This window comes from Paenibacillus gyeongsangnamensis (assembly GCF_027533625.1).
GTDB classification, from domain to species: Bacteria; Bacillota; Bacilli; order Paenibacillales; family NBRC-103111; genus Paenibacillus_G; species Paenibacillus_G gyeongsangnamensis.
In genome coordinates, this window is sequence record NZ_JAQAGZ010000015.1 from 1 (window position 1) to 57,671 (window position 57,671).

The 57,671-nt window shown below is 47.7% G+C and carries 54 protein-coding genes, 2 pseudogenes and 1 riboswitch (1 of these 57 running past the window's edge); of the genes and pseudogenes, 43 read left to right on the forward strand and 13 right to left on the reverse strand.

All coding sequences use genetic code 11. The features are described 5' to 3' along the window. Together O9H85_RS21700 and O9H85_RS21705 are read left to right on the forward strand one after the other, a co-directional pair. Window positions 1–186 (forward strand): hypothetical protein (locus tag O9H85_RS21700; protein WP_269883329.1); only part of this gene is annotated, 186 nt, incomplete at its 5' end. Window positions 187–372: 186 nt separating this feature from the next. Then, window positions 373–1,176, forward strand: a complete 804-nt coding sequence (locus tag O9H85_RS21705; protein WP_269883516.1) for a COG4705 family protein — start codon at window positions 373–375, stop codon at window positions 1,174–1,176. A gap of 296 nt (window positions 1,177–1,472) precedes the next feature. Here the strand turns inward: O9H85_RS21705 and O9H85_RS21710 are convergent, their stop codons facing one another. Both O9H85_RS21710 and O9H85_RS37835 read right to left on the reverse strand, forming a co-directional pair. Beyond that, entirely contained in the window at window positions 1,473–3,542 is a 2,070-nt protein-coding gene (locus O9H85_RS21710; RefSeq protein ID WP_269883517.1) for a PAS domain-containing sensor histidine kinase, read from the reverse strand. Between the two features lie 186 nt (window positions 3,543–3,728). Beyond that, a pseudogene (locus O9H85_RS37835) lies at window positions 3,729–4,352 on the reverse strand (Fis family transcriptional regulator); the annotation flags it as partial. A 2,445-nt stretch (window positions 4,353–6,797) separates the two neighbouring features. On the opposite strand from O9H85_RS37835, the pseudogene O9H85_RS37840 reads away from it, so the two are divergent. Continuing rightward, window positions 6,798–7,028, forward strand: a pseudogene (locus O9H85_RS37840) (PD-(D/E)XK nuclease family protein); the annotation flags it as partial. Window positions 7,029–7,148: 120 nt separating this feature from the next. On the opposite strand, the gene O9H85_RS37845 reads toward O9H85_RS37840, so the two are convergent. After that, window positions 7,149–7,343 (reverse strand): hypothetical protein, encoded by a 195-nt coding sequence (locus O9H85_RS37845; RefSeq protein WP_409348180.1) that lies wholly within the window; start codon window positions 7,341–7,343, stop codon window positions 7,149–7,151. A gap of 158 nt (window positions 7,344–7,501) precedes the next feature. Here O9H85_RS37845 and O9H85_RS21725 point away from each other — a divergent pair, with 158 nt between their 5' ends. The 9 genes from O9H85_RS21725 to O9H85_RS21760 all read left to right on the forward strand — a co-directional run bounded on the left by O9H85_RS21725 (window position 7,502) and on the right by O9H85_RS21760 (window position 13,532). Then, window positions 7,502–7,717, forward strand: a complete 216-nt coding sequence (locus O9H85_RS21725) for a hypothetical protein (RefSeq protein ID WP_269883519.1) — start codon at window positions 7,502–7,504, stop codon at window positions 7,715–7,717. Further along, window positions 7,717–8,694 (forward strand): carbohydrate ABC transporter permease, encoded by a 978-nt coding sequence (locus O9H85_RS21730; protein WP_269883520.1) that lies wholly within the window; start codon window positions 7,717–7,719, stop codon window positions 8,692–8,694. The genes O9H85_RS21725 and O9H85_RS21730 overlap by 1 nt, the downstream gene beginning before the upstream one ends. Then, window positions 8,685–9,542, forward strand: a complete 858-nt coding sequence (locus O9H85_RS21735; protein WP_269883521.1) for a carbohydrate ABC transporter permease — start codon at window positions 8,685–8,687, stop codon at window positions 9,540–9,542. The genes O9H85_RS21730 and O9H85_RS21735 overlap by 10 nt, the downstream gene beginning before the upstream one ends. Window positions 9,543–9,568: 26 nt before the next feature. Further along, on the forward strand, window positions 9,569–10,348 hold the full coding sequence (locus O9H85_RS21740) for an endonuclease/exonuclease/phosphatase family protein (RefSeq protein ID WP_269883522.1): 780 nt from the start codon (window positions 9,569–9,571) through the stop codon (window positions 10,346–10,348). Window positions 10,349–10,583: 235 nt separating this feature from the next. Continuing rightward, entirely contained in the window at window positions 10,584–11,840 is a 1,257-nt protein-coding gene (locus tag O9H85_RS21745) for a DegT/DnrJ/EryC1/StrS family aminotransferase (protein ID WP_269883523.1), read from the forward strand. 495 nt (window positions 11,841–12,335) lie between these two features. Continuing rightward, on the forward strand, window positions 12,336–12,596 hold the full coding sequence (locus O9H85_RS37850; RefSeq protein ID WP_409348178.1) for a sulfatase-like hydrolase/transferase: 261 nt from the start codon (window positions 12,336–12,338) through the stop codon (window positions 12,594–12,596). Further along, complete coding sequence (locus O9H85_RS21750; RefSeq protein WP_269883524.1) at window positions 12,506–13,102, forward strand: sulfatase-like hydrolase/transferase; 597 nt, start codon at window positions 12,506–12,508, stop codon at window positions 13,100–13,102. Before O9H85_RS37850 ends, O9H85_RS21750 begins: the two co-directional genes overlap by 91 nt. Before the next feature lie 67 nt (window positions 13,103–13,169). After that, window positions 13,170–13,334, forward strand: a complete 165-nt coding sequence (locus tag O9H85_RS21755) for a hypothetical protein (RefSeq protein WP_269883525.1) — start codon at window positions 13,170–13,172, stop codon at window positions 13,332–13,334. Between the two features lie 63 nt (window positions 13,335–13,397). After that, window positions 13,398–13,532: a hypothetical protein gene (locus O9H85_RS21760; RefSeq protein WP_269883526.1), complete on the forward strand. Its 135-nt coding sequence runs from the start codon at window positions 13,398–13,400 to the stop codon at window positions 13,530–13,532. 1,196 nt (window positions 13,533–14,728) lie between these two features. On the opposite strand, the gene O9H85_RS21765 is transcribed toward O9H85_RS21760, so the two are convergent. After that, window positions 14,729–16,084: an FAD-binding oxidoreductase gene (locus tag O9H85_RS21765; protein ID WP_269883527.1), complete on the reverse strand. Its 1,356-nt coding sequence runs from the start codon at window positions 16,082–16,084 to the stop codon at window positions 14,729–14,731. A gap of 366 nt (window positions 16,085–16,450) precedes the next feature. Between O9H85_RS21765 and O9H85_RS21770 the strand changes: the two genes are divergently transcribed. The 20 genes from O9H85_RS21770 (at window position 16,451) to O9H85_RS21865 (ending at window position 39,037) form a co-directional block, all read left to right on the forward strand. Continuing rightward, on the forward strand, window positions 16,451–17,347 hold the full coding sequence (locus O9H85_RS21770; RefSeq protein ID WP_269883528.1) for a cache domain-containing protein: 897 nt from the start codon (window positions 16,451–16,453) through the stop codon (window positions 17,345–17,347). A 47-nt stretch (window positions 17,348–17,394) separates the two neighbouring features. Further along, window positions 17,395–18,684, forward strand: a complete 1,290-nt coding sequence (locus tag O9H85_RS21775; protein ID WP_269883529.1) for a helix-turn-helix domain-containing protein — start codon at window positions 17,395–17,397, stop codon at window positions 18,682–18,684. 322 nt (window positions 18,685–19,006) lie between these two features. After that, window positions 19,007–19,882 carry an ABC transporter permease gene (locus O9H85_RS21780; RefSeq protein ID WP_269883530.1) on the forward strand — a complete coding sequence of 292 codons (876 nt, stop codon included), beginning with the start codon at window positions 19,007–19,009 and terminating at the stop codon, window positions 19,880–19,882. 9 nt (window positions 19,883–19,891) lie between these two features. Further along, window positions 19,892–20,776 (forward strand): carbohydrate ABC transporter permease, encoded by an 885-nt coding sequence (locus O9H85_RS21785; protein ID WP_269883531.1) that lies wholly within the window; start codon window positions 19,892–19,894, stop codon window positions 20,774–20,776. Window positions 20,777–20,972: 196 nt separating this feature from the next. Then, window positions 20,973–21,920 (forward strand): extracellular solute-binding protein, encoded by a 948-nt coding sequence (locus tag O9H85_RS21790; protein WP_269883532.1) that lies wholly within the window; start codon window positions 20,973–20,975, stop codon window positions 21,918–21,920. Between the two features lie 233 nt (window positions 21,921–22,153). Then, on the forward strand, window positions 22,154–22,921 hold the full coding sequence (locus O9H85_RS21795) for a glucosamine-6-phosphate deaminase (protein WP_269883533.1): 768 nt from the start codon (window positions 22,154–22,156) through the stop codon (window positions 22,919–22,921). Between the two features lie 55 nt (window positions 22,922–22,976). Continuing rightward, the gene (locus O9H85_RS21800; protein ID WP_269883534.1) at window positions 22,977–24,218 is read left to right on the forward strand and encodes a Gfo/Idh/MocA family protein; all 1,242 of its coding nucleotides are present in this window, start codon (window positions 22,977–22,979) and stop codon (window positions 24,216–24,218) included. A 21-nt stretch (window positions 24,219–24,239) separates the two neighbouring features. Further along, on the forward strand, window positions 24,240–25,553 hold the full coding sequence (locus O9H85_RS21805; RefSeq protein ID WP_269883535.1) for an ABC transporter substrate-binding protein: 1,314 nt from the start codon (window positions 24,240–24,242) through the stop codon (window positions 25,551–25,553). Window positions 25,554–25,638: 85 nt separating this feature from the next. Continuing rightward, window positions 25,639–26,538, forward strand: coding sequence for a carbohydrate ABC transporter permease (locus O9H85_RS21810; RefSeq protein ID WP_269883536.1), 900 nt, complete (start codon window positions 25,639–25,641; stop codon window positions 26,536–26,538). A 121-nt stretch (window positions 26,539–26,659) separates the two neighbouring features. Next, entirely contained in the window at window positions 26,660–27,436 is a 777-nt protein-coding gene (locus O9H85_RS21815) for a carbohydrate ABC transporter permease (protein WP_409348181.1), read from the forward strand. Window positions 27,437–27,581: 145 nt separating this feature from the next. Continuing rightward, window positions 27,582–28,622: a Gfo/Idh/MocA family protein gene (locus O9H85_RS21820; protein ID WP_269883538.1), complete on the forward strand. Its 1,041-nt coding sequence runs from the start codon at window positions 27,582–27,584 to the stop codon at window positions 28,620–28,622. Between the two features lie 33 nt (window positions 28,623–28,655). Then, window positions 28,656–29,552 carry a sugar phosphate isomerase/epimerase family protein gene (locus O9H85_RS21825; protein WP_269883539.1) on the forward strand — a complete coding sequence of 299 codons (897 nt, stop codon included), beginning with the start codon at window positions 28,656–28,658 and terminating at the stop codon, window positions 29,550–29,552. Window positions 29,553–29,581: 29 nt separating this feature from the next. Further along, a complete protein-coding gene (locus O9H85_RS21830; protein WP_269883540.1) occupies window positions 29,582–30,538 on the forward strand; it encodes a carbohydrate ABC transporter permease in 957 nt (318 codons plus the stop codon). Next, entirely contained in the window at window positions 30,535–31,380 is an 846-nt protein-coding gene (locus O9H85_RS21835) for a carbohydrate ABC transporter permease (RefSeq protein ID WP_269883541.1), read from the forward strand. The genes O9H85_RS21830 and O9H85_RS21835 overlap by 4 nt, the downstream gene beginning before the upstream one ends. A 20-nt stretch (window positions 31,381–31,400) precedes the next feature. Next, entirely contained in the window at window positions 31,401–33,224 is a 1,824-nt protein-coding gene (locus O9H85_RS21840) for a cache domain-containing sensor histidine kinase (RefSeq protein ID WP_269883542.1), read from the forward strand. Further along, complete coding sequence (locus O9H85_RS21845) at window positions 33,202–34,284, forward strand: response regulator transcription factor (protein ID WP_269883543.1); 1,083 nt, start codon at window positions 33,202–33,204, stop codon at window positions 34,282–34,284. Before O9H85_RS21840 ends, O9H85_RS21845 begins: the two co-directional genes overlap by 23 nt. A gap of 116 nt (window positions 34,285–34,400) precedes the next feature. Further along, window positions 34,401–35,717, forward strand: a complete 1,317-nt coding sequence (locus O9H85_RS21850) for an ABC transporter substrate-binding protein (RefSeq protein ID WP_269883544.1) — start codon at window positions 34,401–34,403, stop codon at window positions 35,715–35,717. A gap of 76 nt (window positions 35,718–35,793) precedes the next feature. Next, a complete protein-coding gene (locus O9H85_RS21855) occupies window positions 35,794–36,621 on the forward strand; it encodes a sugar phosphate isomerase/epimerase family protein (RefSeq protein WP_269883545.1) in 828 nt (275 codons plus the stop codon). Window positions 36,622–36,859: 238 nt separating this feature from the next. Beyond that, complete coding sequence (locus O9H85_RS21860; protein ID WP_269883546.1) at window positions 36,860–38,341, forward strand: ATP-binding protein; 1,482 nt, start codon at window positions 36,860–36,862, stop codon at window positions 38,339–38,341. Between the two features lie 12 nt (window positions 38,342–38,353). Beyond that, window positions 38,354–39,037 (forward strand): response regulator, encoded by a 684-nt coding sequence (locus tag O9H85_RS21865; RefSeq protein WP_269883547.1) that lies wholly within the window; start codon window positions 38,354–38,356, stop codon window positions 39,035–39,037. A 38-nt stretch (window positions 39,038–39,075) separates the two neighbouring features. Here the strand turns inward: O9H85_RS21865 and O9H85_RS21870 are convergent, their stop codons facing one another. The 3 genes from O9H85_RS21870 to O9H85_RS21880 all read right to left on the reverse strand — a co-directional run bounded on the left by O9H85_RS21870 (window position 39,076) and on the right by O9H85_RS21880 (window position 41,932). Beyond that, the gene (locus tag O9H85_RS21870) at window positions 39,076–40,182 is read right to left on the reverse strand and encodes an ABC transporter substrate-binding protein (protein ID WP_269883687.1); all 1,107 of its coding nucleotides are present in this window, start codon (window positions 40,180–40,182) and stop codon (window positions 39,076–39,078) included. A gap of 72 nt (window positions 40,183–40,254) precedes the next feature. Continuing rightward, a complete protein-coding gene (locus O9H85_RS21875; protein ID WP_269883548.1) occupies window positions 40,255–41,109 on the reverse strand; it encodes an ABC transporter permease in 855 nt (284 codons plus the stop codon). Next, window positions 41,084–41,932, reverse strand: coding sequence for an ABC transporter ATP-binding protein (locus O9H85_RS21880; RefSeq protein ID WP_269883549.1), 849 nt, complete (start codon window positions 41,930–41,932; stop codon window positions 41,084–41,086). Before O9H85_RS21880 ends, O9H85_RS21875 begins: the two co-directional genes overlap by 26 nt. A 244-nt stretch (window positions 41,933–42,176) precedes the next feature. On the opposite strand from O9H85_RS21880, the gene rpoN reads away from it, so the two are divergent. Then, on the forward strand, window positions 42,177–43,499 hold the full coding sequence (gene rpoN / locus O9H85_RS21885; RefSeq protein ID WP_269883550.1) for an RNA polymerase factor sigma-54: 1,323 nt from the start codon (window positions 42,177–42,179) through the stop codon (window positions 43,497–43,499). A 2-nt stretch (window positions 43,500–43,501) separates the two neighbouring features. Here the strand turns inward: rpoN and ablB are convergent, their stop codons facing one another. Then, complete coding sequence (gene ablB / locus O9H85_RS21890; RefSeq protein WP_269883551.1) at window positions 43,502–44,380, reverse strand: putative beta-lysine N-acetyltransferase; 879 nt, start codon at window positions 44,378–44,380, stop codon at window positions 43,502–43,504. Between the two features lie 270 nt (window positions 44,381–44,650). Here ablB and O9H85_RS21895 point away from each other — a divergent pair, with 270 nt between their 5' ends. The 9 genes from O9H85_RS21895 to O9H85_RS21935 all read left to right on the forward strand — a co-directional run bounded on the left by O9H85_RS21895 (window position 44,651) and on the right by O9H85_RS21935 (window position 52,727). Further along, window positions 44,651–44,914, forward strand: a complete 264-nt coding sequence (locus O9H85_RS21895) for a YokU family protein (RefSeq protein WP_269883552.1) — start codon at window positions 44,651–44,653, stop codon at window positions 44,912–44,914. Between the two features lie 30 nt (window positions 44,915–44,944). Beyond that, window positions 44,945–46,297 (forward strand): aspartate aminotransferase family protein, encoded by a 1,353-nt coding sequence (locus tag O9H85_RS21900; protein ID WP_269883553.1) that lies wholly within the window; start codon window positions 44,945–44,947, stop codon window positions 46,295–46,297. Next, a complete protein-coding gene (locus tag O9H85_RS21905) occupies window positions 46,297–47,025 on the forward strand; it encodes a CoA transferase subunit A (RefSeq protein ID WP_269883554.1) in 729 nt (242 codons plus the stop codon). The genes O9H85_RS21900 and O9H85_RS21905 overlap by 1 nt, the downstream gene beginning before the upstream one ends. Further along, complete coding sequence (locus O9H85_RS21910; protein WP_269883555.1) at window positions 46,992–47,654, forward strand: 3-oxoacid CoA-transferase subunit B; 663 nt, start codon at window positions 46,992–46,994, stop codon at window positions 47,652–47,654. Before O9H85_RS21905 ends, O9H85_RS21910 begins: the two co-directional genes overlap by 34 nt. Window positions 47,655–47,711: 57 nt before the next feature. Further along, the gene (locus tag O9H85_RS21915) at window positions 47,712–49,004 is read left to right on the forward strand and encodes a peptidase (RefSeq protein ID WP_269883556.1); all 1,293 of its coding nucleotides are present in this window, start codon (window positions 47,712–47,714) and stop codon (window positions 49,002–49,004) included. Window positions 49,005–49,007: 3 nt separating this feature from the next. Further along, window positions 49,008–50,369: a 4-aminobutyrate--2-oxoglutarate transaminase gene (gene gabT / locus O9H85_RS21920; protein ID WP_269883557.1), complete on the forward strand. Its 1,362-nt coding sequence runs from the start codon at window positions 49,008–49,010 to the stop codon at window positions 50,367–50,369. Window positions 50,370–50,391: 22 nt separating this feature from the next. Beyond that, complete coding sequence (locus O9H85_RS21925; RefSeq protein WP_269883558.1) at window positions 50,392–51,810, forward strand: aldehyde dehydrogenase family protein; 1,419 nt, start codon at window positions 50,392–50,394, stop codon at window positions 51,808–51,810. A 142-nt stretch (window positions 51,811–51,952) separates the two neighbouring features. After that, complete coding sequence (locus O9H85_RS21930) at window positions 51,953–52,303, forward strand: metal-sensitive transcriptional regulator (protein ID WP_269883559.1); 351 nt, start codon at window positions 51,953–51,955, stop codon at window positions 52,301–52,303. 46 nt (window positions 52,304–52,349) lie between these two features. After that, window positions 52,350–52,727 carry a cation transporter gene (locus O9H85_RS21935; RefSeq protein WP_269883560.1) on the forward strand — a complete coding sequence of 126 codons (378 nt, stop codon included), beginning with the start codon at window positions 52,350–52,352 and terminating at the stop codon, window positions 52,725–52,727. On the opposite strand, the gene O9H85_RS21940 is transcribed toward O9H85_RS21935, so the two are convergent. From O9H85_RS21940 to O9H85_RS21960, 5 genes are all read right to left on the reverse strand, one after another. Then, window positions 52,624–53,370, reverse strand: coding sequence for a DUF1980 domain-containing protein (locus O9H85_RS21940; protein ID WP_269883561.1), 747 nt, complete (start codon window positions 53,368–53,370; stop codon window positions 52,624–52,626). The two genes, O9H85_RS21935 and O9H85_RS21940, sit on opposite strands and share 104 nt — an antisense overlap. Before the next feature lie 19 nt (window positions 53,371–53,389). Further along, window positions 53,390–53,932 carry a permease gene (locus tag O9H85_RS21945; protein WP_269883562.1) on the reverse strand — a complete coding sequence of 181 codons (543 nt, stop codon included), beginning with the start codon at window positions 53,930–53,932 and terminating at the stop codon, window positions 53,390–53,392. A gap of 68 nt (window positions 53,933–54,000) precedes the next feature. Next, complete coding sequence (locus O9H85_RS21950) at window positions 54,001–54,816, reverse strand: metal ABC transporter permease (protein ID WP_269883563.1); 816 nt, start codon at window positions 54,814–54,816, stop codon at window positions 54,001–54,003. Window positions 54,817–54,847: 31 nt separating this feature from the next. Next, window positions 54,848–55,642, reverse strand: coding sequence for a metal ABC transporter ATP-binding protein (locus tag O9H85_RS21955; protein WP_269883564.1), 795 nt, complete (start codon window positions 55,640–55,642; stop codon window positions 54,848–54,850). Between the two features lie 81 nt (window positions 55,643–55,723). After that, window positions 55,724–56,692, reverse strand: coding sequence for a metal ABC transporter solute-binding protein, Zn/Mn family (locus O9H85_RS21960; protein WP_269883565.1), 969 nt, complete (start codon window positions 56,690–56,692; stop codon window positions 55,724–55,726). Between the two features lie 269 nt (window positions 56,693–56,961). Beyond that, a riboswitch (M-box (ykoK) riboswitch) is annotated at window positions 56,962–57,132 on the forward strand. 322 nt (window positions 57,133–57,454) lie between these two features. Between O9H85_RS21960 and O9H85_RS21965 the strand changes: the two genes are divergently transcribed. Beyond that, window positions 57,455–57,671, forward strand: the 5' portion of a protein-coding gene (locus O9H85_RS21965) for an ABC transporter permease (RefSeq protein WP_269883566.1). The gene runs 1,508 nt beyond the window's last position; only the first 217 of its 1,725 coding nucleotides appear in the window; the start codon lies at window positions 57,455–57,457; its stop codon lies beyond the right edge, outside the window.

A 57,671-nucleotide genomic window follows, 5' to 3' on the forward strand; every position in this document is an offset into this window, starting at 1 on the left:
TGGCAGGATAAGCTCTTCCAACATGCAGCCGAAAAAAACCATTCACCGCACAAGGGATACGTCTGTCCAAATTTAGGGGGAGAAATTGAATGGGTACTGCTAAAGGTTGTTCATCACAGCTACCAACCTTTCATTTCCAATTCTGGAGTTGCTTTTAGCCCCCTAAACTGCTGCTTTCAATATTGAAATGGTGCTTTTTGAACAGGCTCTATAAGCTCTTTTCCTTAAGGAAAGATGAAAAATATTACGTTTACATCATTTACCTCCGTGAACTCTGTGATTATTAAGCGATCGTTCATCTTGACATAAGATGTTTTTAATAATTGATCGCTATATTAGTCTAGTCGTAGTTATATTTGGGGAGGAAATGGAATGGTTTCAAATGGAAAAGTAAAGGAGATCTTGACTAAGGTTCCGGAAATTACGTTCTATTTCTGGATCATCAAGGTGCTGACCACTGGAATGGGCGAGGTGTTCTCCGATTATCTCGTCCATCAATTCAATCCGCTAATTGCGGTAGCTCTCGCGGGAATTGGTTTGGCAGCCTCGTTGGTACTGCAGTTCTCAGTACGTCGATATGTGGTATGGATCTATTGGTTGGTTGTGATCATGGTCAGTATCTTTGGTACGATGGCTGCCGATGTTGTGAACAGTATCCTCTCACCCCTTGGATCAACCGTGTTCTATGTGGCGGCTCTGACCATGATCTTCATAATCTGGTACACGAAAGAGAAGACTCTGTCGATACACAGTATCTACACCCATCGTCGCGAGTTTTTTTACTGGTCCACTGTACTGGCAACGTTCGCGCTCGGCACCGCTGCAGGAGACATGGCCGCGGATACCATGCACTTGGGTTATTTCTCCTCTGGCGTGCTATTTACCGTCTTGCTTGCTATCCCGGCTCTGTGCAGCTGGTTGTTTGGTCTAAATAAAATTGTGGCCTTCTGGTTCGCCTACATCATGACGCGGCCGGTAGGTGCCTCGTTCTCGGACTGGATATCTGCGCCTTCTCACCACGGTGGTCTTGGGATAGACAAAGGCCAGCTCAGCCTTGGCTTAACGATTATTATCGTTGTTCTTGTCGGTTACCTGGGGATCACCCGCAGAGATATTCAGGAAAAATCTAAAGCTTCACAGACGTTGCAGCCGGAAACAACCCCGCCTGCTTTGTGAGCACGTAATGCCTGCCCCAAGTATCTAGTGAGCGTCTTTCGTCTAACAATTAATTTACTGTGATATAATGGTAATAATCATCCGGGGAGGAGGGGGGTTAGTGAATTTTGCAACCCCTCCGCATTTTACAGTAGTTGCCGATAAAATGGAACAAATGGTTCAGTGGTATCAAGAACAAAAAGATAAATTACATCCGGTATAGTTTGCAAAGATATATTGGGGTTGTTAAGTGATCATCCGGAAAAAATACTACAGGAGCTGCCGCGGCAGCTCCTTCTGTTTAACTCATTTTATCATCATTGAAAAACCGTAGAGTACTTGAGCGGTAAAATAATTTCAACGGTTGTTCCCCGGCCGACTTCACTTGCAATCTGAATGGTCCCGTGATGCTCCTTGATGATTTTGAAACAAATCATTAAACCTAGGCCTGTTCCTTTTTCCTTCAGGCTGTAAAAAGGTTCGCCAAGGTGGGGGATTCTGTCATGCGGTATTCCGTATCCGTTATCTTTCACTTGAACCGAAACGGAATCCGTGTTTGGTTTGATTATAATCTCAATTTGGCCTCCTTGCGGCATGGCTTCAATGCCATTTTTCACAATGTTGATAAACACTTGCTTAAGCTGATTTTCATCGCATTCAATAAGCGCCTCCCCGGATTCCGACTCTATCAAAATCTGTACATTGTGCATGATCGCAAGCGGATAGAGAAAAGAAGCAACCTGCCGGATCACCATTTCTAAATTTTTCTCATCAAATTTCGCGGTTTGAGGCTTCGCCACGGTCAGAAATTGGTTGGCAATCCATTCCAATTGTTCAATTTCGGATAACATGATTTCCAAGTACCGATAGCTGTCTGTGTCGGTTGTTCGGGAATTCAGTAAGCTGAGGAACCCTTTGAGTGTCGTAAGCGGATTGCGAATTTCGTGGGCAATCCCTGCTGCCAGCTGACCGACAACGGCAAGTTTCTCCGTTTTACGAAGCAGTTCTTCCGTTTGCTTCAGTTCCGTGATGTCACGTCCAATGATGATAAGTCCTTTGCGTGTGCCGTCCGCATGATAGATCGGAATTTTGATAATATCGTAAACCGTTGCGATACCTTTGGGAGTTGGAATGATTTCTTGGATGCGAATCAGACTGCCTTTTTCCCAAGCCCATTGATCGGACAACGTGCATTGCCAAAAAGCTTCCCGATGAAATTCATTGCACGCGGCAAGTTCATGATCCGTCATTCCCAGGTAGTCGGTATCCTCTAATTGTAAAGAAGCAAGTGCAACATCGTTCGCTTCGACCCACCTTCCATGACCGTCCTTGAATATAACGATGTCAGGCATGGAGTTAATCAATGTCCGCAGCCGTTTCTCGCTTCCTATCAGCTCTTCGCGCATTCGTTTCAGTTCAGTAATATCTCTTGAAATGACCACATAGGCGACGGCATTGCCTTTGCTGTCAAAGAGCGGGGAAGCGAAATTGCTGACATCGATCAGGCTTCCATCCTTGCGCTGTCTTACGGTTTCATAAGGGAGGACTTGCTGGGTACTGAATACCTTGTTATAAAGCTCGTCGGCTTCCCATTTTAGGTGGTCGGGAATCGTTGGGATCTTTTTTCCGAGCAGTTCCTGCTCGGTCCAGCCGTATATTTTTTCAAAAGATCTATTGGCTTTTACGATATGAAGATTCGTGTCTGTAACAAGAACCGCATCTTCCGTATTGCGGAAGTAGAACTCAAGCTGTTCTTTTGTCGACTTCAAGTCTTCGTGGATTTGATGATAATTCGGCGTGATATCCCGCATTGTTTCATAAACGCCGACGATTTCGTTGTCCACAATGATCGGAAAGCTTCTTAACGAGACATGAATACTATGCCCCTGCTTATGACGGACAGCAGCTTCGTACTCTTGCTGCATACCGCTTGCCGAATTGGCAAAAGCCCGCAGCTTTCGTTCTTTGAAATCAGGGAGAGTTAAGTCTTGGACCTTTAGGTTTCTCAGTTCACTCGCATCAAAGCCAAGCAATCTTTCAGCTGCCGGATTGGCGCCAAGGAGAATCCCTTCTAAATCATAAGAGAAAATGGCGTCAGGATGATGCTCGAATAACGATTTATAAAAGCGGTCTTGTTTGGAAGCGGTTGCGCTCTTTTCTGCAGTGTCGTCTCTTTGTAGCGGTGATGAGGCTGCCCGGGTATGGCGGAAATCCGGTAAATATTTGAAAACGGCAAGGTCGGGCGGAAGGATATGGATAATCGACCCGATGGCCACTCCTCCGTAAAAGTAAGGTGTGAGTTCAAATAGCCACATCGTATTATCATGTTCAATCTCCCAATTCTCCCTTGAAGGAAAAGATTCTTTTATGAGCGGTGTATTTTCCATCCAATGATCGGGTGAGATCCAGCCTTTCTCATATAGCAGCTTGGAAGCTTTGATGACTCGTCCTCCGCGGTCTAGAACAGCTAGCGGATGGGTTGATCTTTTGGTTAGCTCGGCAAAATACTGAGACAGCCGGAAACGCTCGAATTTCAATTGATGGCAAAGCATATTCTCGATATCTTGGGCCACCTGGGCAACGGCATCAAGTGATTTCGGATCATTAACCGTCCAAAAGCCGGTTAAATCGATAACACCGAGCACTTTGCCTGTAGCGGGGTCGCGGATGGGGGCAGCGGAGCATGTCCAGCCATGAATCTCTTGGCAAAAATGCTCGCCGGCAAACACCTGAGTCGGTACCCCGATGACTAAGGCTGTTCCGATCGCATTCGTCCCTGCGCTGCCTTCGCTCCAGTCTGTGCCGGGCGAGAAGTTAATGTCTTCCGCTTTCAACATTAAAGACATATCGCCGTCAAAGTAAATCATTTCGCCGGCCGCGTTAGAATATGTCACGAGATAGCCGGTATTTGCTGAAAGCTGCTTCAATTTCTTTAAAAACGGTTCAATCATTCGAAATAACGGATCACATGTCACGAACTCTTGAATTTGATCCATTCCTAAGTTATAAGAGGCTTTACTAAGGAGCGGATTGACCCCTTGCTCTATGCAACGCTGCCAAGAATTGTACATGGAAGTCCTGACATTAAGCTGCGAGGAGCTTCCGGACATAAACTTTTCCCATTCGCGTTCGAGCGTTGTTTTATTGCTTTTCGGAGAACTGCTTAAACTAAAGGTTACGAATCTGTTGTTTGCCATACCTGCATCCTCCGCCTCCTGTTATAACAGATTGTATCTCCAATGCTTTTGAGATCGGCAAGTGCTCATTGGAGGCAATGATGTTGCCATAAAAGCTATAACAAAGATGGAATAATTATAATGCGTAATGGATTCATACATCAATAAAATGTGAGCGAAAAACAAAAAAATTACTTTCATGCTATGCAATCGGAATGGATATACCATGCTTTCTTATTGAAGAATGAGAAGTAAAGGGGCTGCATATTAATTTAATAGAATTCTCTTAATTTTGGGTTAAATTTACTATTATTTAAGCATTATCAATCCATTCGATCCAAGCCTGGCATCCTTACCAGAAAATTGGCTGATCTGTGTGAAACGACGGAACGAACGATCTACATCGATCTGGATGCTCTAAGTGCTATGAATATTCCCATTTCCAATTTAACGTTGGAAGCAGCTGTATGAAGCTTAATTCGAGGGTTGGGGGGATGCGCTTTGAATTCGTTAACGAGAATCGGGCATTTATATGAGGTTATCCAAAGCAGCCCGATGCAGCGTAAGATATTGCTTACAGCCAGCAATGCGCAAGGCCATCAGTGGCTCGAGCAGGTGGCGAGGCAATATGGCCCTGTTCTGAACACCGAGGTGATGACGCCGGAATCTTGGGTGCTCGAAAGACTTAAGCTGATCCTCGCAAGGAACAAGGTCCGTTATGTCTCCGGCCTGGAATCCAAATGGATCGTCTGCAAATTGATTCAGGGAATGACGGGAGCCGCAGCCTCCTATTTGACCGGAATGACTTTAACACCGGGTCTGTTGAAAGCTTTCCATCATGCGGTCATGGAGCTCCGCGGGGCACGAGTGCGAGCGGATCAATTGATGCCGGAGCATTTTGAAAACGAGCAAAAGGGCCTGTTCGTCAAAGCGCTGCTGGGACAATACGAGAGAGAGCTGATGGTGAACAAGCTTGCCGATCTTGCCGCCCTGCTGCCGTATGCGGAGCAGCTTCGCCGGGCAGAGGATTGTATTGTCGTGGATGAAGGGGCCGTTCGGGACCATGCCGTTCGAAGCCTTCTTGAGGCTCTCACTGCAGGTGGCTGTATCCCTCTATTCGCCGAACAAGGGTTCACAAGTCCGAATTCCGCTTTCCCTGCTGAAACCGCGGAATTGTTTCACGCCTTGGGCCCGATGGCGGAAGTGAGAGAGGTGATACGCCGGATCACGGAGAAGGACATCCCATGGGATCAAGTGGAGATCATCGCTTCGGACTACGACAAGAGCGCAGCGGCTGTTTATACCATAGCCTCGATGGCACAAATCCGATGCACATTTTCGGGCGGACTTCCTATTGGCATCACGAATGCGGGCAAAGCGGCAAAGCTCTATTTGGAATGGCTGAAGACCGGGTATCGTGTAGATTGTCTGCTATCTGGGCTCAAGCAAGGCATTATCCGGTTGCGTGATCAAGAGCGGGAGGATATCCCAACGGCAAACGTGATCCGCGAGCTGGAGCGTTCAGGAATCGGTTGGGGGCGGGAGCGATATAAGCTGTTGGAGAGTATGCCGGATGCAAAGAACATGACAGAGGATCAAGCAAGGGTCTTGCGAATGCTACGCCGGGTTTTTGAACGATTATTCCATCCTCTCACTGATACGGCCCTCGCTTCACCGGAGAAGCTAATCAATACCGTGATAGATTTCGTCGAGACGTATGCGGTTGTAAAAAATGAGGGCGATGTTCAAGTCCTTAACGGCCTTAAGAATTTGGCGCAGTCGCTGAACAGGGCCGGAGAGCTTACGATGGATTGCACGCTTGCCTTGCGGCATGTTCGTGAAGCCGTGGAGGAGTTAAGAATTCATACAGCGAGTAAACCCTCTCCTGGTCGAATTCATGTCACCTCCCTCGCTTCCGGCGGGAATACAGGAAGGCCCTGCACCTTCATCGTGGGAATGACCGAAACGAATTGGTCCGTTTCCACCAGGCAGGATCCTGTATTGCTTGACGAAGAACGCAGCCGAATCAGTCCCTATTTACTCCAAAGCCGGGAGCTTATGAAGCTGCAGAAGGAGGAGCGCGATAGCCGGATCGGGTTGATCCGCGGCTCATGTACCCTGAGCTACTGTTCTTATGACATAGCGGAGAATCAGGAGAAGCTGCCGGCATATGAAATGCTTCAAGTGTTCCGCAGGAAAAAGAAGCAGGAAGAAGCGGACTACGAAACGATGAAGTACGAGATGGGAGAAGCCGTAAGATTCTATGGCGGTACGGCGGACTTATCCATGAATGCGGCCGAGGCCTGGATGCGATCCCTTGTAACGGACGGTTCCCGGATTAAAGCGGGGCAGGCGGGCGTATACTCCTACTATTCTTCGTTAATGGATGGAAAAAAGGCCGAGCAGTCGAGGCTTGCACTCGAATGTTCGGCTTACGATGGAATTGTTGACACGGATACCTATCCTATGCCGCTTCCGGGAGATACCCATCCGGCTTCGGCGTTTAGTGCCGGTAAGCTGGAGCTTTACGGAAGATGTCCTCTGCAATTCTTTTATCAAGAGATTCTCGGAGTTCGGGTGCAAGAGGCCGCCGTCTATGACCGCACGAAATGGCTGGACGCCATGCAGCGGGGAAGCTTGCTTCATGAAATTTTCAACCGGTACCTTATGAGCTTAAAAGAAGCTTGTCTGGATGGTAGTGAATCGTTACATCACGATCAATTCCTATTAAATGACATCATGGAACGAGAAATCGGGAGATTCGCTGAAGAAGTACCGGCTACGCGGGCTGCCTCATCGTCATGTAATACTTGCTCTTTAAGCAAACCGGCTCACCTCCACAATGTGCCTGAGCCTCTCACTATTCTCAGGAGCGTTCCTCTTCTCCGTAAACTGCTCGGCATGGGAACCGCAAACGGACTTATAATCACACCATGTGCAGCTCTTAGGATCGGCGGCAGGCGGGAACAGCCCCTGCTTCATCGCGTCCATCTCCGTCTGAAGCAGCAGCATTAAGTCTTCGCGGCGATTTTGCGGCCGGCTCACTTCCTCTCCCAGTCCGCGTTCGGTGGGTACTGAATAATGCGATCCAGAAGACAGTAAATTTCAAGGCTCGCCCGAAAATACGATCCAATCCAGCACGTTCTTGGGCGAACCTGGCACACCTCGAAATGGCGTTTTTCTGGAAATACAGTGGTGAAAAAAATGTTACTCCATTCCCGCCGATTCCGGAAGCGGCAACTTTCGGGAAACAGCTCAGTACGAACATTCAACAGGCGGAAATGGGCAAAATGACTGTGCAGCAAGCTCTGGAAGATGTACAGAAGCAAATTGCCCCGATGGTGGATTCTGAAATTAAAGCATGGCAAGAAAGCGGACAGAAATAATGATAGAAGAAAGAAAATCTAAAACAACCTTTCCCCGGGCACTTTTAAGTTCGGGGAAAGGACGTTCATCACTAGTCCTTCACAGAAACTTATGGGGAATATTTTTCGTTTTTCCCTGGGTGATCGGCTTATTGGGACTTGTACTCTATCCGATTCTCTTATCCTTGTATTATAGTTTTACCAACTACAGTATTGTCGGTACCACTCATTGGGTAGGTCTTTCAAATTATCAGCAATTGATGGTTGATCCAACTTTCTGGAAAACAACCTATAATACCTTATATCTTGTCATATTCATGGTCCCGTTAAGTTTGTTGGTTGCCTTAATTTTCGCAGTTTTATTAAATCAACCGATTAGAGGACTTCGAATATTTCGGACTTTGTTATATTTACCTCAATTGGTTCCACCGGTAGCTACAGCCATGCTCTGGATTTGGATTTTTAATCCCCAGTTTGGGATGATCAATAATATTCTGCGCTTCTTTCATATTACTGGTCCTCTTTGGCTAGCTAGTATGGAGTGGGCGAAGCCAAGCATGATTCTCCTGCATTTATGGGGAGTAGGTGGAACCATGATGATCTTTTTGGCAGGTCTTCAAGGGGTTTCACCAACTTTGTTGGAAGCGTCCCGCCTTGATGGCGCTAATGCATGGCAGCGATTTCGCCATATTTCTTTCCCGGCCATTTCACCACTGATGTTATTTAATCTGATTATGGGCGTACTAGGGGCTATGCAGTTTTTCACACAGGCCTACATCATGGGTGGGGGCGCTGCGGATGGTGGCAGCGTAGGGCCAGGAGGAAGCTTAGAATTTTATTCTATTTATTTGTTCCAGCTTGCATTTATCAGCTTGCGGATGGGGTATGCATCTTCCTTGGCATGGGTGTTGTTCCTGATGATCGCTGTGTTGGTAGGCCTGCTAATCTGGTGGTCGAAAAAATGGATTTATTATGAGGGATTGAAAAAATGGAAATAACGAAGCGAATTATTAAGACCAAAAAACCTATCCAAATAAACATCATTTTTACTTATGTGCTGTTAGTCTTCATCAGCATCGCGATGACATTTCCTTTTTTTTGGATGCTTACATCTTCGTTGAAACCTCTTGAGCATATGTTCACTCTTCCTATCCAATGGATCGAATGGCCGTTTTTATGGGAAAATTATCCAAATGCTTTAAAAACGATTCCGTTTTGGAGTCAATTGGGAAATACGGTATATCTTTCGCTGATGACAGTTATGGGTTCAGTACTTTCCAGCAGCATGGTGGCGTATGGATTATCGAAAATCGCATGGTTTGGACAGCAATTTCTTTTCGGTATTTTGCTGGGAACGATGTTTTTGCCGGGAATCGTTACGTTTATTCCGACATATCTGATCTTTCGTGATTTAGGATGGGTGGGCACATACTGGCCGTTAATCGTTCCTCATTTTTTGGGTGTTCCTTATTATATATTTGTATTTCGACAGTTTTTTTTGATGATTCCGGAATCTGTAAGCGAGGCCGCAAAAATTGATGGCGCTTCTGAATGGCGTATCTTTTGGCAAATCATTTGTCCGTTAAGCAAACCGGCCATGACCACCGTTTCCCTGCTCTCTTTCGTTGGGGCGTGGACGGACTATATGGGGCCGCTTATTTATTTGAACACACCAGAGCACTGGACGCTTTCTATAGGGTTAAGCTCATTTTTAAAACAGCATTCCGCTGATTGGAACCTGCTTATGGCTGCTTCTGTCGTATTTACGCTTCCCATGGTGGTCATCTTTTTTGTAGGCCAACGTTACTTCATTTCGGGGATTACGATTTCCGGCGATTCAAACTAATTTTGTTGATGAAAGGAAAAAATGTTATGACAACAATTCGAGTAATGACTTACAATATGCTGCATGCCCCTGGCGATAGATTGGATGAGTTAACCCAAGTTATTCATGAAGCACAGCCAGATATTGTGGCGTGCCAAGAAGTAGATGACATCGATGGATTGATGATCCTGGCTCAACGGAGTGGCATGCTGCCAGTTATTGGCCATTGCAACATGCCGGAATCGGAAACGGAACCGGCACCGGAGCATTTGGCGATCTTAACTCGCTGGCCAATAACAAAGCTAATCGTGCATCCGGGTGATAAGGAGGCCATGTTCCGTCCTATCTTTGAAGTATGGATACAGCCTCCGAATCAAAAACCGATCGGTTTTTTCAATTTGCATTTTCGTGCTCGCGCTGGAGCTCCCGGTTCGAATGTCAAAATGCGGGAAGTAGAAGCATTGATTGATGTTGTAAAACAAATAGATGGACCACATTGCATCCTTGGCGATTTTAATGCATGGGCACCAGGAGAAGGGAATATGTCCCCTGCTTGGGGGGAGCACCTTCCCGAAGATCACCGTCAAGCGGTTCGTGGTCCCATTATTGAGACAATTCTCAATGCGGGATATTCGGATACATGGCGAGAAACGAACCCCTCCCATGATGTACCGTATGGAACATTACAAGGGAATGGTTCCCGTGTAGATTTTATTTTTACGAATTCTGATTTAAAGGCTTATCTTAAAGAATCTAATATTATTAGAAATGCCTTAACGGAACGAGCATCTGATCACTATCCGGTTATAACCATTTTCGAAATGTAATATAGTCCATTCCCTTAGTAAACGTTGGGAAATAAGCGGATCAAGGGTTGTCATAATCAAGTATAGGCTTATTTTAACTCTGAGAGTCTAATTCCCCGCAGCTTGCTGCGGGGAAATTTATATGAAAAGACAATCCGGTGGAGTTATGGAATTCTTTCCGGTAACCTCCCGTTCATTGACTGCTCCGGTTGAGATTCCGAGTTTAAACAAACAAATGAAAGGTGGATAATATGTTATGTTGGCTAAATACGGTGGTACTCCCGTACGAACGAAGGCTTGGGTCCCCACTTTTATAAGTTCAGAGGAATTTGACGAGAAGGAAAAAGAATACTTACTCAATGTTTTGCAAAAAAAAAGGGTTTTTCGTTTTTACTCCAAAGGACTGGATGATTCAGAATCTGTAAAGCTTGAAAAATTGTACGGTGAACGCACGAACAGCCGTTACGCGCTGGCCGTAAACGCCGGTACTTCTGCGTTAGTAAGTGCGCTGGTCGGGGCGGGTATCGGTCCTGGGGATGAAGTGATTGTACCGGGGTATACATTTATTGCAACAGCGGCCGCTGTGCTCATAGCCCGTGCGGTTCCCGTCATCGTGGAAATTGACGATACCCTTACCATGGACCCTGCAGCGTTCGAAGCCGCCATTACTCCCCATACGAAGGCGGTCATTCCTGTGCACATGCGCGGTATCCCCTGTCAAATGGATGAAATCATGCGAATCGCCCGCAAGTATCATTTGCTTGTCATTGAAGATGTCGCTCAAGCCAACGGCGGTTCTTACAAAGGAACAGCATTAGGGGGGATCGGCGACGCAGGTTGCTTCAGCTTCCAGCAGTACAAGGTGGTCACTTCAGGAGAAGGGGGAATGATGGTAACCAACAATCCATCGATTCACGCACGCGCCAGCATCTACCACGACTGCGCCATGAGATTCTGGGGAGTCGACAATCCCGGTTCAGTCGATTCGTTTCCAGGTGAAAACTATCGAATGAGCGAAATTCAAGCCGCTCTTGGATTGGCACAATCATCGAGAATCGATGAGGTTATTAATAAACTGAGAAAAGCAAAACGAAGTATTGTGGAAGCTCTTCGATCGATTGAAGGCATCCAATTACAGCGGGTACCCGATCCTGAGGGCGATGTTTCCTACAAACTAGCGTTCTATCTGCCGGACAACGAAACGGCCTCTACCTTTTCTGAGTTGCTTGTGGCTGAGGGCATTCCGAACGGCACGATTCACAATAATGGTTTTGCCGACCGGCACATTTATGCAAACTGGGACTATATTCTCGCCAAGAGGGGAGCTTCCGGAACCGACACTCCATGGACTTGTTCAAGCTACAAAGGGAACGTTCATTACTCGAAGGATATGTGTCCCGAAACTTTGAAACTGCTGGGCCGAGCGATTAGTATTTCCTTACATCAGAACATGACTGAAGAAGACTGCTGGGACGCCGTGGAGGCAATCCGGAAAGTAGCCGGTCATATGTAGCTAGCCATATTTAGTATGGCGGAGTTGGTACGCTAGCAATAAAACAGCGCAGTCTAGGACTTTATTTTCTCGTCCATGGTTGCCGCTGTTTTATTTGTTTGGCTCAGTCTAATACTTATTTATCAGAAGTAGGCGGATTCTCCTTCTTCAAGATGGCGTCAAATAAACAATTCCAGTCTAAGACTTTATTTTCTTCGAACAATATCAGGTGGAAAATAACCGGACCGTGCAAAGTGGAGAACATCAGCAAACCCGCCGGGGGCCGTCGAATAGAGCTGGATCCGAACCGCATCAACTATGCGGTGCAGCCTTTCCACCTGATAGCGGTTCATGTGGATGGATTGTTCATCGATAACTGGAAAGTGTTAAACCAATCTCAGGCTGAATGCGATAGGGGACAATTTTATTTGCACTCCGTCAACAATATGGTTGTGGATAAGATCAGGTTTGTAGAAAGGATCCCGCAATGAAAAATAACCGAACATCCTCTTTTTGATGAGCGATGAGCACAGGGCGGACGTTACGGGTTTTGAAGGGAATCCTGTCATACGGACTCCCCATCTGGATCGTCTGGCGCAAACGGGTACGGTGTTTCGTAACGCCTACACCCTTTGTATACCGAGCAGGCACAGTATCATGTCCGGACAGTTTCCGTGTACTACCGGATGCGAAAAATACGGGCAGGACCTGCCTCCTGGCCATATGACCTTTTCCAGAAGGTTGGCGACCGGGAGAAAATCGAGCCGCTGCTCCTGAAGGTGAGCGTTCTTCAACCGCATTATCCTTATTTCACAAGCGAGGATAAATTTACTTATTACTTAAACCGGGTTACGCCATACTTGAACGAGCAAGTATTCGATCATCCGTCCCTGCACAAATTCCAGGTGCCGACCGACACCCCCGCCTCTAAGCGGGATTTACGCCGCGCGACGGCCGCATATTATGGAATGGTTGAGACGATCGACGGCTATTTCGATCAAGTCATGGAAGCGCTTCAGCACGCAGGACAAAATCTTGACGATTGGATCATCATTTATACGACAGATCATGGCGAAATGTTAGGGCAGCACGGCGTGTGGGAGAAACAGAAATTTTTCGAAGCAAGCGTGAGGGTACCGCTCATCATCCGCTACCTCAAAGGATTTGAGGGCGGGCGTATCGTGGATGAAAATGTCAGTTTGTGCGATTTGTTTGCGACCCTATGCGATTTGTCGATGTTCCTGTGCCTCCAGGGCTCGATAGCCGCAGCTTGGTGCCCTTAATGAGCGGTCGCTCGTCAGGTTGGGATAACGAAATCGTGTCCCAATTTAACGGAACGATCTGTTGATTATGCGAGACCGCTTGAAATATCAGTACTACGGCCCGGACCGTCCCGAGGTGCTGTTTGACCTGCAGCGGAACCCTGAGGAAACTGTCAATCATATTTCGGATCCGCTATATGAGAGTCAAGTGGAACGTTTTCGAAAACGGGCGAAGGAGCTCGGCTTTAATTAGCGGAGTTATTGCCAGGCACGAACTCGTAAATTCGGAAAAATTTGGCTGAGGGGGAGCATCCGCATGAGCAAATATTATTTGACCGGGATTTTCAAGGAAGTGACCGGCATCACCATCTTCAAATATTTGTTCCAGCGCCGCATCAACGAGGCTAAAGTGCGGTTTCTTATGGACAAGTCCCGCCGATCTGCGGATTAGAGAGTTCCAGCTTAAGTGCCAAAATGAACTTTACGATAGGCAAGTAGAAGGATACCATGAGAGTGGGACATCTCCTTTTTCTTGGGAATTGTGGTGTGGTAACCGACAACAAGATTATATTGATTATATTGGATCTTTCAACTGGCCCTTGTGACTGACTCTGCCGAAAAAATCCCGGTTGGTTCACCTCCTTGCCCGATATAGTCCCTATTAATTATAAAAGCGCTTACACTACCAAACAATAGGGATAGATTCGGTTTTTCATGGCAATATTCTGTTTTTTACAATATTTTATCTAGATCTTAATTTGATCTACTCCGATATAATGACTTGAGTGTTGCGAAAATATCGCTGTCGACTAAAGCCAGATAAAGACGTGATTTCAGAAGCTTCGTCGGACGGATAGAAACAAGGAGGACATCGCCTTTGGATGGAGAGTGAAGGAGAACGGGGAAGTTAAGATTATTTACAACTTCAAGGTCTGATTTACTGCTTAAGGGAAGGCGATGCCTGAGATACCATACAATCAGCCGCCTTTCACATTTTTTATATGTTGACTCTGCTTATTCAACACATGTGGAGTGTACAGTGTTACTAAAATGGAAGGGGTAGCCTATTCCCCTTCTTGTTCTATGCTCCTGCCGACAGGGGGCGGGAGATGTTATAATGAATCTTGATCTTACCGCTCTCGAATACCTCGACTTTATGGATAAGTTTTTCGATCACCATTTTTAGTGCCCGTTCAGATAATATCGGTCTTGACTGACCCTAGGAGATCTGTTTTATTGATCAAATGTTTGAACAGAACCTACGGGTATGCTTGACGTAACCGCCACAGACATACGCTCCGTCCTTGCCCCGATCCTTTCTGAAGACAATGCCCTTCCCACAATCGGCACAAGCGGCTACATGACAAACAGACTTTCTTGCCCGTACTCTTGTGCAATCCTTTAGTCCGCATTTTCTTTAAAGCCTCAAGATGCTCCTCCATCGTGATGATGGGCTCATTCTGACTAAAAAAATAATTTGAACCATCCATTATCTTATAAGCTTACGGATACTATAGTTCAATACCAGAAGGGCTACCACTTGGGCAGCCCTTCCCCGCATTACGAAAGAAAATCCACATTAACCACATAAATGAACTCAAGACTTAAGGGATAACCATCATCTCTCAACTGAGAAATAATTTTGTCTTATGCTTTTCGAGCCGGAGGAATACTTTGGGGATTGCGAAATACATTTTCAGGATCATATTTAGCTTTAACTCTCCGTAATCTAGGAAAGTTAGTTCCATAGTAAACCGGCCCGGAATTTTTAATCCCTTGGTCTGGTACGTTTATATAGGACCCCACGATAAAGGGCTGTAACTTTCGGCGTGTATTGCGAACTAAGGCGATATTTTTAGCTGCATTGGATGGTTTGACCCATGAGCTGTTCAATTCTACATAAAATTTCGCTTTACGCCAGAAGAACGCGGTTGCTTTAGGCGAAACCCGGCTTATGGCTCCGCCCCAGTTGAGGAAGAAGAATCCGGCGGGTGTATTCCCCTCTGCCTTCTCTAAAAATTCGCGCATGACTTTAATGGCCTTATCGGGGAGCTGGCGCCTCGCGAAACCGGAAGAAAACTGGTTACTGAACCTTTGAGTAAGCACTGGATCAGGGGCTAATAAAAAGGAGTCCGGTACTTTCGCGTAAGGCAACAACCGGATTATTTTCGTCGTGGGTGTACCTACGCTCGTAACGGGTTTTAATAGGCGAATGGCCTCCGTTCTGGAACCCAGGAACAGCCCTATCATAGTGACATTGCCGCCTTTTTTCGGACCAATATTTAATTCGCTGCCCAGTCTGGTATCGACGGAAGGAGCCCATTGTTGCCATGCCTTAAATACCTTTTCGAATTGATCCCATGGCCAGATGACCTTAAATACGGTTGCAAACGCTGGAGCGCGACGTACTTTAAATTTGTATTTTGTATAGATCCCAAAGTTACCGCCGCCGCCGCCGCGGGATGCCCACAGGAGGTCAGCGTTTCGCTTTTTGTTAGCAACAATGACTTTTCCTTTCGCATCAACCATTTCAAGCCCGATCAGGTTATCGCTGATAAGGCCGATCGTCCGCTGTAGTGGCCCGATTCCCCCACCGGGAGTGATTCCGCCGATCCCAACCGATGGGCTGTCACCAAAGCCTGCTATAAACCCTTGCGCAGCAAGTGTCTTCACGATTCTTCCCACTCTATTCCCTGTCCCAACAATGACGGTTCCATTTTTTTTATTTAGCTTAATTTTCTTCAGATCACTTACATCGATTACAATGCCTCCGTTTACCTGAGAAAGATTGGGTTCCAGCGCATGTCTTCCACTTCTGGCCCGAATGGGGACATGATTCTCGCGAGCCCATTTTATAGCGTTCGCAACATCTAGGGTTCTTTGAGCAAAAACAAACACTTTAGGGAATCTGTTAGTATGAGGATCCCAATTCTTACGTGCCAATTTATAACCCGGATCTCCTCGGAAAATAACCCTTCCGGTCAGCTTCGTTTTTGACTTCACCAATAACAGCTCCTTAACCGTAAATTTATTAGACTGTTATCCATACATTGTTCATCATATGGAGAACAGCAGTGTATGGTATAGGCCAATATAATGGTGGCGGCAGTTTTCATCACCCGAAGCTCAGCTATTTAATGTATTGTTTACCTCGTTTGGGATTTAGTTTAGTTTCTAAAGTGTTCGATAATGTGTGATGTTCGGGACAAACGATTTCAACTAAATCGATCATTTCGTGGAAGTCGCTCGCGCAGGGGCATATTTCGGTTTGCAATGATTCCCGTAGATTTTAAAAAATAACGGTACTGTTTGAGATTGACCTTATGTGATAATATAGGTTCAAACCTTTGGATTCTTACAGGAGACAGCATGAAGAACACATGGCTAAACCGTCTATTGCTTTCCTATATCCCGATTTTTCTCATCGTTTTTTCCGTGCTTGTGTTTCTGTTTGTTCTTGTTCTCAGCGAGCAGGCTAAACATCAGGCCGTTTCGACCAACAAGATCATTGCTGAACAAATCAGCCAATCCGTGGACAATACGCTTCGTTCCATTAGCGATCAGATCGTGAAGGAACTTCGCAGCAATGAGACCATTCGCGATTTTTACAAAATGCCGAACGATCCGCTCGTAAATCAAAAGGCCTCAGCTATTTTGAATAACATCGTACTATCCAACCAACTGATCGATCAAGTTTATTTGTATCGTACGGGGGACAATCGCGTACTGAGCAACAGTACGATGATGGGAATCGATTCGTTTGCCGATCGGGCTTTTATTACAGAACAGCTAAAGAAAGATTACGATCGGAACTGGACCTCTATTCGCTTTGTAAAGAGCGAGAACGATCAGATGAAGCCGGTCATTTCGCTTGTAAGAAAATATCCATTGCTTTTTGAAGATCAGGGCCTGATTGTTGTGAATGTCAACCCGGTGCTCGTGCAAAAAGAGATTGATGGCATGGTAAATTCGAAATCGTTCTATACGAACTTGTTTGACAGAAACGGACTACTATTTTACGATAAAACGGCGCAATTCGCGAATATCGTGAAAATGTCGGATAGCCAATTACCCAGCATTTCTGCCGTTACTTCAACTTACTCCGGTTTTGAGGTTCGAACCGGGTATCGCAATTCGGTATATACCCAATTTCTCTCGGGTGTTTCGAAAGTCTGGGTGGTTTTAGGAACTTTATTGCTTGCATGCGGACTTCTGTCCGTCATATACGTATCAAGAAGACATTACAAGCCGATCGAAATGTATTGAAGCGAATCGGTAAACAACCGCCCCCTTTACCATTTTCGGGGAAAGGGTTGGATGAATTTCGCATCATTGCGGAAACCCTCGACCACTTGCAGGAGCAAACCTCTAAATTTCAGAAGCAGCATGGTCAACACCTTGCGTTGCAGAAGCAAGTGTTTTTCCAAGAGCTTCTGGAAGGGAATCGCCGTTTTTCCGAGAGCGAATGGAAGGAAGCGGCGCTCCGTTTTGGAATTCGTTCCAACCCCCTGGCGGTAATTCCGGTCGTGCTCGAAATCGACCGTTATTCCGATTTCCAACGATCCTTCACCCAGCGAGATCAACAATTGTACAAGTTCATCATCGCCTCCGTTGTTAAAGAAATGGGAGAGAATGCCGCATTGCAGGTCTTGTCCGAATGGATATCGAATCACCGTATGGGCCTGCTGTTCATGGACATAGAGATTTCGTCCTTCATTGTAGATGAGATATGCCGTAAATCCCAGCAGTGGCGTTTGGACCATCTGCCGTTTACTGTTTCATTCGGTCTCGGACCTGTTGCCGATTCGGCAGATGAGATATCCCGTTCCTTCTCGGATGCGGCCGAAGCGCTGCGATTCAAGCCCGGATATGGAACCAATACCATAATCTATGCCGAGAACCAACAGGAGCGGCGCCATTTTGACGTGTATCCGCTATTGAAGACGGTCCGTGCATTTACGCAAGCGTATCGTTTGAACGAATCCGAATGGCCGCATTTACTGGAAAAGATTTTTGAAGAGATGAAGGCGGGCCAATTTGCTCGTGAAGACATCATACACGTCTTGACGTTTCTCGTCTTCCAGCTGCACCGGGAGATGAGCGAGTTATCCGCGGAGGTTCTTCAAATCTGGAATCGAGGCGCAGGACAAGCATTGCAGCAAGCGATAGACGGTTTGGAAACGATTGATTCTTGTTATCAGTCATTTCTATCCGAATTGAAGAAAACGTCAGAGGATATCGTACATTCTAGAGAGCAGCGTCCTTACGTCAAAGTGGTAACGGATATTCGGACTTATATCGAAGAAAACTTTGCCGATTCCAATCTCTCTTTAGATCACATTAGCGAGCGTTTCGGACTGAATCCCAAAACCGTAAGCCGGGTCTTTAAAGAAGAGATCGGCGAGAAGTTCGTCGATTTTCTGATCAAGCTGCGGATGGAGCATGCTCGTTGTCTGATTGTTCAAACCGAATTGCCGATTCAGGACATAGCCCAACAGGTGGGTTATTCCAACGCTATATCGTTCTTACGGGTATTCAAGAAATATACGGGAGTTACTCCCGGGATTTACCGGAAAGGTGTAGAGCCTGAAGAAGCTCCATAGAAAAATGCAAGGTATGAGAAAAAAGTAAATTGAAGCGCAATCAAACTTGTGACGACCCGCCGGTCTTGGCTTGCTTGGGGCTGAACCAAGTTTTTTTGTGCTGAGAAAATAGTAAACGGTCAGGAAATAAGAATATTGTGTAAACAAGACGTCTTCAAGTAAAGTGAATTTGCCCGAAGCTTCTGCTTAGGGATGAAAAGTCATAACTGGAAAGGGAGGGAGCGACATCAGGACAAGTATCTCTCGATTACAAGAGTCGGCTAAGCCTCGCCCAGAGGCGGCTGGCGCGAATAAGAAGAAGGCGATCAGGAATGCTATACGAATGAATGTGCCGCTGATGATATTGTTTCTACCCGTAGCAGCCTATTTTCTGATCTTCCGGTACGCGCCTATGCTCGGGCTTGTTATCGCATTCAAAGATTACAGCTTCCGCGATGGAATATGGGGGAGCCCTTGGGTCGGTTGGGATAACTTCCGGCTAATTCTTACCAATGCTCAGTTGCTTAAAGTCATTCGCAATACATTCGTTTTGAGTTTGTTGAATCTATTCGTCGGGTTTCCGTTTCCGATCCTTCTTGCCATGATGCTGAATGAAATCCGCAAGGCATGGTTCAAGAAGACGATGCAAACTCTTGTCTATTTGCCCCACTTCTTGAATTGGGTCATCGTAGGCGGAATCCTAATTACCATGTTTGCTCAGCAGACGGGGACCTTGAACCATCTGGTCGAGCAACTGACGGGCAAGCCTTTCCCCTTTTTGTATAACGAAGTCAGTTGGGTGATCATTTATTTGCTCTCGGGCATCTGGAAGACGGCAGGTTGGGGCGCCATCATCTATTTGGCCGCTCTAACGGGCATTAGTCCCGAGCTCTACGAAGCCGCCAGCATTGACGGCGCGTCAAAGTGGCGGCAAGCATGGCATATCACATTACCGGGCATTCGCTCCACCATCATGCTCGTGTTCATTCTTAGCATGGGTCACATTATGGATGTCGGCTTCGATCAAGTGTATGTACTTCAAAATCCCGCGGTCTCCGGTATTGCTGAGGTCATCAGTACATGGAACTATTCGTCGGGATTGAAAGGCAATCAATTTAGCGTGGCGGCGGCCAACGGGCTATTCGAGTCGTGCTTCGGATTATTGTTTGTCATCACGGCCAACCGCATTGCCAGACGCTATGAGCAAAGTATATGGTAGGTGACGGAAATGAGAGATTCCTTATCGGATAAATGGTTCTACGGTCTGAACGCAATGATCTTGGTTTTGGCCGGATTAAGCTGCTTGGTGCCTATCGTTCATGTTATTTCCGTTTCCCTCAGCGACTCAGGCTCAGTGATGTCGGGGAAAGTATTGCTTTGGCCCGTCGAAGTCACGTTCGAATCGTATAAACTGCTGCTTCAAGGCACCAACATCGTCCGTTCTTTTCTTAATAGCATAGAAATTACGTTGGTCGGGACATACTTGAACATGCTCTTTACCATCATGGCAGCCTATCCGCTCTCACGCAAATACTTCATCGGCCGCCGCTTTTTCTCGTTGGCGATCGTATTTACAATGATGTTCAATGCAGGGCTCATTCCGAACTTCATCCTGATCAAATCGCTGGGGTTATTAGATTCGTATGGCTCACTGTGGCTTCCCGGTTTGGTCAGCGCGTGGAATTTGCTCGTGCTTCGGTCCTTTTTCGAAGGCATTCCCGAGGAATTGGTCGAAGCCGCCCGCATCGACGGCTGTAATGAATGGCTGCTGATCTTCCGGATTTTCCTGCCGTTATCCTTGCCGGTACTCGCGGCGCTGGCTTTATTTTACGGCGTGGCTCATTGGAACTCTTTTTTCAACGTCCTCATTTACATCAATGACGCACAGAAATTCAATTTGTCCGTTCTTGTGCAAAATATGATTCAGAGCCAGCAATTGCTACAAGAAATGAACAGCCAAGGCGCAACGATGGATAATCAGCTGCAGCAGATTACGCCGGAATCGATCCGCGCGGCAGGCATAGTAGTTATGGTAACGCCCATGCTGCTTGTGTATCCGTTACTTCAGAAGTATTTTGTTAAAGGTATGCTGATCGGTTCGATTAAAGGTTAATGAAAGCATTCAAGTGAAAAGGAGAAAAAAATATGCGATTTACAAAAAAATGGCCTCTTGCATTTAGTTTGCTTGTATTGACGGCAGGGACGGCGTTATCCGGCTGTTCCGGTTCCGAAGCAAATAAGCAAACCGGAGCTGCATCGCAGAATGCTTCCCAGTCGCGTCCGAAGATTACGGTGGCGGTATCTCCCCTGTGGAGGTTCAATTCGTACCGATTCCGCGCAACGACGAAGTGGCGAAATTCAATACGCTTTTTGCTTCAGGGTCCGCGCCCGACTTGATCGTGACGTACGACGCGAATTACCGCAACGATTTGTATTCGGCCAAACAAGTTCTTCCGTTGACCGACAAAGGTGGAGAAAAAGCCAAGCAGGATTGGTTGAACGGAAAGTTAGGGATATACGGAGTAGGCAAATTCACCTCAAACCTGGGCTTATTCCAGACGTTTAAGAAAAATAATCCGGACGCCGTCATTACGCCGATCCCGCTGCCTGCGGGACCTTACGGACAATTCAGCGTCGAGCCTGACACACCGGTCGGATCCGTAGCTTTGGTTAACGCGAACGCTAAGAATTCGGGGGCTGTCCTGCAATATGTGGACTGGCTCATTTCCGAACAAACACAGAAGACGTTGAAATACGGAATAGAGGGCGAGCATTGGAAAATGGGCTCGGATGGCTGTCCGCAGCCTATCGATGCCCAGAAGAACAAAAAGGAATTGGACTGGAACTACGACTACTGGACTCCGTTCGGCAATTCGGTATTGCTCGGGAAATGCGGTGACTTTGTAAGCACTTTGAATTTGAATGATCCGGTTCAAAAGGAACTGGCCGACATTTATCAAAAATCGGCGGAGGTCAATTTGCAAAAAAGTCGTCCGCACTATAAGGACGTACAATTCATGCCTGCTTTGCCGAAGGATATGCAACTGATCAGCACTAATGGCATGAAGTATATGGATTTGTTTAATAAAGCGATTGTAAGCGGCACGAAGTATACGACGGATCAGGCTCTTAAGGATGCCGAGGCGATGTGGGAGCAGGCCGGAGGTTCAAAGGTGGACGACTATTATACAAAGTATTATGCCGAGCATATGGATAAGGTGTACTTGGCGAAGAAGGATACCTACGACGGATTTTGATCGGCTGAAGGGGGCTGCCTAGCACCTCTACAATAGCAACATTTGAGAAATGGTCCTGCAGATGATGCAGGGCCATTTTTTTCCATTAAAGGATTTCTCCGAAGAGGGCCTATTTTAATAGAGAAAACCTTCATGCCGAGTTGGAATAAATGGTCAGTTACCGCATAAGATACAACATCTCATTCATAGGAATCGATTTCTAATATATTCCAATAACGAAGGAGAGGATCCAGATGAAGGTAAGGATTCTAAAGAATGCGGACGAGCTCGGACGAGAAGCGGCTGCATTGGCTTCACAAGTGCTAAGGAAACGAATATCGGACAGTGGAAAGGCTCGCTTGGTTTTATCCACAGGTGCGTCACAGTTTGAAACATTAGAAGCGCTTATTACTTTGGATGACATGGATTGGAGTAAGGTGGAAATGTTTCACTTGGACGAGTATGTTGGTCTTTCCAGTCGGCATCCTGCCAGCTTCCGCAAATATTTAAAAGAACGCTTTGTAGATCTGGTTCCGATCCATAAGGCACACTTCGTTAATGGAGAAGGAAGCCTGCAGGAGCATATAGCGGATTTGACCAGGGAAATTCGAAAGGAGCCCATCGATCTTGCGTTAATCGGAATCGGAGAAAACGCGCATGTTGCCTTTAACGATCCGCCGGCTAATTTTGACACGAAAGAATCGTATATTGTCGTCGATTTGGATGAAAGCTGCAAAAGACAGCAGGTGAGAGAAGGCTGGTTTGACTCGCTTGACGAGGTTCCCAAGCAGGCGATTACGATGACTGTACACCAAATTATGCAAAGCGAAGTCATTATATCCAGCGTTCCCCATAAAGTTAAAGCTCGGGCGATTCGTGATTTTTTTGCAAATGACGTAAACAATCAAGTTCCGGCGACAATCTTGAAAACTCATCCCAACTATACGTTATTCCTTGACGAGCAATCCGCTTCGGAAGCCGACCGGACATTGATTAGCAGCATCACGGGAGGCCAACGCTAGGACAAGCCGCGGTAAATCCGCTCCAAACAATAATCGTGAAAGGATGAGGAGAACAATGAAAACTTATGCCATTGTTGGAGCAGGCAGCAGATGTACTTCCATGTTTGCACTTCCCATCTCCAAATCATTTGCCGACGTTGCGAGCATTGTTAGCGTTTATGATCCTAATCATAAGCGAGCCCAATTGCTGCAGCAAAAATGCGGTGGAGGCTTCCCGGTTTATGATAGCTTTGAACAAATGGTCAAAGAGGCAAGACCGGATGTCGTCATCGTTACAACGATCGATCGATACCATCACGAGTACATTATTAAGGCAATGGAAATGGGCTGCGACGTCATTACGGAAAAACCGATGACCATAGACGAGGACAAGTGCAACGCTATCCTGGAAGCTGAACAGCGGACAGGGAGGAATGTTACGGTCACCTTTAACATGCGTTTTAGACCGTTTGCCGCCCGTATAAAGGAAATTGTTCAGCAGAAGACGATAGGGCAAATATTAAGCGTCCATTTCGAATGGTTCCTGGACACCAATCACGGGGCGGACTACTTCAGAAGATGGCACCGCAAAAAAGAAAATTCCGGCGGGCTGCTCATTCACAAATCAACGCATCATTTCGACTTTATTAACTGGCTTTTGGAAGAAGAGCCTGTCGAGGTTTCCGCCTTTGGGACACTGCGGTTTTACGGACAAACCAGGGAGCAAAGAGGTGTGCGCTGTCTTACATGCAGTTATCAAAATAGCTGCGAATTTTATTTTGACATTGCGAAGGATGATGCAACCCGGGAGCTATATTTGGAATGTGAAAGTGTAGACGGATATTACCGCGATCAATGCGTATTCTCGGAAGACATTGATATCGAAGATTCCGTTAGCTTGAATGTGCGATTTTCCGGCGGGGCCCTAATGAGTTATTCGCTGACGGCACATTCTCCTTTCGAAGGCTTCAAATTGGCGGTCAACGGGAGCCAGGGCAGAATCGAAGCCGAAACATTCCACGGTGCTGTAGGACCATTTGCCGGTGAAGAAATCAACCGTTTGAGAATCTATAACCGTAATCAGGAAGAAATTACCGTTAAGGTGCCTGTGGTCGGAGGACCGCATGGCGGAGGAGATGAGAGACTGTTAAAGATGCTCTTCCGGGGTCATATGTCCGACCCGCTTCATCAGCAGGCAGACTCTTGGGACGGGGCGATGTCCAATGCCATCGGGTTCGCGGCAAACAAATCCATGAAAGAAGGGAAGTCCATTCTTATCAAGGATTTGGTAAAAAGACCGTTTCAACGCGAAATCTAACCATCTTCGGAGGGATAAAAAATGAAGAAGGCGTCATTAATATTATCGATGTCAGTGCTCTTGACTTCCGTAATAGGCTGCAGCAGCGGAAATACTTCATCTTCTTCCGGCACGGCTCCATCCGGTGCCGGTAGTAGTAACGCGCCCATTAAACTGCGCGTTGCCTGGTGGGGCGGACAATCAAGGCACGATTATACTCTAAAGATGATAGACTTGTACGAAAAGCAGTACCCGAACGTCAAGATCGAGCCTGAATACGCCGCATATGATGATTATTGGAAGAAGCTGACGCCGCAAGCGGCGGCGAACGACCTGCCGGATGTCATCCAAATGAGCGTGGCTTACATCAGCCAGTTCGGCGATAGAGGCCAATTGGAGGATCTGGCTCCGTATATGGCGAAAGGATCGCTGGATAAAAGCTCGATCTCGGACAGCTACTTGAAGATCGGCCAGTATAATGGAAAACAATATCAAATTACACTGGGAGTCAACGCATTGGCGGTTGTATACGATCCCCAAATGATAAAGGATGCCGGTGCCGCCCCGCCGACGAATTCATGGACATGGGATGATCTGGAGGCCATCGGAGCTAAATTAAAGTCAAAGGGGAAGCTTATGGCGGCTTCGCTGGATGATAGAAATTTCTTGACTTTTTATGTGCGGTCGTATGGGCAAAATCTCTTTATGCCGGAAGGCTCAGGGCTAGGGTATAAGGATGATAAGCTGTTTACCGACTACTATACGCGCCTGCAGAAAATGTATAATGCGGGCTACCTGCTTTCTCTCGATAAGTTAGGGCAGAAGAAAGGTACGCCTGAGGATGACGAGATGGTAATGGGCAACGCGGCCACTTCTTTCACCTGGTCCAATTTGTTCGTAGCGGATTCCGATGCAGCGAAGCGATCGTTAGAGATCGCACCTCCTCCAGGGCCGAATATCGATAAAGCCCTTTTCCTGCAATCGAGCCAAGGCCTCTCTGTAACCAAAAACTCGAAGAATAAAGAGGAGGCCGTGAAATTTGTTAATTTCATGATAAACGACATTGAAGCCAATAAAATCATGAAGGGCGAACGGGGTGTGCCGATTTCCACCAAGGTTCAGGAAGCGATCAAACCGTTGCTTCGACCGGAAGAACGGAAAGTAGTCGATTATGTTGCCTGGGCCGGACAGCGCACGACTTCGGACAATCCTATCGATCCAGTCGGAGCGGTTGAGGTGAATAAGGTGCTCACGGATTTGAGCCAGCAAATTCTATACAATAAAATCTCTCCCGCCGATGCGGCAGTCAAGTTCCGCAAAGATTCTACCGCCATCCTGGCTAAAAACAAAAAATAAATAGGCATGGATATCGGTTCAGGACAGCGTTTCGGCGCTGCTCCTGAGCCCTTTCATACTTCACCTTGCACAGGGGTTGATAATAATGAAACTGCGTGAAAATGACAATGTGGTCGGCTATGTGTTCATTGCTCCTTTTGTTCTCGGTTTTCTGATATTCACGCTGTATCCCATCCTGTCCTCTTTTTATTATTCGTTTACGGAGTACAATCTGATGGAATCGCCTAGGTGGATTGGCTTAGGGAATTATAACAGGATGTTTATGGACGATGAGCAATTAATGAAATCGTTGAAGGTTACGTTCAGTTACGTGTTTGCCAGCGTTCCTCTTCGTCTTGGATTTGCTCTGGCCGTGGCGATGCTGCTGAACCGTACGGTCCGCGGCATCGGTATCTACCGCTCAACTTATTATCTGCCCTCGCTGATTGGAGGAAGCGTGGCCGTTTCCATCATGTGGATTCAGATCTTCGGTGATAAGGGGCTCTTGAACTCTATGCTCGGGCTGATCGGTATTCATACGAATACTTCCTGGATAGGAAATCCTTCAACCGCGTTATGGACGCTGATTGCGCTCTCTGTCTGGCAGTTTGGCTCGTCCATGCTTATTTTTCTGGCGGGCTTGAAAAATATCCCCCATTCCTACTACGAAGCTGCAAGTGTCGATGGAGCGAACGGGTGGCAAAGGTTCTATAAAATAACGCTGCCAATGCTAAGCCCGATCGTTTTATTTAACTTGATTATGCAGATCATTTCCGCTTTCATGACTTTTACTCCCGCCTATGTCATTACGAGAGGCGAAGGCGGACCGCTCGATTCGACGCTGCTGTATTCGCTTTATTTGTACCGCAGGGCATTCGCTTTCTTCGAGATGGGCTATGCCTCTTCGATGGCTTGGGTTATGTTGATTATTATTGCAGCCATTACGTTTGCCATCTTCAAGACATCCTCCTATTGGGTTCACTATGAGTCGAAAGGAGAGAGATAGCATGTCTTTAAGCAGCGCCCGATCCAAGCCGATAGGAAGAAGCGGAAGCGGAGTGTCGAAATCCGGGTTCCGTCCCCAGGCATTTCTTTATCACTTGATCATAGGCCTCCTGGCTCTGGTGATGATTTACCCGATTATTTGGATGGCGGCCAGCTCCTTGAAACCGAGCAATGAAATCTTCTCCACCGCCAACAATTTAATTCCGAGCCGATTGGTGTTCGGCAACTATATAAGCGGCTGGAAGGGATTCGGGACGAACAGCTTTTCCACCTTTTTTAAAAACTCCTTTATTATTGTCATCTTTGCGACCATTGGAGCGGTTGGATCATCGTCGCTTGTGGCCTACGGCATGGCCCGAATTCCGTTTAAGGGAAAAGCTTTTTGGTTCAGCTGCGTGATGATGACGATGATGCTTCCTAATGATGTGACGATCATTCCTCAATACGTCATGTTTGCCAAGCTTGGCTGGCTTTCTTCGTTTAAACCGGCGATTATTCCCCATTTTTTTGGGACTCCGTTCTTCATCTTCTTGATTATGCAGTTTATCCGGACTATCCCGCCGGAAATGGACGAGGCGGCCAAAATGGATGGCTGCAGCAAATACTCGATTTTCTTTCGGATTATTTTGCCGCTGATTGTTCCGGCACTGGTAACCGCAACCGTCTTTTCGTTTTATTGGCGATGGGACGATTTCATTACTCCGCTACTGTATCTAAACAAGCCGGTATTATATCCGGTATCGCTTGCATTAAAAATGTTCCTCGACGCGGATTCGCTCAACAACTGGGGCGGGATGTTCGCCATGTCGACCTTGTCGCTATTGCCGGTAGTCCTCATTTTTTTCTTTTTCCAAAGATATATAGTGGAAGGCATTAGTACTAGCGGATTGAAAGGATAAGGAATCAGGAAGACCCATTAGAAGATATTGAAAGAAATCGGAAGTTCCCCTAATACACAACGGACTGTGAAGGTTGTAACATTATTAGTGAGCAGTAGAGCAGCCTAATCATTGATAATATCATTTTTAATTAGGATGTGAGCTTATGAAACTTTTAACCTCGGCTTTGGTCGGTGCGGGAAAAATTGCAGACTGGTTGCATTTACCCGTTCATAAGAAGCTGCGAGGGTCTGAATTGAAATGGGTGTGCGATTCGAATGGTCAGGTTGCCAAAGGCTTTGCCGAGAAGTGGGGCATTCCTAATTGGACTGATCGGCTGGAGGATGTATTAGCTGATACAGCCGTTGATTGGGTGGATGTCACGGTTCCTAACCGATTCCATGAACCGGTAACGGTCCAATCCCTTCAGGCCGGCAAGCATGTGCTTTGCCAGAAGCCGATGGCTACTTCCATCGAGGCTGCTCAAAGGATGATTTCCGCGGCCGATCAGTCCGCCTGCAGTTTAGGCATGTATATGTGTTTTCGAGGAGACCCGGCATTTCGAATGATGAAAAGGATGATCGCGGAAGGCATCTTCGGTAACATCATTTCTTTTAGAGGCAAAATGATATCGGGTAACGGGATGAATTTACGTACAGGTCAGTGGCGTATGGATGATGCATCGGGAGCTTTGGATTTACTTGGCATCCATCTTATCGATCTGTTCGCGTGGCTGTACAGTGATATCCAGTGGGTACAGGCGTATTCCAATACGTTATACGCACCAATGAATGGTGATGATGTGACCACGGCAATTTATGGTTTAAAGGACGGCGTAACAGCTGTATTAGAGACAACATATAGTTCCTATTTAGGACCGGGTTTGCCTATTTATTTGTTTGAAGTCAATGGAACCGAGGGATATGCAAGCTACAATTTTGATGTTGGGAAATTAATAATTCAACTTAAGAACGGCTACCAGTCAGAGAATTTCAGTTGTAAACCGAATGAAGTTAAGCACTGTACATTTGAACACACCCTTAACGGGGGGGACTCAATTGCGAACGTCCATCAAGATTTCGTTGATTCCCTCCTGCGAGGGGAGGCCTTTGACGCGGACGGTCAGGCAGGTTTGAAATCCATTTGCGTTGTGGAAACTACTCGATTGGCTGCAAGAGAGAGAAGACAAATTATGATTTCACAGTAATCCGGTGACCCATAATTAGAGGAGGGGATCTCATTGAAGACATGTTTACATTCAGTCAGCTATTCGGGTACTTGGGGCGGGCAGACCGCACTTACTTTAAAACAATTTATTGAAAAAGCGGTTAAGCTGGGATTCGAAAGTGTGGAGTTTGCTGCAAAAAGACCGCATTGTTCCCCCCTCGATATGAATAAAGAGAAAAGAAAAGAAATTAAACATCTGCTCGAGGAAAAAGGATTAGGGCTGGCATGTATTGCCAGTTATCATGATTTTTCCGCTTTTTTCGAACATAAAGATATGGCTTACATGGAGAAAGAATTATTGTACATAAAGAATATCATTGAGCTTGCCTATGATTTGGGGAGCCCCGTCGTTCGAACATATACGGGATATTTTAAGGAAGGCATACCCTACCGAAGCCAGTGGGACTCTTGTGTAAAAGGGATTAAAGAAAGCGCACAAATGGCGGCGCCGTATGGAATAACCATCGGTGTACAGAATCATTCGTGCATCGCCAGCGATCCTGAAAGCCTGCTCGATTTTATGGCTGAAGTTAATGAACCTAATGCAAAAGTCGTACTTGACGCACCATTCATTGACAACCATTTTAAACCGATGCGCGAAACTGTACTTCAATATAAGGGAATGATCGTTCATACTCATCTCACGGATTATATTCGCAGAGAGAAGTATAAGTATGTTTCCGAAACGGTTACATTTGATAAAAACGGAATTGAAATGATCTCCATCCCAATTGGAAAAGGCAGCATAAACTACGAAGAATTTATTGCCGCATTACACGAAGTGGGCTATCAAGGGTCTCTATCCTACGAAATGTGCTCACCGCTTGTTGGCGGCGGCAGCGAGGAAAATCTGGATCGCAGTGCCTTGGAATCGCTGAATTATGTTAAGCAAATCCTAACCGGCTTGTAAGCGTAATGCATGCAGAATGAGGTGATTGCGTGAACAAAGTAAATCCCCCTTTGATTGCATTGCCTTCCAAGGGTAGGAAACGACCCCGATTTTTAAAACGATGGGAATCTCCGATCGAGGGATATTTGTTTATTTCCCTTTGGCTAATAGGCATCGCTTTTTTGACGGTATGGCCGTTCTTTCAGTCCATTTATTTTTCATTAACTAAATATTCTTTATTAGCGTCTCCCAAGTGGATCGGGTTACAAAACTACAAAACGATCATTATGAATGACGACCTCTTTAGGCAATCCCTTAAGGTGACCATATATTTTGTTCTGTTTACGGTGCCTTTGAAAATGATTTTCGCCTTGTTCGTCGCGATGCTTCTTAATAAGAATATCAAAGGAATATCTGTATACCGAACAATGATCTACTTTCCGTCATTAATTGGAACAAGCATGGCGGTTTCAATCCTATGGAAAAATATATTCGGCTCCGACGGACTCTTCAATCAACTTTTAGCTGTGTTTGGCATCCACGGCACCTCTTGGCTATCCAATCCCGCTACTTCCCTTCCGACAATCGGGTTGCTTGATGTCTGGCAATTCGGCTCATCCATGGTCATTTTTCTGGCAGGCTTGAAACAAATTTCGAAGGAATTATACGAGGCTTCATCGATAGATGGCGCATCTAAACCTAGACAATTTATAAGCATAACTTTACCGATGATTTCTCCGGTTATACTTTTTAATATGGTTATGCAGACCATCGGCTCGTTTCAAACCTTTACACAGGCATTCATAATTACCAAGGGCGGGCCTATGAATTCAACCTACATGTATGCCATGTATTTGTATCAAAGGGCATTTGGAAGATTCGAGATGGGTTATGCTTCGGCACTAGCCTGGATTTTGCTGGTTATCATCGGTCTTTTTACCATGCTTATATTTGCCAGTACAAGATACTGGGTTCATTATGAGGCGGAAACGGGGGGAGCAAAATGATAGCAAGGGCAGCCGTCCGCTTGAAGACACCCTTAACTCATCTATTAATGCTAGTGTTCGGTCTATTGATGCTCTATCCTCTATTTTGGTGGATTGGTGCTTCGCTCAAGTCAAACCAAGAGCTGCTTTCCCCCGGTTTATTCCCTCAAAACTGGTTATGGAGCAATTATACTAAAGGGTGGGTGGCCATTCCGCGGTATACATTTACCCATTTTTATTTGAATTCGTTTCAATTGATGCTTGCCATTCTTGTAACAACCATCGTTTCCTGCAGTTTGACGGCTTTCGGGTTTGCGCGGCTTGATTTTCCACTGCGTAAATTTTGGTTCTCCATTCTGCTGATCACCTTGATGCTCCCAGGTCAAGTTACTCTCGTTCCACAATATGTATTGTTTAACGGGCTGGGATGGATCAATACTTATTGGCCGCTAATTTTACCCCATTTGCTGGCAGCAGATGCGTTCTTTGTATTCCTGCTCATTCAATTTATTCGAGGTATTCCAAGGGAGCTGGATGAATCGGCGAAAATGGACGGCAGCTCCTCATTCGGGATTTATCTGAAAATCATTATACCGTTGACGAAACCGGCATTGGTTACAGTGGGGATTTATTGTTTTATTTGGAATTGGGACAATTTTTTTGGGCAATTAATTTATTTGAACTCAGTAAATAAGTATACGGTAGTTCTGGCACTAAGGATGTTTATCGATACTCAAGGAAATTTGCCTTGGGGGCAGCTCCTTGCTATGTCCTTATTATCTGTTCTTCCCGCGACAATCATTTTCTTCATGCTCCAGCGCCATTTTGTAGAAGGAATTGCCACAACAGGAATCAAGGGATAGGGCATTGCACATAGGGAGGAATGGAGGAGCAGGTCATTTATAACCCCTTCAAAAAACACAAAATCGATCGCTTGTTGTTCGGAAGCTTTGCTTGTTTGATCGTGACTCTGATCATTGTTGTTATCGCGATTAGCTATAAGTATTCCTCTCGGGAGTTAGTCAGAAACACGTCGTATTATCAGCAAAATCTATTAAATCAGTTAAACAAACAAATCGTTACGCAGATGAATTCAATTGAACAAATCTCATTGGCCGCATCCAGGAATACGAATGTACAGCGTTTTTTAGGTTCAGAAGGGGATAGCTACGCCAATTATCAGCAGCAGAAAACAGTTGTAGAATATATGGCTAACATCGTGTATAGTACCAGCATCATAGAATCCATTGATTTGTACATCAATCATCAGCCAATGAGAATATCCGGGACTCCCGTCATTTTTAAGAGCACCGACGTATTGAAGGAGGAAGTGTGGTATCCGCTAATTAAAGATACGGATTTCACATGGATTCCGGAGAGCCGTACGAATGCGAATGACGGTTCAACACCTGTTGTTAGTTTTATGCGGAAAATGTACTCTTACACCGGCCGGTATCAAGGTCTGCTTGCTTTCCATATTAAGTCTTCTGCTATTCACAATTTATTGAAAGACGAGATTAGCGATAGTAATCATACATCCAGTACCAGGGTTATGATGGATTTCAAAGGCAGAATCATTTCCACGCTCGGGGAAAATTCCATTGATCCTGACATGCAAGAATCGATCCTTAAACGCATTGATAACAGTAGAACCGGTAATGCCCACATCATGTTCGGTACAAATAAGAATAAGGGAATCAATGATGTACTGATTGTTTGGACCCGACTATATAATTCGAATTGGGTTTTATTGGAGATTACTCCATGGAAGGAAATAACGAAAGGCAGTACAGAAATTTCAACCGTTTTACTATTTGTTGGACTGATCGCTATCGGGTTTGCAATTATTTTAACTCTGGTGTTGTCCAATCAATTTACGAAACCTATCCGAATGTTACTGCGAGAAATGAATCGTTTCAATAAAAACTTCCCGCAAAGCAGCCAGAAAGCCAAATTGCCGGGAGATTACCATAATGAATTTGGAACCATATTTATTGTTTACAAAAACATGCTCGATAGCAACGAAGAATTGTTTCGATCCTTAGAGAATCGCTACATAAGACAGAAAGAATCTGAAATAAAGGCTTTACAAGCTATGATAAATCCCCACTTTTTGTATAACACGCTTGATCAAATAAACTGGATGGCGATTGATATAGGCCATTTTGAAATTAGCAAGGTAGTGGAATTAATGGGGCGTATGTTTCGGATTGGTCTCTCCAATGGCGAATATTTAATTGAAATCGTAGAAGAGCTGAAGCATATACGCTGTTATATGGAGCTTCAGAAGATTCGTCTGGGAAACAAATTCGATTACGTTGTCGATGTGCCGGATGCGATTTTGAATTGTTATATTTTAAAATTGACGCTGCAGCCTTTTGTGGAGAACGCAGTTATGCACGGCCTGCATGGTGTGCAGCATGGTACTATCCATATCCGTGCCGTAGAAACAACAGAGGGCATTTTATTTACGATTACCGATAATGGTAAAGGGATGAAGGAAGAGTGGCAAAGCCCAAAACGACGGAAGACAGGTGGGTACGGAATTCGAAATGTGAAGGAACGGATGGATGCCTATTATAGTGATAAATACGGAATCCACATAGAAAGCGAACCGGGTAAAGGCACGGGAGTTTACATTCTGCAGCCAAAGATTGAAAATTCAAATCACTGGAGAGAACAATATGTGGAAAGTGGCAATCATTGATGATGATCCGTATGTGCTCCGGGGAATGAAGAAAATTATCCCATGGGCAGAACTGGACTTGGAGTTTGTCGGTGAAGAGCAGGATGGACACAAAGGGCTTGAGCTTATCCGTACCGCATGTCCTGATATCGTGATAACGGATATTTATATGCCTGTCTTGAACGGTCTGGATATGATCGAGAAATTACGGGATGAGGGATTTCAAGGTAAAATTGTCATCCTGAGCGGATATTCCGATTTTGAATACGCAAGACAGGCCGTACGCTTGGATGTGGATGATTATTTATCTAAACCGACGTCCATCGAGATGTTGCGCAAAGTCATGGAGAAATTGATTCACCGATTAGAAGAAGAATTAATTAAAAAAGAAAAAATGGATGAAGTATACCACAAAGATGCTAATCCAGAATTGAGTGAAACGCAGCTGGAGTTTTACCATAACTTTGCGCAAGCAATACGAAACTCCAAAGCATGCTACGCAAAGGAGCTGGTGAAAGGGCATATTGTTCATTTGCAAGATATCAATTTTACATCACAAGCTCTTCTTCAGCAATATACCAAAGAGATATGGACCATTCTTGCTTATACCTTATTTGACGCAGGTATTGTATTGAATGACATTTATCCAAACCATACTTTGCAAAATGATTTGGACAATATTATATCGTTGATTCAGTTTGAGCTATGGTTGTTACATATCATTGATGTGATTCTGGAAAGCCGCAAATATAAAGATAACCTTAAACATCAAAAAGCGATGGATACCATCATCGAATATATTCATGAGCATTATACGGAAGATATCTCGTTGGAGGAATTATCGGATATCGTATCGATTTCGAAAAATTATTTGTGCTATATTTTCAAGAAAGCTACCGGTGAAACGTTCAATCAGTATTTGACAAGGGTTCGGATTGAAAAAGCAAAAGAAATGATTCTGGATGGAAAATGGCTGGTGTATGAGATTGCAGAGAAAGTCGGTTATAAGAACATTCCCTATTTCAGTACAGTATTTAAGAAGATAACAGGACATACTCCGACGGATCTGGTGAAGAATTGAGTAATTGGAATATTTTAAAATAGTTCGTAAGTTTCCCGCATACCCAACCTCAAGCTCAGACATTAATATGATAATGTACCCGGTTGTTAAACTCAGCTGAAAGGGGCAATGAATGCATGAGGAAATCGGTCAAGAGGGCTTTCGTACCTGCAATCGCTGCGATGCTAATGTTATCTGTAACCGCTTGCAATAGTCAGAAGGAAGCAGCTTCCGGAGGCAAAACTGCGGAATCCGGCACTCCAAATAATGCAGGTGATACCGCCAAACCGGTTAAACTGCGAATCGATTGGTGGGGGGCACAAACAAGGCATGACTTGACTTTAAAAGTTCTGGATCTTTATACGAAGCAGCATCCCAATGTTACCTTTGAACCTGAGTATTCCGGCTGGGATGGATATTGGGATAAGCTCGCGACTGAGGTAGCGGCGAAGAGTGCACCGGACATTTACCAGATGGATCCGGCGTATTTAAATCAATATGTCACAAATAATCAGTTGGCTGAGTTTAAGAATGTCAACACTTCAGATATGGAGCCTTCTTTGCTTAACACCGGTAAAGTCAATAATAAGCTGTATGCTATTCCTCTAGGCAAGAACATTAACGGTATGGCCTATAATAAGGTGCTTGTTAATAAACTGGGAATCACAGCTCCGCATAATGATTGGACTTGGGATGAGTATTTCCAGTTCGGGCGAGACGCCAAGGCTAAACTAGGTAAAGACAGCTATGCGTTACTGGATGCCACAACGAATATCGAAATGGCGGATATGTACCAAATCAGTCAAGGTAAAGGCAGTATGATTCTTGATAACGGCAAATTTAATCTAGACAAAGACTCCTTTATTCAATTCCAAACGATATATGTGCAGTTAAGAAAAGAGGGCGTTGTACCGCCGCCGGAAGTTTCGGTTACGAATCAGGATTTAGATCCGCAAAACGACTTGATGGTTAAAAATAAAGTATTGATCAGACAGCTTTATGCAGCGCAATCCACTGCTTTAGACAGCATGAGTCCAGGCTCGTATGCTATGGTTACAGTTCCTAAGGGCAAGCAAAAAGGGGGATGGTTAACTCCTTCGATGTATTGGAGCATTAGCTCTAACTCACCCAATAAGGCCGAAGCTGAAAAATTTATCGATTGGTTCATTAACAGCAATGAAGCGGGAGATATTCTCGGCACCAGTCGTGGAGTTCCTGTCTCGAGCAAAGTGCTTGAACACGTATCACCGAGCTTCAGCGCTGCTGATAAATTGGGAGTGGATTTGCTGACAAAAGGATCTCAGGATGCACCGCCATTTCCTTTTATACCTGAAAAATGGGCAGGCTGGAGAGCCAAGGACTACGTAACGGCTACGGAAAAATTAATGTTTGGCAAATCTACCCCAGAGCAGGCTTACAACGAGTTGGTAGTAATGAGCAAACAATACCAATAGAATGAATGGGCCGTCCCTTCTGAATGAGGGGCGGTAATGGATCATGATAAATTCAGTTGGCAAGAGAGGTCTTCCTATGATGAAATTATCAGGATTTGCAGATGAGATTTCTCCGGATTTGATGCAGCAGATAACCGTTTGTATGGATGAAGGGATCAAACATCTGGAATTTCGGAGTGCTTGGAATACCAATGTGCTTAAATTAAACGATGCAGAGTTATTAAAGGCAAAGACAGCACTTGAGAGCAATCAAATGCGTGTATCTGCTATAGGCTCCCCCGTAGGAAAAATTGGCATTATGGATGACTTCGAATCGCACCTCCGTGCATTTGAAAGAGCAATACACGCAGCAAAGGTGTTCGATACGAAGTATATCCGCGTATTTTCTTTTATATTACCACAGGGAGATGACTGGAGAAGACATCGTGATGAGGTCATGTACAGAATGAAGCAAATGGTCAAACGTGCAGAAGAAGCGAATGTAATTTTGCTGCATGAAAATGAATCCGGTATGTACGGGGATACGCCGGAGCGATGTTTGGATGTGTTGGCAACATGTTCTTCGCCAAACCTTCGTCAAGCGTTTGATCCGGGGAATTTCGTACAGAGTGGAGTTAAATCGACGTTGGAAGCCTTTCATGTACTGAAGCCTTATATCGAATATATTCATATTAAAGACGTCACCCTTCACAATGGAAAAGAGGCCCCTGCCGGCAGGGGAGACGGGCAGCTAACGGAATTGTTAATGCAATTGCAAAGCATGCGATATAACGGATTTTTATCTTTAGAGCCGCATTTAGTCTACTCCGGTATGTATCCGGATCATACTCCGGCCGAATTGTTCGTAATCGCGAGCCAAGCATTAAAAGAAATATTGCAACATATTGGTGAAGATTGGACATAAAATTGAAGAACGCCGGAAGGCGTTTTTCTATTTTTATGCGCCAGTTACCCGCGAACCTGATCTTGTATTTTTCTTGATAGCGCATACAATGAAGATATAGTTAAAAAACAGGAACTGCAATGAGGTGTGTAGTTTGCTATATACCAGAAGGCCGACCTTAAGATCTAAAATCAATCTTCTTGTCTTATTGAATATTTTATTTGTTTTATTGCTTGTCCTCTCCGCTGTATCCTATATCATGATTGACCAAAAATTCGAGGATACCGGCGATAAAGCCCTTGCTTTAGCGAACGCCGTGGCGGGCATGCCCGAAATCATTCAGGCGATGGGTGAACCCGATCCTTCTTCCGTCATTCAACCTCTGGCCGAACGGCTCCGGGTGAAATCCAAGGCCGAATTTATCGTCGTTACCAACATGAGCCTCATTCGCTTCAGCCACCCGAACCCGAGCAACATCGGCAAACCCTTGGACGGAGAAGACGCTCAAAACGATCAGAAAGTATTGAACGGGGAGGAAATCCGTTCTATCGCTATCGGCAGTCTGGGCCACACCGTTCGGGGAAAAACCCCCATATATGGTGCTGACCATCGTCAGATCGGACTCGTGTCCGTAGGCTTTCTCGTGCAAAATATTTGGAATCAAATGTACACGCTGCTTCTCAAGATCGTATTGATCGGAGCAGCCGCGCTAATCTTCGGTCTTGGGGGAGCGTACCTTTTATCCGGGCATATTAAAAAGCAGATTTTCAATATGGAGCCTCATGAAATCGCATTCAAAACACAGGAGCAAGCGGCGATACTGGATTCCATTCACGAAGGGATCATTGCTGTCAATAGCGAAGGGAAGATTACAACCTGCAATCGCGAAGCCAAAAAAATAATGGGCATCGAAGGAGTTGAAGTTAACGGGAGAGAGATTAATTCCATCCTTCCGACGTCCCGGTTATTGGATGTACTGAAAGAAGGCGTTATCCATAAGGATATTCCTATGCTGATAGGAGATACCCTGATTATTACTAATCGGGTGCCCGTGTACGCGATGGAACAAATTATAGGGGCCGTGGCCACCTTCCGTGACAAGCTTCAACTCGATCAGATTGATCAGCGACTGGCGGATATCGGACAATATGCCGATTCTCTGCGCAGCCAAAGACATGAATTTATGAATCGGTTGCATCTAATTTCGGGATTGATCGAAATGAAGGAATACGAAATGGTGAGGGAGTTAATCGAAGAAGTCAATGAAGAGCAGCGAAATCTGCTGAATTTTTTCCTGACAAGAATTCACGATTCCGCCATCGTAGGCGTCTTGATTGGAAAGCTGCACCGGGCCAAAGAACTCGGCATCGCCCTGGTTATCGACGCGGACTCTTCCTTGCCGGACCCATGCCCTCATCGAGAGATCATCGTGACCATTCTCGGAAACGCCATTGAAAATTCGCTCGAGGCCATATCGGGCACTAACATGACAACGCCAAGCGCCATTACGGTCGGCTTCCATGACGAAAGCGACCGACTTCATATTTCGGTTCACGATACGGGGCCGGGAATAGATCCGAGCTTGGGAGCAGCCATATTCGAGGACGGAGTGACGACAAAGGGCGCCGGGCGAGGATTCGGTCTGGCCCTGCTTACTCGTTTGGTAACCAACATTGGGGGAGACTTGTCGATGGAATGTTCGCCTTCAGGCACGATGTTAAAAACGAGCTTACCCAAATAGGAGGCGTGGACCTTGACTCATTCATCTATTCGTACCGTTATCGTAGAAGACGATTTTATGATTGCCAAGATGCATGGCAAATATATTGATTCGCAGGACGGTTATCAGCTGGTTGGCATTGTCCACAACTATGAACAGGCGCTGGCTCATGTCTCCGAGTCGAAACCGGATCTCCTGCTGCTTGACGTGTATTTGCCCGATCGATCCGGGATTGAGCTCTTACGGACGATTCGCAGCAACAATTTGCCTTGCGACATTATCCTCATCACGGCATCCAAGGAACACGAAATCGTGGAAGAAGGATTGCGACTCGGGGCTATCGATTACTTAATTAATCCCTTTGCGTTAAGCCAATTGCAAAATACGTTGAACCAATACGCCCTATTCAAAAAACGGCTGTCTTCAAGCACCCAGCTGAATCAAGAATTTTTGCACGAGCTCATGAAGCTGCGGGCGCCGAAACGATCTGCAGCCCCATCGCAAAAAGGAATCGACGAAAGAACCTTGGATCGAATAAAAAAATGTTTGGCCGACCAAACGGAGTATCTTAGTGCGGATGAAATCGCCCATCTTGCCGGGGTCGGCCTTACGACCATACGCAATTATTTGACATTCCTGGCCAAGGAAAATATCGTCGAGGAATTGCTGCAGTACGGTGCGATCGGCCGTCCGCAAAGGCTGTACCGATTGAAATAAAGACGTACCCCGCAGGAGCGGAGTACGTCTTTGCCGGTTTATTTGACGGATTGCAGAGCCTTGTCGACAAATTCGGTCGTATACGTATCGTTCAGATTGATTTTGGCATCTTTCAGCTTGGGATTGAACGTGCTTAACACTTCCATTACTTTTTGAGGGCCGTCGGCCGGCATTTTACCGTCTGCCGTAAACATAGGCAAGGTCTCCTTAAGCGCCGTCAGATACAGCGCCTTATCTCCCGCATAATATTCGGGAGGCAGCTTATCGGCAATTTCATCAGGGGAATGCGTACTCATCCATTTCAAAGTTTTCACAAGAGCATTGGCTAAATGCTGTACGACTTCAGGATATGATTTAACGTAGGAGTTTTGCATATAAAGGCTGGTGGACGGATAATTCCCGCCGATGGCTTGCAGCGTTCCTTCCTTGGTATTCATGTCCACGAGAACGGAAGCGATATTTTTATCCTTCAAGAGGGAAACCGTAGGCTCCGTGGTGACGGCCAAGTCCACTTTGCCCTGCTGCATCGCCGCGATTAAGGTTTGGCCCGCACCTACGGGCAGCGGCGTATAATCCTTGGTCGTGTTCCCGCCCTTCGTAACCAGGTAGTTCGCAAGGAAATTCGTCGAGGAGCCAAGTCCGGTAACCCCGATCGTATGGCCTTTTAAGTCGGCCAACGTTTTGATTTTATCCTTTAAGGTGTTGGCTACCATGAGGCGTTCCCCCGGGATCCCCGCCATTTGCACGACGGATTCAAGAGCCTTGCCTTTGGATTGCATATCGATCGTATGGTCGTAAAATCCGCCTACGCCTTGGACCTCGCCGGCGATTAACGCTTCTTCGGCGGATTGGCCGGCGCCTTCATTCATCAATTCTACGGTCAGACCTTCATCCTTGAAAAATCCAAGCTTCTCCGTCAGCATATAAGGGGAGTAAATGATCTTCTCCAAACCTCCAACCATGATCGTAACTTTAGGCAGCGGCTTCGCCGGAGCTTTAGCCGTGTCCGAAGCGGGGCTTGGGCTTGAGCTTGAGCTTGGCGCATCCGCTTTGGGCGCTTGCGTCGAAGCCGTCGGTCCGCAGCCTGCAACAAGCGTAGCTAATAGGGCTGCGCAGGAAACGCCTAAACTAAGTTTACCGTTCATTTTCAATGGAATGTCCCCCTTAAGGTTTAGTTATTATCATGATTGGCGGCCGGGCCGCCAAATGATAAACCGTTATTGCCGGGTATGGCGCCAAGCGACAAACCGCTTCTCCAGCTTGGTAACCGCCCAGTTGGCGGCCAAAGCGGTAACCGACAACAGTACCATGCCGGCAAAAACCCCCGTCGTATCAAAGGCACCTTGCGCTTGGGCGATGAGAAAGCCAAGACCTTTCGTAGAGCCTATAAATTCTCCTACGACGGCGCCGACCAAGGCGAAGCCGAAGCTGGAATGCAGGCTGGACAAAATCCAGGTTAACGCCGAAGGAAGGATGACGTGCTGGGCCAGCTGTCTTTTGCTCGCTCCCAGCAATCGGGCGTTATTCAGCAGATTCCGGTCCACTTCCCTTACCCCTTGAAAAGCGTTGAAGAAAACGATGAAAAAGGTAAGCGTAACGCCAAGGGCTATCTTCGAGGGCATTCCCAGACCGAACCAAATGATGAAAATCGGTGCCAGCACCACCCTGGGAAGAGCATTCAATACTTGAATATAAGGCCCGAACACGACGGAAAGAATATCGCTTCGGCCTAAGGCATAACCGGCGACGACCCCGAGAACGACTCCCATGAGAAAGGCAATGACCGTTTCCTCGAAGGAGACGACAAAATGGATATACAGCGGACCTTGGGTTGTGCCGTTGGCAAACCAATCCACGATATGAGCGAGGATGGCGCTCGGGCTTGAAAAAAAGAACGGGTCGATGATTTTTCGGCTCGACAGGATCTCCCAAGAACCGAATATGGCGATAAAAACGATGATTTGCAAAAAGAGATTGCGGGCTCTCATCTTCAGTGCTTTGGATCTGAGCTCTTGTTTCCGTGCCTGGATTTCCGCCTGGGAATTACTATTTGTTGCGTGCAGCGTCTGCATAACTGATCATCACCTCGTCGCGCAAGTCATTCCAGATTTGTTCATGCAGCTTCATAAAAGCGGGATCAAAGCGTACCTCGGCCACGTTGCGCGGCCTCGGCAGATGGATCTTGTAGTCTCCTTTGACGGTAGCCGCCGGCCCCGCGCTAAGTACGATCACCCGATCGCTGAGCGCAATCGCTTCCTCCAAATCGTGAGTGATGAAGATAACGGAAGCGGAGGTTTCCTCCCAAATTTTTAAAAGCTCGTTCTCCATTAAATGCCGGGTATGCACGTCAAGCGCTGAAAACGATTCGTCCATAAGCAATATTTCCGGTTGTACGATAAGGGTCTGCGCGAGCGCGACGCGTTTTCTCATCCCGCCCGATAACTGATGGGGATAATGACCTTCAAAACCTTTAAGCCCAACGATCTCGATCCATCTGCTCGCTTCCGCATAAGCCTCCCGCTTGTCTTTCCCTCTTAAACGCAAACCTAAGGACACGTTGTCGATGACGGTTTTCCAAGGGAAAGCGTTCTCGGTTTGAAATACACAGGCGGCCAATGGATTGATGCCTTGGAGCGTTTCGCCGCGAATCCGCACCATGCCTTGGGTCGGAGGCTCGAATCCAGCGATTAAGCTTAAAGTCGTCGATTTTCCGCACCCCGTTGGTCCTACGATCGAAACAAATTCGCCTTTGGCCACCGCCAAATGGATATTTCGGAGCACCGAATGAACTTCCCCGGACGGTTTTAAGAAATCTTTGCAGACTCCCGATAGTTCAATCATGGGCTGTGAAATCACCTTGGCTTCGTAACGGACAGAGTCCTTAGCTTTATTCATCCTGGAGGGCCTCCTAGTAATTGTTAGCGGTTACAATTCTGAATATAGATGATATTTTACATTCCGTATATATTGTGCCGTTAAGCTCTTTTTTTTGTATTAAAATCACTTTCCTCAATAAAATCGGCGGACGCTTATACGCAGAAATGGGGATCCGTCGTCTATTTTGCGTATCCATAAATTCCTTCCTTACTTGCTCTTGAATACATATATATAAGCAAAAGCGAAAAAAGGGGGGATATGCATGCGCCCAGGATACGGATTATTCCAGCAGCAAGCTGCAAAGCTGCGTTTGACGCCGCAATTGCGGCAAGCGATCAAGCTCCTTCAGCTCTCGACGCCGAAACTATTGGAGGTTGTCCGGCAGGAGCTGGAGGCGAACCCGGTATTGGAATACGCCGATAACGAATGGGATGCATATAGCGCTTATCGCATATCGGATCGCGGCATGGGCCGGAACCAAGACTATGACCCGCTGCATCGAGCCGCATGGAACGATATTTCCCTGGAAATGCATTTAAAGGAGCAATTGGGCTATATAAGAGAGATTTCCCCTACGATACGCAGAATGGTCGTGTTTATGATCGGCTGTCTGGACGACAACGGATATCTCGGACTCTCCTTGAACGACATTGCGGAAGCGCTGCAGGCGGAACCGGATGAAGCGGAGCTGGCGCTAAGCATTCTGCAGAGCTTTGAACCGGCCGGCGTGGGAGCGAGGAATTTAAGGGAATGCCTGCTTCTTCAGGTCAAGTCCTTATCGGAATGCTTCCCTCTGGTATCCTTATTAATTCGCAATCATCTTCAGGAGGTCGCCGATTATCGCGTTCATGCATTGTCGGTTAGCTTGAAGGCATCTACCCAAGAAATCAGGGCTGCGATCGAGCTGATCAAGGGATTGAATCCGAGGCCCGGCGCAGCATTTCATAAAGGGGAAGTCCGCTATATTATTCCGGACGTCAGGATCGAACGGACGGGCGAACGGTTCAGTGTGTCGATTCCCGGCGCCGCATCGCCCCGGCTTTCGGTGAATGCCCGCTATGAACGAATGGTGAAGGAGAGCCGGGAGCCTGACGAGGCCCGAACGTTTCTTTACGATAAATTGAAATCGGCAAGATTCTTCATGAAGTGCCTGGAACAACGACGATGGACGATCATCCGCGTTGTTCAAGCTATCGCCGAGGAACAGAGCGAGTTTTTCGCGAAAGGGCCTTCCTGTCTGAAACCGATGACCTTGAAGCGCATTGCCGACCGTTTGAATGTGCATGAGTCGACGGTCAGCCGGGCCACGTCCGGCAAATATGCAGAGACGCCTTGGGGGATCTTCGAGCTGAAGGCCTTCTTTCCGATAGGGCTGCAGACGGACCTTGGAGACCAGGCGTCCCCGGAACGCGTAAAAGCGAAAATAAAGGAATGGGTCCTTGGGGAAAACCGCGAAAAGCCCTACTCTGATCATAAGCTGGCTGAGCTTATGAGGCGGGAGGGCATTCACATCTCCCGCCGGACGGTAACCAAATACCGGGAGGAGCTTGGCATTGCTTCTTCGGTGAGAAGGAAGCGAATATAGATTTAAGGAAGGGGTTCCTCTTTCCGCTTCAGCGCTTTGACCCACAAATTCATATCCTCGAATTTATCGTAAATATCGCAATTTTTCGTCAGTCTGCCGCAATAACGGTACCCAAGCTGGAAGAACACCGCGTTCATGCCGAAAGAAAGGGCTCTGGACAACGAATAAGCGCAAGTGATATTTCGCCCGGTTAATTCCTCTTCCAAGGCATGCATCAACAGCCTCATAATCCCCTGATTCCGATAGGCGGGGAGCGTGGCGCAATCGGTCATTTCCACATTGCGGTAGACCGTATTGATCTCCGCGGAGGCGGCGCTGATCAGTTGGTCCGCCGATTCCACAAGGTAATACACCGTTCCCTCCCGCATGGTTTGTTCGACGTATAGGGGATCATTCATCGGGGTCGGATACGTTTGGAAGATTTGACCGTATAAAGCGGCGAGCCGCCCGGCATCCTCCGTTCGGGCGATGCGCATCGTACAGTTCCCGGGCACCGCGGGACGGTCCGGCTTGAGCGGGAGAGCCAGCACCTGCTCTAGTATCCGATCCTCCTCCAACCAATAATCGCTCGTCCGGCGCTCCAGGTCATAATAGAAAGCCATGCAGTAAGCGTCGCGGCCGCGGAAATAGCCTTTATAAATCCCCTCGAGCATGCCGCCTTTCGATAAAAAGGTTTGCCAATCCTCCTCCCGCGATTTAATGAATACTTTGGTTAACGATTCGGCTCGGGCGATTTCGGCTGTCCGCTTGCAGACGGAATCGACGTTCCCCCAATAGTCGTCTACCCTGAGCCTTTTGTTAAAAAAATCAAGGCAATAGGTAATCTTATGGTCGCTGTTATTCTCAACTTGATTCGTATAGTACGGCAGATCCCCCGGCATCCGGCTTCCTCCTTTTCAGTAACGGTTCTATTCCAATGCTCGCAAGAACGGTGCCAGTTTCTACATGGCGGTATGGTGTACGTTACGGAGGGAACTGCCGTAACCGTTCTGATTTTTGCAGCAAAACGATGCGCATCTGCAAAATATTTTGCAGCCTGAAGAGCGGCGGAAGCCTGCATTTCCGGCGAACGAAAAGCTGGCATCCATTTTGCATCGTAAGGATGCAGCCGCGGCTATGATCTATATCCCTATGAAGGAGGACGGACGCATATGAATTGTGTATGGTGCGATTCGGAGGAGGTTCGGGAAAGCGTGAAGGATTGCTACTGGATCATGCCGGACGGCAAATCGGCGGTGAAGCTGTTGGAAATCCCGGCGATCGAGTGTCCGAACTGCCTCACCTACGTTACTGAAGGCATGTCGCAGCAAATCGAAGAGGCGCTGTATTGGCATGACGTGTCCGCGCTTGGAACGGAGTTTCGGTATGAAGAGCTGATGAAAGCTCCTCGGATCAAGAACATCTTTCTGAAATAGGCTTTTGATGCGGATCGGCGGGGGTGCTTTATGAAGCGTGAGCATTTGATCAAACCGGTATTGGATCGCCACTATCCCACGATTGAATATGGAAAAGGCGTGTTTTTGTACGACGATCAAGGCAAGGCTTATTTGGATGCTTCGTCGGGGGCGGTGACGGCGGGGATCGGGCACGGGGTTCAGGAAATCGTCGATGCGATGCTGGAGCAGGCGAACAAGGTTTCCTTCGTGTACCGTTCCCAGTTTACCAGCGAACCGGCCGAGAAGCTGGCTAAGAAGCTGAGCGATTCGGCGCCCGGGGGCGATTACTGGGCTTTCTTCGTAAACAGCGGCTCCGAAGCAACGGAGACGGCGATGAAGATTGCCATCCAGCATTGGCAGGAGAAGGGACGCCCGGGGAAAAATAAGGTTCTTTCGCGCCGGATGAGCTATCACGGGATTACAATGGGCGCGCTGTCCATGTCGGGCCATGTGCTTCGAAGAAGGCGGTTCATTCCGTTATTGGAGGACCTTCCGGTCGCTTCGCCTCCTTATTGCTACCGCTGTCCTTTGAACAAAACGTATCCGGATTGCAGGCTCGCTTGCGCCGACGATTTGGAAACCGTCGTCAAGCGGATCGGAGCCGAGCATATCGCCGCCTTCATTGCCGAGCCGATCATTGGAGCGGCAGGCGGCGCCGTCGTACCGCCCGAAGACTACTACAAGAGGATCAAGGAGATTTGCGACCGCCATGACATCTTGTTTATCGCCGATGAGGTCATGACCGGCATTGCCCGTACGGGAGCCATGTTCGGCATGGAGCACTTCGGCGTCGAGCCGGATCTGATGGCGCTGGGCAAAGGGATGAGCGCCGGATACACGCCCATGGCGGCTGCGCTGGTCAAGGATCACGTAATGGAACCGATCTTAAACGGGTCCAAAAGCATCATGTCCGGCCATACGTACAGCGCGAATCCGCAATCGGCGGCGGTGTCTCTGGCGGTTCTGGATTATATCGACAGCCATCGGCTTGTCGAGTCCGCCAAGGCGAAGGGCAGCTATTTGCTGAACCGGATGCGCCGAATGGCTGAAACGATCGGGATCATCGGAGATGTACGGGGCAAAGGCCTACTTCTCGCTATAGAGCTGGTGTCCGACCGGAGCAGCAAGCTTCCTTTTCCGCCCGGGTTAGCCGTCACCTCCCGGATCGTCGACAAAGCGTTCGACAAAGGGCTTCTCGTTTATCCGGCGGCAGGCGGCGTGGACGGAGAAGGGGATGCCGTCATCGTGGCTCCGCCGCTCACCATTTCCGAGGAAGAAATCGACCTGCTCGTGCGGCTTCTCGAAGAAACGGTGCGGGAAGTGATGCAAGAAATCAGCGGGTCCGACGGGGGGAACATCTGATGGGGCTGCATGAGAACGGGCCAGGGAGCGGATTAAGCAAAATAAGGACGCTCGAAGAGGCTCTTCAAGCGATTACCGACGGCTGCACCCTGATGTACGGCGGGTTCGGCGGCATCGGAACGCCTCCGACGATCATTGAGGGCATCCTTCAGAAGGGGACGAAGGATTTAACGATCATCGGGAACGATACCGGATTCCCGCAGATCGGCATCGGGCGGCTGGTCACCGCAGGGCGGGTGAAGAAGGTCATCGCCTCCCATATCGGCTCCAATCCGTTCGCCGGCCAAAGGATGGAGGAAGGCTCCATGGAGGTGGTCTTCTACCCGCAAGGAACGCTGGCGGAAAAAATCCGGGCCGGCGGCGTCGGGCTCGGCGGGATTCTGGTCGATGTCGGCGTCGGAACGATCATGGAGCAGGGGAAGGACACCGTGTCCATCGGGGAGAAAACGTATTTGGTGGAGCCGGCCCTGACGGCCGACGTGGCCATCGTCCATGCGAAGCAAGCGGATCCGTTCGGGAATCTGGTATTCGATAAAAGCGGCCGAAACTTGAATCCGCTCGTAGCCATGGCCGGGCAAATGACGATTGCGGAAGCCGACGAGATTGTTCCGGTCGGCGGGCTCGATCCCGAAAGCATTGTAACGCCGGGCATTTTCGTCGATATGGTGATTCAGGGCAAAGGGGTGAATTGGCGATGGGCATGGGAGAAGACAACCGCGACCGAATAGCGAAAAGGGCCGCCCAGGAGCTGCGAAGCGGCATGGTCGTCAATCTCGGGATCGGCATCCCGACCAAGGTTGCGGATTACGTCCCCGAAGGCATCCACGTTGTTTTTCATGCGGAAAACGGGATATTAGGCGCCGGCCCGAGCCCGGCTGCGGGCGAAGAGGACGCTTTTCTCTGCAACGCGGGCGGATTCCCCATTACGATTGTCGACGGGGCCTCCTACTGCGACAGCTCCGTTGCCTTTGCCATGATTCGCCGGGGGCGCATCGACGTTACGATCCTCGGGGCGCTGGAGGTCGGCGAACGCGGAGATTTGGCCAATTGGATCGTGCCCGGCAAGCGGGTGGCGGGCATCGGAGGGGCAATGGAGCTGGCGCAAAAGGCGAAAAAAGTGATCGTTCTGATGAATCATGTCAATCGTCAAGGGGAATCGAAGATCAAGAAGCAGTGCGATTTGCCGCTGACGGCTCGGGAATGCGTCGACCTGATTATTACGGAAATGGCGGTACTGGAGGTAACGGAGCAGGGCTTGCTTTTGAAAGAAATCATGTCTCCTTATACCGTCGAGGAGGTTGTCCGTCATACGGAAGCTTCCCTAATCGTTCCGGAGCATATCACGTATATCCCATAGCTTAAGCGATGAAGCGGTTAGGCTTAGGCAAACCCAAACTTGAAGGGGGGAAATCCCTTGGCAGCCCATTCGAACGCCGAATTACGGCAGCTCGTACATCAGTGGATGGAGCTTCATCGCGAGGAAGGAACCCGTTTCCTGCAGAGCCTGGTCCGCATTCCAAGCACGCAAGGCAACGAGCGGGAGGCGCAGGTCTTGATTGCGGATCAATTGCGGGAGCTGGAGCTGGATGTGGATTGGTGGGAACCGGACGGAGAGACTCTCGAAGCGCATCCTTTTTTTTATTCCCCGCGAAGCCGGTTTGCGGGCAGTCCCAATGTGGTCGGAGTGCTCAAGGGAACCGGAGGCGGACGCTCGATTATTCTTAACGGACATGTTGATGTCGTTCCGGAAGGAAACCGCGATCAATGGCGCGATGATCCTTACAGCGGCAAAGTGGAGGGCGGGAAGCTGTTCGGCCGAGGGGCTACGGATATGAAAGGCGGAAACGTCTCGCTGCTTCTGGCTGTCGGGGCGCTCCGGGGGCTTGGTCTTAAGCTGAAGGGCGACGTCATTGTTCAAAGCGTCGTGGAAGAGGAGAGCGGAGGAGCGGGAACGCTGGCTGCGATCGTGAAGGGATATCAAGCCGACGCGGCACTGATTCCGGAGCCTACCAATCTGCGCATCTTTCCGAAGCAGCAGGGCTCCATGTGGTTCCGCATCGAGGTCAAAGGACGCTCGGCCCATGGCGGAACCCGGTATGAGGGGGTTAGCGCGATCGAGAAAAGCATAGCGGTGGTGCAGCATATCCGGGAGCTGGAAGAGCGGCGGAATGCCGGAATCTCCGATCCGTTATACGCCCATAATCCGATTCCGATCCCTATTAATATCGGAGTGATCCAGGGAGGCAATTGGCCTTCTTCCGTACCGGACACGGTGAAGCTGGAGGGAAGAATGGGCGTTGCACCCGAGGAACGACTGGAGGAGGCCAAGGAGGAAATGCTCCGGTGGATGGAGAGGCTGAGGGAAAAAGACTCTTGGTTCGAAGCGCATCCGCCTGCGGTGGAGTGGTTTGGAGCAAGATGGGTTCCGGGCAGCGTCGATCCGGAGCACGAATTGATGCAGGTTCTGGCGCGGCAGTATCGGGAGATCAGGCAGGAGGAGCCCGTCATCGAAGCGTCGCCGTGGGGGACGGACGGGGGCCTGCTCACGCAGCTGGGCGGGACGCCGTGCATCGTGTTCGGACCGGGCATCACGCAGGTCGCCCATTATCCTAACGAGCACATTGTGCTGGATCATGTGTTTGAGGCTGCCGAGATGATCGCATTGACCTTAATTCATTGGTGCGGGTTAAATGGAATGGAGGGTTAGGGGATGGAGACGAATCAGAAACCGTCGAAATACATTGAGATGAAGACCCCGTTGCCGGGGCCTAAAGCGCAGCAGCTGCTGGAGCGGCGTATGGCGCATGTGCCGAGAGGCCCTTTCAATACGGTTCCCACCTTTGCGGCCAAAGGGGAGGGGGCGCTGCTTTCGGATGTCGACGGGAATACGTTTATCGATTTTGCCGGAGCGATTGGGTCGCTGAATGTCGGCCATTGTCCTCCTAAAGTGGTGGAAGCGCTGAAGGCCCAGCTGGACCGGTACCTACACCCCAGCTTTCACGTGGTGATGTATGAGCCTTACGTGGCCCTGGCCGAGAAGCTCAATGAGTGGACCCCGGGAGACCATAAGAAGAAAACGTTCTTCTTGAACAGCGGCGCGGAGGCTGTAGAGAATGCGGTCAAAATCGCGCGCAAATATACCGGGCGAAGAGCGGTGATTTCCTTCGAGCGCGGCTTTCACGGCAGAACCTATATGGCGATGTCTTTGACCAGCAAGGTAAAGCCGTATAAACACGGCTTCGGCCCTTTTGCCCCGGACACGTACAAAATGCCCTATCCTTACTACTACCGGGCTCCCTCCGGCATGTCGCCGGATGAGGTGGACGATCAGCTGCTGCAGAAATTCGGGGACTTCTTCCTGGCCGAGGTGCCGGGTGAAGAGGTCGCCGCCCTCATCCTGGAGCCGGTTCAGGGCGAAGGGGGCTTCGTGATTCCGTCCGTCCGCTTCGTTCAAGGCGTGAAGGCGTTGTGCGAGAAATACGGGATTTTGTTTATCGCCGATGAGGTGCAAACCGGGTTCGGGCGGACGGGGAAAAACTTTGCCATGGAGCACTACGGAGTTATACCGGATATCATGACGTTGTCCAAATCGATTGCCGCAGGGCTCCCGATCAGCGCCGTGACCGGCCGGGCGGACATTATGGATGCACCTGGCATCGGCGAAATCGGGGGAACGTATGGGGGAAGCCCGCTAGGTTGCATAGCCGCTTTACAGGTCATCGAGATGCTGGAAGAGGAGCGGCTGGCCGAACGGGCGGTATCGATCGGAGCGGCGGTCAGCGAACGTTTCTTCAAGCTGCAGCAGGAATTCGACCGCATCGGGGACGTCCGTACCCTGGGCGCGATGAGCGCGATCGAGCTTGTCAAAGATCCGGCCACGAAGGAACCGGATAAAGAGCTGACTACCCGGGTATTGCAGGAGGCGCATCAGCATGGCGTGATCGTGATGAGTGCGGGAATCTACGGGAACGTGATTCGGATTCTAAGTCCGCTGGTGATCACGGATGAGCAGCTGGCCGAAGGCCTGGACGTGATGGAGCAGGCGCTAAGAACATGCTTAAGCCGTTCATAACAAGGAAAGGGGCGGATGCGGCATGAAGAAGCATCTGTTTATCGGCGGAGATTGGGTGGAAGCGGGCGCTTACCGTCCCTTATTCTCCCCGTACAGCGGCGAGCCCATTGCCGAGATCGCGTTTGCGGATGCGGCAGAGGTGGACCGCGCGATCGAGGCCGCGATAAGAGCAAGGCCCCGGATGGCCCGCATGCCGGCGCATGAACGGGCCGCGATATTGGAAAGGCTGGCGTCCCTCATCCGGGACAAGGCGGAGGAATGCGCCCGCTTGATCGCGTTCGAAGCCGCCAAGCCGTTAAAGACGGCGAGGCTGGAGGTGGAGAGAACGATCACGACATACAAGTTCGCCGCGGAAGAGGCGAAGCGGATCCATGGCGAAACGATCCCGATGGATGCCGCTCCGGGTGGAGAGGGCCGCGTCGCGTATACGATTCATCAGCCCTTGGGGGTCGTTGCGGCCATCACCCCGTTTAACTTTCCAATGAACCTGGTGGCACACAAGGTAGGTCCCGCCCTCGCTGCGGGCAACACCATCGTACTGAAGCCGGCCGGCCAGACGCCGCTGACCTCTTTGTTTCTGGCGGAGCTTCTGCAGCAGGCCGGCCTTCCGGCGGGAGCGCTGAATGTGGTTACCGGCAGCGGAAGCGTGATCGGGGACTGCTTGGTAACGGACGAACGGATCAAGGCCGTGACCTTCACGGGAAGCCCGGAGGTAGGCATGGCGATTCGCCGCAAGGCCGGCTTGAAGAAGGTGACTTTGGAATTAGGGTCCAATTCCGCTTTGATCGTGGATCAAGGGGTCGATTTGGATGCGATGATCCCGAGGGCGGTGACAGGGGCTTTTACCTTTGCTGGGCAGGTTTGCATCTCGGTGCAGCGGATTTACGTTCATGAGCGGATCTTCGATGAATTTGTCCGCAAATTCACGGAGCAGACAGCGAAGCTGGAAATAGGCGATCCTTTGGATCCTCGGACCGATGTGTCCGCTTTAATCAGTCCCCGCGACGCCGAACGCGCTTTGCAATGGATCGCCGAAGCCGAGAAGCTTGGCGCCATTGTCGCAGCCGGCAACAAAAGGGACGGCAATATCGTTCACCCCACCGTATTGCTTCATGTCGATCCCAAAGCCAATCTGTCGTGCAAAGAAGCCTTTGCCCCGGTGGTCATGATCAATCGGGTTTCGACGATGGAAGAAGCGGTTGCGATGGTCAATGACTCCAGCTACGGACTTCAAGCCGGCATTTACACGCCGGAGCTTCGAACGGCGTTAGCCGCCGCAGAGGCGCTCGAGGTAGGGGGAGTCATGATTAACGACATTCCTACCTTCCGCGTGGACCATATGCCGTATGGAGGCGTTAAGGAAAGCGGGACCGGGCGCGAAGGGGTGAAGTATGCCATCCGGGAATTGACGGAGATGAAGCTGGTTTGTTTCCATAAGTAAGCCGCGGCGCAGGAGAAGAAGACCTTAACCACGCGATGGATGGCGGCAGGTGAGGTCTTTTTCTCCTGTGCCCAAACTATTGAAAAAGACTTGATATACCATACAGGGGTATATTATATTGTAACCAGAGGAGGTTAATTACATGGATCATTTGGAAAATGAATTAAATGAATGCTATCACACCGATTCCAGTGAACGAAAGAGCCATCACTCGGAGAAGACAAAAAACAATTTGATTTCCCGCTTGAATCGCATCGAAGGTCAAATTCGCGGAATAAAAGGGCTTATTGAAAAAGATACGTATTGCGACGATGTATTAAACCAAATTGCGGCGGCACAATCCGCGCTGAATAGCGTAGGGAAGCTTTTGCTGGAAAACCATATGAACAGCTGCGTCATTGAAAGAATTCAAGAAGGCGATCATGAAGTGATTAAAGAGCTCATGATTACTATGAATAAATTAATCGCTCTTCTAAAACCATATTTTTTTTGACCGCAATATACCCCTTGAGGGTATATTGATAAGGGGTGACGATGAAATGGAAAAACCATTGGAAAATCAGCAAACAACGCGATATAACCCGAACCAAGCGAGCGTTACTGGTATGGAACAAACATTACAAGGACCTGGTAACCGTTCCGTTAAAGATGAAGCCGATTTTAATGTTATTGGAATGACATGTGCCGCGTGTGCCACAAGAATCGAAAAAGGCTTAAATAAACTGCCGGGTGTCAGCAAAGCTGTTGTTAACCTTGCTTTGGAGACGGCCCATGTCGAGTATAATTCCGCTGAGATCACCGCGGCGGATATGATCAACAAAGTGGAGCAGCTCGGATATCAGGCCATCCGTAAAGAACCATCCCGATTTGGGACAAGTCTTCCGAGAATTTATCCGGTGGAGCAAACATTTTTTTGAGTTCTTCTTCTTGAGGGGACCCGGATGTTTGAGCAGGATGCGTTCCATCAGCCGATTTTGAAGAGGCGGTTTCGGTGCCCGTTTTTTGTGGATCGGCAGCACTAGTAGTACCGTCCAAACTTCCCGAATCCGTTTTTATTGGATCATTTTTCGGTTCGGCAGCCGTAACAGCCGGGTTTGAAATGGTGCTAGCGGTTGCAGCGGACGCTTGCGCAGGTTTGACTCCACTTTTCTGCGTCGTACCGATACTGAGGTTCATGCCTTTTTTATCCGCCAAGGCGCTGCTCATAGCTGTATTAGGCATAAGAAATCCGAGCGCTAGCGGTATGATGAAAAAGCTATAGACAGCCGTATTTCTCAGAAATGAACGGGCAGGAGGGTGCTCGCAATCGCAGGAAGCGATATGTCCCTGAATCGCCCGAAGTCCCGCATATACTTGATATACAGCGATCATATATAGTGCCACTGCCGAAAATTTCACATAGTTTTCCATGCGAGGGGCAATATAATAAATCAGATTGCCCGTTTTGACAAATAGACTGAGCAGCTTCCCCATTTCGAAAAACTCATCCGCGGCATGAGACAAGAGAGAGCCGGCTTCCGTGCGAATGCTCATGCGAATGATGATGATGACCATGTCCATGCATAACCGCCAGATCCATTTACAATGGATTATTTGTCATAAACCGATACATAAACGCCCCGATCGTGCAGGCGGATAGCAGTGCTAGCCCCATTCGGGCATAGGCCATTTCAGGCAGCGTGCGGAAAGCCATGTATGTAGCTCCAAAAACGATAGGATTGACTACCGGACCCGTCAACAGGAAGACCATCCCGACATAAGCAGGCATTCCTTTTTGAATGAGACGGCGCACAACGGGGATAAGCCCACATTCACATACCGGAAACATCAGTCCTAAAACGCAAGCGAATAAAATACCCGCCACCGGATGGCGGGGAACCCATTTTTGAATCATTCGTTCTGAGACAAATACCTGCAGGATCGAGGATAGCAGAACTCCTAACAATACAAAAGGAATGGCTTCCAAAATGATACTAAGCAGCATCGTTTTAAAGGTTTGAAGAGCCGTCAAATCGGTTATTTGGGGAAATGGCATTCGCCCGTCGATAAAATAAAATAACACGTAAAAAAGACAGATCAGGGCTAAAAAATTAAAGCCTGCTCGGACAACGGCGTTTTGCATACGTACCTCCTTTCAAAAGACACAGGCAAAGGCAGCGTTCATTATCGCATAAAAATATGTCATTTCTATTAACTGCTCGCCAGCATTTGTTTTCTCTCCCTTAAATGATACAAACCGAGGGACAGAAAATAAAAAAGTCCTTCAATCGAAGTAATATAGAAGCTCACGGGTGCCTTGGTATAATATCCCAATATAAGTCCAAGCCAGACGCCTAATACTGCGAGAATCGCGGAGCAGAGGATCATTTTGAATACGGAATTCGTTAAATAACGAGCAGCGGCGGCAGGCGTTGTCATCAAAGTGAAGACAAGCAAGGCTCCCACGATTTGAACCGCTTCGGCGACGGCGACGGATAGAAGCAGCAAGAATCCTATGGAAATGAAGCCGATGGGAAGACCCGCCGCTTGGGCGCCGAGCGGATCGAAAGAATCGAATGTAAGCATCCGGTAGCCAATACCAAGAATAAGAAGGACGATAACCCCAAGGAGAGATAGTTCCCACACATCTTTGGCACTTATTCCTACGACACTTCCAAATAGCAAAGAAAACATAGTGCTTGCTTGCTTCGCCGATAAAGACAGGAACAAAATGCCTAATCCCAAGAAAATACTGAGAACTACACTGATCGATACGTCCCTGCGAAAAACTTTAACGCCCAAGCGGCCCACGGCTAACGCGCTTGCCGTAGTAAAGAGCAAGAGACCGCTCAAGGGATGCCAGCCCACGCAAACCGCAAAGGACGCTCCTGAAAATCCGATATGGGAGAACGTATGGGCTATAAAAGAGAGATTTCTTGCAATAACGAAAACACCGATGACCCCGCACATAACAGCAACAATGGTTCCTGCAATAAACGCGTGCTGCATAAAATCATATTGAAACACAAGATCCCCTCCGAAACGATCTAAGGATATTTTAACCGTGAAAGCATATTGGGGCAGCAGCCTCATTGCCTGCAGAAACAACCAGTAATTTTCCCCCCATATGAAGGACTTCCACTGAGTTTCCGTAAAGCTGGCTCAGCACCTCAGGTCTCATCACTTCATTGACGGATCCTACGGCATGCTGTCCTTGGGTTAAGTAAAGAATCCGATCGGCATAGCGCGAAATCAGATTAATATCGTGGCTAATGAATAACACGCCGACATGTCTTTCACGGCAAACCTTATGAACCAGAGCGGCCATGTGTTCTTGCGCCCCGGGATCCAAATTGGATGTAGGTTCGTCTAATAGAAGAATCTTAGGATCCCTGATTAGGGCTTGCGCAAGGTAAACTCTTTGCTTCTCGCCGCCGGATAGCTTGCCGATCGACTTGTTCGCAAGATGTCCGGCATCCGTAAGCAGGAGCGTTTCGTAGATTTTGGCCTTATCCTTCTTCGATATCCACGGTTTGAATTTATAAGGAAGTCCTAAGCCGACAAAATCGGCCGCAGACATTGGAATCTCCGTATCGAGCCCGCGTGATTGTGGAACGTAACCTAAAACAGACGGTCCGGAAACCGATATTCCAGTTTCAGTCCGAAAATGAATGCTGCCTTCTTGAGGCTTCAGCATATCGAGGATCATCCGGAACAAGGTTGTCTTGCCGGCTCCATTCGGACCAATAATGCCCATGAACTCCCCGGGCTTTAACGAAAAGGAAAGGTCGTTGATGATTTGCTTGCCTCCAAGGCGAAGACTAATGTTTCGGACCGATAATTCATATCCCATATTACAAACCTTCCTTTCAAATTCACAAAGAAAATAACTCTCTCTAAAATTCTACTTAGAGAGAGCGGTTGAAAGCAATTGTTATTTTACGTCTAAGCCTTTTTTCAATTCGTTCAATTCTTCGCTCATCCATTGAAGATAATTTTTCCCTTGAGGCTCGGTTTCGGTTACATGAACAACCGGAATTTGATTCGCCGTTACGAGATCGACCATGTTTTTCACGGTTGGGTTATCGACTTGCGTATTTTGCACAAAAGCTTTGATCTTTTTGCCTTTGATTTGGTTTTGTAAATCCGCAATGTCTGCAGCGGCCGGGTCGGTTTCTTCTTCAACCGCTTTGGCGAAGCTTGGATTGACGACTTTTAAATTTAATGCTTCCGCCATATAAGCAAATACCGGTTCTGAAACGGCAATATCCGTAGGGGAAGATTGTTTAAGCTTTTGAACCAGGTCTTGAAGAGGAGCTAAGCTGGCTTTATAATCCAGTGCTCTTTTTTTGAAGGCTTCCGCTTGGCCAGGGTCTAATTTGGCAAGCTTATCAGCAAGCGCATCGGCAAGCTTAGGCATGGAAGTCGGGTCGTACCAAACATGAGGATTATCGCCGTCTTTTTTTTCGAGCAAGTCGCTTCCCACCGCAATCAACGTTTTGGAAGAGGAGCTTGCCTGTATCAGCTTCTGTATCCATTCATCATAGCCGATGCCTGTATAAACAACGAGCTGCGCATCGCTTACCGCCTTGGATGTATCTGCCGTCGGTTCGAAACTGTGGGGGTCCGTATCCGGGTTATTAATAATGGAGGTTACATTGACGCGATCACCGCCAACAGCTGTCGCAACTTCCCCAAGAAAATTTTCTGCAGCCACAATTTTTATTTTGGCGGAAGGGGAAGGAGCTGTGCTTGAATCGCTGGTAGTAGCGGATGTAGAATCATTAGGTTTCGGTGAAGCGTTTGAGTTCGAAGAAGCCCCACAGCCTGACAAGATAAAAGTCATGGATAATGCCAGAGTTAAGCTCAGAGTTACCAGCTTTGCTTTAGAATTGGCTTTCATATGGTTTCGTTTCCTCCCTGAAACATTATGTATTTTTAAAAGTAATTATTACGAACTCTTTAATAGTAAATCTTATCATTAATTGTGTCAAGCTTATTTGTTAACAAAGATGACTGAATCAAAAGCACTAAATGTTCTCATAAAAATAATGTCATATCTTTCTAATTGATTTTTGATTTAAAAATCAGTTTACAATAAATAATTATGCAAATTATTATTTTTTCTGTTGACAAATAATTGCACTTAGAGTACGATCTCTAAGGAATTGAATATGTCCTCGTTAAGTGAGGCTCCTATACAAACATAGGCCACTGCCCGGAAATATCGAAAGATGCCAATGGGTAGAACAGGGATTGCCGGATTAAGGCTTTTCATAAGGTGGCTAAGAGCAATCGCTCTTTACGTTGTATAGTGCTAAAACTGGACTAGGGGGAACCGGTTTATTTTAATTGTGAAACTTTAGCCCCCTGGGACCAAACCCTGGGGGCTTTCATATTTATGTACAAAGGGGGGAAACTGGAATGGATAGTAGTAGTCGAATGCGACAATCGAATAGCATGCAGTTTGCTTTGCAACCAAGGAACAGTGTATATCCGTCTACCAGTATGCCCTCAGTGAATCAGAAATCAAGTTCAAGACCTTTATATCAAAGGGCTTGAGTAGCTCAACTGATTAACCGATTGCGGTATGAATAGATGGAATATTTACGCTCTTCTCATGCAAAGTGAGGAGAGCTTTTTATTAATAAAGGGGGGGTTCGCGATGAAATGGAACGGGTTTCTCAATATTAGCAATAAATATAAATTCGGCTTGGCAGATGTTATGGTTATTCTCATGCTCTTGTCCATTCTTTATTTAACAGTCCATCTTGGTGCGGGGATGAAAGCTCCATTCTCCGCAAGCGATCAACCGACGATGAGCCTTGACCCGAAGATGCTTCCTTACTATGCGGGACGATCGCTTCTCAGAATGTTTATTG

What these genes read in the sequence shown, in the direction of transcription:
- O9H85_RS21705 (WP_269883516.1), top strand. Translation starts at nt 373, where the DNA reads ATGGTTTCAAATGGAAAAGTAAAGGAGATCTTGACTAAGGTTCCGGAA.
- O9H85_RS21710 (WP_269883517.1), bottom strand. Translation starts at nt 3,542, where the DNA reads ATGGAAAATACACCGCTCATAAAAGAATCTTTTCCTTCAAGGGAGAAT.
- O9H85_RS37845 (WP_409348180.1), bottom strand. Translation starts at nt 7,343, where the DNA reads ATGCTGCTGCTTCAGACGGAGATGGACGCGATGAAGCAGGGGCTGTTC.
- O9H85_RS21725 (WP_269883519.1), top strand. Translation starts at nt 7,502, where the DNA reads ATGGCGTTTTTCTGGAAATACAGTGGTGAAAAAAATGTTACTCCATTC.
- O9H85_RS21730 (WP_269883520.1), top strand. Translation starts at nt 7,717, where the DNA reads ATGATAGAAGAAAGAAAATCTAAAACAACCTTTCCCCGGGCACTTTTA.
- O9H85_RS21735 (WP_269883521.1), top strand. Translation starts at nt 8,685, where the DNA reads ATGGAAATAACGAAGCGAATTATTAAGACCAAAAAACCTATCCAAATA.
- O9H85_RS21740 (WP_269883522.1), top strand. Translation starts at nt 9,569, where the DNA reads ATGACAACAATTCGAGTAATGACTTACAATATGCTGCATGCCCCTGGC.
- O9H85_RS21745 (WP_269883523.1), top strand. Translation starts at nt 10,584, where the DNA reads ATGTTGGCTAAATACGGTGGTACTCCCGTACGAACGAAGGCTTGGGTC.
- O9H85_RS37850 (WP_409348178.1), top strand. Translation starts at nt 12,336, where the DNA reads ATGAGCGATGAGCACAGGGCGGACGTTACGGGTTTTGAAGGGAATCCT.
- O9H85_RS21750 (WP_269883524.1), top strand. Translation starts at nt 12,506, where the DNA reads ATGCGAAAAATACGGGCAGGACCTGCCTCCTGGCCATATGACCTTTTC.
- O9H85_RS21755 (WP_269883525.1), top strand. Translation starts at nt 13,170, where the DNA reads ATGCGAGACCGCTTGAAATATCAGTACTACGGCCCGGACCGTCCCGAG.
- O9H85_RS21760 (WP_269883526.1), top strand. Translation starts at nt 13,398, where the DNA reads ATGAGCAAATATTATTTGACCGGGATTTTCAAGGAAGTGACCGGCATC.
- O9H85_RS21770 (WP_269883528.1), top strand. Translation starts at nt 16,451, where the DNA reads ATGAAGAACACATGGCTAAACCGTCTATTGCTTTCCTATATCCCGATT.
- O9H85_RS21780 (WP_269883530.1), top strand. Translation starts at nt 19,007, where the DNA reads ATGAATGTGCCGCTGATGATATTGTTTCTACCCGTAGCAGCCTATTTT.
- O9H85_RS21785 (WP_269883531.1), top strand. Translation starts at nt 19,892, where the DNA reads ATGAGAGATTCCTTATCGGATAAATGGTTCTACGGTCTGAACGCAATG.
- O9H85_RS21795 (WP_269883533.1), top strand. Translation starts at nt 22,154, where the DNA reads ATGAAGGTAAGGATTCTAAAGAATGCGGACGAGCTCGGACGAGAAGCG.
- O9H85_RS21800 (WP_269883534.1), top strand. Translation starts at nt 22,977, where the DNA reads ATGAAAACTTATGCCATTGTTGGAGCAGGCAGCAGATGTACTTCCATG.
- O9H85_RS21805 (WP_269883535.1), top strand. Translation starts at nt 24,240, where the DNA reads ATGAAGAAGGCGTCATTAATATTATCGATGTCAGTGCTCTTGACTTCC.
- O9H85_RS21810 (WP_269883536.1), top strand. Translation starts at nt 25,639, where the DNA reads ATGAAACTGCGTGAAAATGACAATGTGGTCGGCTATGTGTTCATTGCT.
- O9H85_RS21815 (WP_409348181.1), top strand. Translation starts at nt 26,660, where the DNA reads ATGATTTACCCGATTATTTGGATGGCGGCCAGCTCCTTGAAACCGAGC.
- O9H85_RS21820 (WP_269883538.1), top strand. Translation starts at nt 27,582, where the DNA reads ATGAAACTTTTAACCTCGGCTTTGGTCGGTGCGGGAAAAATTGCAGAC.
- O9H85_RS21835 (WP_269883541.1), top strand. Translation starts at nt 30,535, where the DNA reads ATGATAGCAAGGGCAGCCGTCCGCTTGAAGACACCCTTAACTCATCTA.
- O9H85_RS21840 (WP_269883542.1), top strand. Translation starts at nt 31,401, where the DNA reads ATGGAGGAGCAGGTCATTTATAACCCCTTCAAAAAACACAAAATCGAT.
- O9H85_RS21845 (WP_269883543.1), top strand. Translation starts at nt 33,202, where the DNA reads ATGTGGAAAGTGGCAATCATTGATGATGATCCGTATGTGCTCCGGGGA.
- O9H85_RS21850 (WP_269883544.1), top strand. Translation starts at nt 34,401, where the DNA reads ATGAGGAAATCGGTCAAGAGGGCTTTCGTACCTGCAATCGCTGCGATG.
- O9H85_RS21855 (WP_269883545.1), top strand. Translation starts at nt 35,794, where the DNA reads ATGATGAAATTATCAGGATTTGCAGATGAGATTTCTCCGGATTTGATG.
- O9H85_RS21860 (WP_269883546.1), top strand. Translation starts at nt 36,860, where the DNA reads ATGATTGACCAAAAATTCGAGGATACCGGCGATAAAGCCCTTGCTTTA.
- O9H85_RS21870 (WP_269883687.1), bottom strand. Translation starts at nt 40,182, where the DNA reads ATGAACGGTAAACTTAGTTTAGGCGTTTCCTGCGCAGCCCTATTAGCT.
- O9H85_RS21875 (WP_269883548.1), bottom strand. Translation starts at nt 41,109, where the DNA reads ATGCAGACGCTGCACGCAACAAATAGTAATTCCCAGGCGGAAATCCAG.
- O9H85_RS21880 (WP_269883549.1), bottom strand. Translation starts at nt 41,932, where the DNA reads ATGAATAAAGCTAAGGACTCTGTCCGTTACGAAGCCAAGGTGATTTCA.
- rpoN (WP_269883550.1), top strand. Translation starts at nt 42,177, where the DNA reads ATGCGCCCAGGATACGGATTATTCCAGCAGCAAGCTGCAAAGCTGCGT.
- ablB (WP_269883551.1), bottom strand. Translation starts at nt 44,380, where the DNA reads ATGCCGGGGGATCTGCCGTACTATACGAATCAAGTTGAGAATAACAGC.
- O9H85_RS21895 (WP_269883552.1), top strand. Translation starts at nt 44,651, where the DNA reads ATGAATTGTGTATGGTGCGATTCGGAGGAGGTTCGGGAAAGCGTGAAG.
- O9H85_RS21900 (WP_269883553.1), top strand. Translation starts at nt 44,945, where the DNA reads ATGAAGCGTGAGCATTTGATCAAACCGGTATTGGATCGCCACTATCCC.
- O9H85_RS21905 (WP_269883554.1), top strand. Translation starts at nt 46,297, where the DNA reads ATGGGGCTGCATGAGAACGGGCCAGGGAGCGGATTAAGCAAAATAAGG.
- O9H85_RS21910 (WP_269883555.1), top strand. Translation starts at nt 46,992, where the DNA reads ATGGGCATGGGAGAAGACAACCGCGACCGAATAGCGAAAAGGGCCGCC.
- gabT (WP_269883557.1), top strand. Translation starts at nt 49,008, where the DNA reads ATGGAGACGAATCAGAAACCGTCGAAATACATTGAGATGAAGACCCCG.
- O9H85_RS21925 (WP_269883558.1), top strand. Translation starts at nt 50,392, where the DNA reads ATGAAGAAGCATCTGTTTATCGGCGGAGATTGGGTGGAAGCGGGCGCT.
- O9H85_RS21930 (WP_269883559.1), top strand. Translation starts at nt 51,953, where the DNA reads ATGGATCATTTGGAAAATGAATTAAATGAATGCTATCACACCGATTCC.
- O9H85_RS21935 (WP_269883560.1), top strand. Translation starts at nt 52,350, where the DNA reads ATGGAAAAACCATTGGAAAATCAGCAAACAACGCGATATAACCCGAAC.
- O9H85_RS21940 (WP_269883561.1), bottom strand. Translation starts at nt 53,370, where the DNA reads ATGGACATGGTCATCATCATCATTCGCATGAGCATTCGCACGGAAGCC.
- O9H85_RS21945 (WP_269883562.1), bottom strand. Translation starts at nt 53,932, where the DNA reads ATGCAAAACGCCGTTGTCCGAGCAGGCTTTAATTTTTTAGCCCTGATC.
- O9H85_RS21955 (WP_269883564.1), bottom strand. Translation starts at nt 55,642, where the DNA reads ATGGGATATGAATTATCGGTCCGAAACATTAGTCTTCGCCTTGGAGGC.
- O9H85_RS21960 (WP_269883565.1), bottom strand. Translation starts at nt 56,692, where the DNA reads ATGAAAGCCAATTCTAAAGCAAAGCTGGTAACTCTGAGCTTAACTCTG.